51 protein-coding genes (1 of these 51 cut by a window edge) are annotated in these 56,812 nt (G+C 70.9%); 15 read left to right on the forward strand and 36 right to left on the reverse strand.

Annotation, left to right across the window (positions count from 1 at the left end):
• Positions 1–182: 182 nt before the first annotated feature.
• From ACWC24_RS33025 to ACWC24_RS33055, 7 genes are all read right to left on the reverse strand, one after another.
• Positions 183–1,250 carry a chorismate-binding protein gene (locus tag ACWC24_RS33025; RefSeq protein WP_450666583.1) on the reverse strand — a complete coding sequence of 356 codons (1,068 nt, stop codon included), beginning with the start codon at positions 1,248–1,250 and terminating at the stop codon, positions 183–185.
• Positions 1,251–1,389: 139 nt separating this feature from the next.
• Positions 1,390–2,481: an oxidoreductase gene (locus tag ACWC24_RS33030; protein WP_450666584.1), complete on the reverse strand. Its 1,092-nt coding sequence runs from the start codon at positions 2,479–2,481 to the stop codon at positions 1,390–1,392.
• A gap of 1 nt (position 2,482) precedes the next feature.
• Positions 2,483–3,661: an AMP-binding protein gene (locus tag ACWC24_RS33035; RefSeq protein WP_450666585.1), complete on the reverse strand. Its 1,179-nt coding sequence runs from the start codon at positions 3,659–3,661 to the stop codon at positions 2,483–2,485.
• 10 nt (positions 3,662–3,671) lie between these two features.
• Complete coding sequence (locus tag ACWC24_RS33040) at positions 3,672–4,643, reverse strand: 1,4-dihydroxy-2-naphthoyl-CoA synthase (RefSeq protein WP_450666586.1); 972 nt, start codon at positions 4,641–4,643, stop codon at positions 3,672–3,674.
• Positions 4,644–4,660: 17 nt separating this feature from the next.
• The gene (gene menD / locus ACWC24_RS33045; RefSeq protein ID WP_450666587.1) at positions 4,661–6,418 is read right to left on the reverse strand and encodes a 2-succinyl-5-enolpyruvyl-6-hydroxy-3-cyclohexene-1-carboxylic-acid synthase; all 1,758 of its coding nucleotides are present in this window, start codon (positions 6,416–6,418) and stop codon (positions 4,661–4,663) included.
• On the reverse strand, positions 6,408–7,970 hold the full coding sequence (locus ACWC24_RS33050) for an AMP-binding protein (protein WP_450666588.1): 1,563 nt from the start codon (positions 7,968–7,970) through the stop codon (positions 6,408–6,410). Before ACWC24_RS33050 ends, menD begins: the two co-directional genes overlap by 11 nt.
• Positions 7,970–8,527: an NAD(P)H-dependent oxidoreductase gene (locus ACWC24_RS33055; RefSeq protein ID WP_450666589.1), complete on the reverse strand. Its 558-nt coding sequence runs from the start codon at positions 8,525–8,527 to the stop codon at positions 7,970–7,972. Before ACWC24_RS33055 ends, ACWC24_RS33050 begins: the two co-directional genes overlap by 1 nt.
• Positions 8,528–8,918: 391 nt before the next feature.
• On the opposite strand from ACWC24_RS33055, the gene ACWC24_RS33060 reads away from it, so the two are divergent.
• Positions 8,919–10,871, forward strand: a complete 1,953-nt coding sequence (locus ACWC24_RS33060; RefSeq protein ID WP_450666664.1) for an FAD/NAD(P)-binding protein — start codon at positions 8,919–8,921, stop codon at positions 10,869–10,871.
• Positions 10,868–12,271 carry a class-II fumarase/aspartase family protein gene (locus ACWC24_RS33065; protein WP_450666590.1) on the forward strand — a complete coding sequence of 468 codons (1,404 nt, stop codon included), beginning with the start codon at positions 10,868–10,870 and terminating at the stop codon, positions 12,269–12,271. The genes ACWC24_RS33060 and ACWC24_RS33065 overlap by 4 nt, the downstream gene beginning before the upstream one ends.
• 31 nt (positions 12,272–12,302) lie before the next feature.
• Here ACWC24_RS33065 and ACWC24_RS33070 read toward each other — a convergent pair whose 3' ends face one another.
• The 3 genes from ACWC24_RS33070 to ACWC24_RS33080 all read right to left on the reverse strand — a co-directional run bounded on the left by ACWC24_RS33070 (position 12,303) and on the right by ACWC24_RS33080 (position 15,343).
• Positions 12,303–13,304: an o-succinylbenzoate synthase gene (locus tag ACWC24_RS33070; protein ID WP_450666591.1), complete on the reverse strand. Its 1,002-nt coding sequence runs from the start codon at positions 13,302–13,304 to the stop codon at positions 12,303–12,305.
• Positions 13,305–13,378: 74 nt separating this feature from the next.
• Positions 13,379–13,855, reverse strand: a complete 477-nt coding sequence (locus ACWC24_RS33075; RefSeq protein WP_450666592.1) for a winged helix-turn-helix transcriptional regulator — start codon at positions 13,853–13,855, stop codon at positions 13,379–13,381.
• 96 nt (positions 13,856–13,951) lie between these two features.
• Entirely contained in the window at positions 13,952–15,343 is a 1,392-nt protein-coding gene (locus ACWC24_RS33080; RefSeq protein ID WP_450666593.1) for a class II 3-deoxy-7-phosphoheptulonate synthase, read from the reverse strand.
• A gap of 489 nt (positions 15,344–15,832) precedes the next feature.
• Here ACWC24_RS33080 and ACWC24_RS33085 point away from each other — a divergent pair, with 489 nt between their 5' ends.
• Positions 15,833–16,486 (forward strand): TetR/AcrR family transcriptional regulator, encoded by a 654-nt coding sequence (locus ACWC24_RS33085; RefSeq protein ID WP_450666594.1) that lies wholly within the window; start codon positions 15,833–15,835, stop codon positions 16,484–16,486.
• 80 nt (positions 16,487–16,566) lie between these two features.
• Here ACWC24_RS33085 and ACWC24_RS33090 read toward each other — a convergent pair whose 3' ends face one another.
• A complete protein-coding gene (locus tag ACWC24_RS33090; protein ID WP_450666595.1) occupies positions 16,567–16,983 on the reverse strand; it encodes an ester cyclase in 417 nt (138 codons plus the stop codon).
• 180 nt (positions 16,984–17,163) lie between these two features.
• On the opposite strand from ACWC24_RS33090, the gene ACWC24_RS33095 reads away from it, so the two are divergent.
• The 6 genes from ACWC24_RS33095 (at position 17,164) to ACWC24_RS33120 (ending at position 24,261) form a co-directional block, all read left to right on the forward strand.
• Positions 17,164–17,859 (forward strand): hemerythrin domain-containing protein, encoded by a 696-nt coding sequence (locus ACWC24_RS33095; protein ID WP_450666596.1) that lies wholly within the window; start codon positions 17,164–17,166, stop codon positions 17,857–17,859.
• 527 nt (positions 17,860–18,386) lie between these two features.
• Positions 18,387–19,397, forward strand: coding sequence for a dTDP-glucose 4,6-dehydratase (rfbB, locus tag ACWC24_RS33100; protein ID WP_450666597.1), 1,011 nt, complete (start codon positions 18,387–18,389; stop codon positions 19,395–19,397).
• 106 nt (positions 19,398–19,503) lie between these two features.
• On the forward strand, positions 19,504–19,851 hold the full coding sequence (locus ACWC24_RS33105) for a hypothetical protein (protein WP_450666598.1): 348 nt from the start codon (positions 19,504–19,506) through the stop codon (positions 19,849–19,851).
• The gene (locus ACWC24_RS33110) at positions 19,848–22,157 is read left to right on the forward strand and encodes a TOMM precursor leader peptide-binding protein (protein ID WP_450666599.1); all 2,310 of its coding nucleotides are present in this window, start codon (positions 19,848–19,850) and stop codon (positions 22,155–22,157) included. Before ACWC24_RS33105 ends, ACWC24_RS33110 begins: the two co-directional genes overlap by 4 nt.
• Before the next feature lie 193 nt (positions 22,158–22,350).
• Positions 22,351–23,547, forward strand: coding sequence for a sensor histidine kinase (locus ACWC24_RS33115; RefSeq protein WP_450666600.1), 1,197 nt, complete (start codon positions 22,351–22,353; stop codon positions 23,545–23,547).
• 105 nt (positions 23,548–23,652) lie between these two features.
• Positions 23,653–24,261 (forward strand): response regulator, encoded by a 609-nt coding sequence (locus tag ACWC24_RS33120; RefSeq protein WP_450666601.1) that lies wholly within the window; start codon positions 23,653–23,655, stop codon positions 24,259–24,261.
• A 44-nt stretch (positions 24,262–24,305) separates the two neighbouring features.
• Here ACWC24_RS33120 and ACWC24_RS33125 read toward each other — a convergent pair whose 3' ends face one another.
• Positions 24,306–24,941, reverse strand: coding sequence for an NADH oxidase (locus ACWC24_RS33125; RefSeq protein ID WP_450666602.1), 636 nt, complete (start codon positions 24,939–24,941; stop codon positions 24,306–24,308).
• A gap of 409 nt (positions 24,942–25,350) precedes the next feature.
• Positions 25,351–26,604 (reverse strand): MFS transporter, encoded by a 1,254-nt coding sequence (locus ACWC24_RS33130; RefSeq protein WP_450666603.1) that lies wholly within the window; start codon positions 26,602–26,604, stop codon positions 25,351–25,353.
• Between the two features lie 107 nt (positions 26,605–26,711).
• Between ACWC24_RS33130 and ACWC24_RS33135 the strand changes: the two genes are divergently transcribed.
• Positions 26,712–27,164 (forward strand): SAM-dependent methyltransferase, encoded by a 453-nt coding sequence (locus tag ACWC24_RS33135; RefSeq protein WP_450666604.1) that lies wholly within the window; start codon positions 26,712–26,714, stop codon positions 27,162–27,164.
• A 20-nt stretch (positions 27,165–27,184) separates the two neighbouring features.
• On the opposite strand, the gene ACWC24_RS33140 is transcribed toward ACWC24_RS33135, so the two are convergent.
• The 5 genes from ACWC24_RS33140 to ACWC24_RS33160 form a co-directional block, all read right to left on the reverse strand.
• Positions 27,185–28,669: an FAD-dependent monooxygenase gene (locus tag ACWC24_RS33140; RefSeq protein ID WP_450666605.1), complete on the reverse strand. Its 1,485-nt coding sequence runs from the start codon at positions 28,667–28,669 to the stop codon at positions 27,185–27,187.
• A complete protein-coding gene (locus ACWC24_RS33145; protein ID WP_450666606.1) occupies positions 28,666–29,199 on the reverse strand; it encodes a truncated hemoglobin in 534 nt (177 codons plus the stop codon). Before ACWC24_RS33145 ends, ACWC24_RS33140 begins: the two co-directional genes overlap by 4 nt.
• A 21-nt stretch (positions 29,200–29,220) precedes the next feature.
• Complete coding sequence (locus tag ACWC24_RS33150) at positions 29,221–30,312, reverse strand: hypothetical protein (RefSeq protein WP_450666607.1); 1,092 nt, start codon at positions 30,310–30,312, stop codon at positions 29,221–29,223.
• 85 nt (positions 30,313–30,397) lie between these two features.
• Positions 30,398–30,580 carry a hypothetical protein gene (locus ACWC24_RS33155; RefSeq protein WP_450666608.1) on the reverse strand — a complete coding sequence of 61 codons (183 nt, stop codon included), beginning with the start codon at positions 30,578–30,580 and terminating at the stop codon, positions 30,398–30,400.
• A 236-nt stretch (positions 30,581–30,816) separates the two neighbouring features.
• On the reverse strand, positions 30,817–31,593 hold the full coding sequence (locus ACWC24_RS33160) for a helix-turn-helix domain-containing protein (RefSeq protein WP_450666609.1): 777 nt from the start codon (positions 31,591–31,593) through the stop codon (positions 30,817–30,819).
• A 227-nt stretch (positions 31,594–31,820) separates the two neighbouring features.
• Here ACWC24_RS33160 and cimA point away from each other — a divergent pair, with 227 nt between their 5' ends.
• Positions 31,821–33,458 carry a citramalate synthase gene (cimA, locus tag ACWC24_RS33165; RefSeq protein ID WP_450666610.1) on the forward strand — a complete coding sequence of 546 codons (1,638 nt, stop codon included), beginning with the start codon at positions 31,821–31,823 and terminating at the stop codon, positions 33,456–33,458.
• Positions 33,459–33,632: 174 nt separating this feature from the next.
• On the opposite strand, the gene ACWC24_RS33170 is transcribed toward cimA, so the two are convergent.
• The 3 genes from ACWC24_RS33170 to ACWC24_RS33180 all read right to left on the reverse strand — a co-directional run bounded on the left by ACWC24_RS33170 (position 33,633) and on the right by ACWC24_RS33180 (position 35,907).
• The gene (locus tag ACWC24_RS33170) at positions 33,633–34,040 is read right to left on the reverse strand and encodes a hypothetical protein (RefSeq protein WP_450666611.1); all 408 of its coding nucleotides are present in this window, start codon (positions 34,038–34,040) and stop codon (positions 33,633–33,635) included.
• A gap of 176 nt (positions 34,041–34,216) precedes the next feature.
• A complete protein-coding gene (locus ACWC24_RS33175; protein ID WP_450666612.1) occupies positions 34,217–34,945 on the reverse strand; it encodes a TetR/AcrR family transcriptional regulator in 729 nt (242 codons plus the stop codon).
• Positions 34,946–34,992: 47 nt separating this feature from the next.
• Positions 34,993–35,907, reverse strand: a complete 915-nt coding sequence (locus ACWC24_RS33180; protein ID WP_450666613.1) for an NADP-dependent oxidoreductase — start codon at positions 35,905–35,907, stop codon at positions 34,993–34,995.
• Positions 35,908–36,055: 148 nt separating this feature from the next.
• On the opposite strand from ACWC24_RS33180, the gene ACWC24_RS33185 reads away from it, so the two are divergent.
• Both ACWC24_RS33185 and ACWC24_RS33190 read left to right on the forward strand, forming a co-directional pair.
• Positions 36,056–37,150, forward strand: coding sequence for an NAD(P)/FAD-dependent oxidoreductase (locus ACWC24_RS33185; RefSeq protein WP_450666614.1), 1,095 nt, complete (start codon positions 36,056–36,058; stop codon positions 37,148–37,150).
• 76 nt (positions 37,151–37,226) lie between these two features.
• Positions 37,227–38,030 (forward strand): SDR family NAD(P)-dependent oxidoreductase, encoded by an 804-nt coding sequence (locus ACWC24_RS33190; protein WP_450666615.1) that lies wholly within the window; start codon positions 37,227–37,229, stop codon positions 38,028–38,030.
• Positions 38,031–38,096: 66 nt separating this feature from the next.
• Here ACWC24_RS33190 and ACWC24_RS33195 read toward each other — a convergent pair whose 3' ends face one another.
• The 3 genes from ACWC24_RS33195 to ACWC24_RS33205 form a co-directional block, all read right to left on the reverse strand.
• Positions 38,097–39,533: an FAD-dependent oxidoreductase gene (locus tag ACWC24_RS33195; protein WP_450666616.1), complete on the reverse strand. Its 1,437-nt coding sequence runs from the start codon at positions 39,531–39,533 to the stop codon at positions 38,097–38,099.
• Positions 39,534–39,733: 200 nt separating this feature from the next.
• Positions 39,734–40,489, reverse strand: coding sequence for a response regulator transcription factor (locus ACWC24_RS33200; RefSeq protein WP_450666617.1), 756 nt, complete (start codon positions 40,487–40,489; stop codon positions 39,734–39,736).
• Between the two features lie 172 nt (positions 40,490–40,661).
• Positions 40,662–41,156 carry a MarR family winged helix-turn-helix transcriptional regulator gene (locus ACWC24_RS33205; RefSeq protein ID WP_450666618.1) on the reverse strand — a complete coding sequence of 165 codons (495 nt, stop codon included), beginning with the start codon at positions 41,154–41,156 and terminating at the stop codon, positions 40,662–40,664.
• A 133-nt stretch (positions 41,157–41,289) separates the two neighbouring features.
• Here ACWC24_RS33205 and ACWC24_RS33210 point away from each other — a divergent pair, with 133 nt between their 5' ends.
• Positions 41,290–42,744 carry an MFS transporter gene (locus ACWC24_RS33210; RefSeq protein ID WP_450666619.1) on the forward strand — a complete coding sequence of 485 codons (1,455 nt, stop codon included), beginning with the start codon at positions 41,290–41,292 and terminating at the stop codon, positions 42,742–42,744.
• 216 nt (positions 42,745–42,960) lie between these two features.
• On the forward strand, positions 42,961–44,637 hold the full coding sequence (locus ACWC24_RS33215; RefSeq protein WP_450666620.1) for an LLM class flavin-dependent oxidoreductase: 1,677 nt from the start codon (positions 42,961–42,963) through the stop codon (positions 44,635–44,637).
• Positions 44,638–44,661: 24 nt separating this feature from the next.
• Here the strand turns inward: ACWC24_RS33215 and ACWC24_RS33220 are convergent, their stop codons facing one another.
• The 12 genes from ACWC24_RS33220 to ACWC24_RS33275 form a co-directional block, all read right to left on the reverse strand.
• Entirely contained in the window at positions 44,662–45,492 is an 831-nt protein-coding gene (locus tag ACWC24_RS33220) for a sulfurtransferase (protein ID WP_450666621.1), read from the reverse strand.
• Positions 45,485–46,534, reverse strand: coding sequence for an LLM class flavin-dependent oxidoreductase (locus tag ACWC24_RS33225; protein ID WP_450666622.1), 1,050 nt, complete (start codon positions 46,532–46,534; stop codon positions 45,485–45,487). The genes ACWC24_RS33220 and ACWC24_RS33225 overlap by 8 nt, the downstream gene beginning before the upstream one ends.
• Entirely contained in the window at positions 46,525–48,231 is a 1,707-nt protein-coding gene (locus ACWC24_RS33230) for a dipeptide ABC transporter ATP-binding protein (RefSeq protein ID WP_450666665.1), read from the reverse strand. The genes ACWC24_RS33225 and ACWC24_RS33230 overlap by 10 nt, the downstream gene beginning before the upstream one ends.
• A gap of 155 nt (positions 48,232–48,386) precedes the next feature.
• Positions 48,387–49,259, reverse strand: coding sequence for an ABC transporter permease (locus ACWC24_RS33235; protein WP_450666623.1), 873 nt, complete (start codon positions 49,257–49,259; stop codon positions 48,387–48,389).
• Entirely contained in the window at positions 49,256–50,215 is a 960-nt protein-coding gene (locus ACWC24_RS33240; protein WP_450666624.1) for an ABC transporter permease, read from the reverse strand. The genes ACWC24_RS33235 and ACWC24_RS33240 overlap by 4 nt, the downstream gene beginning before the upstream one ends.
• A gap of 12 nt (positions 50,216–50,227) precedes the next feature.
• The gene (locus ACWC24_RS33245; RefSeq protein ID WP_450666625.1) at positions 50,228–51,832 is read right to left on the reverse strand and encodes an ABC transporter substrate-binding protein; all 1,605 of its coding nucleotides are present in this window, start codon (positions 51,830–51,832) and stop codon (positions 50,228–50,230) included.
• 103 nt (positions 51,833–51,935) lie between these two features.
• On the reverse strand, positions 51,936–52,850 hold the full coding sequence (locus ACWC24_RS33250; protein WP_450666626.1) for an LLM class flavin-dependent oxidoreductase: 915 nt from the start codon (positions 52,848–52,850) through the stop codon (positions 51,936–51,938).
• 55 nt (positions 52,851–52,905) lie between these two features.
• A complete protein-coding gene (locus ACWC24_RS33255; RefSeq protein WP_450666627.1) occupies positions 52,906–53,928 on the reverse strand; it encodes a methyltransferase in 1,023 nt (340 codons plus the stop codon).
• Positions 53,929–54,085: 157 nt separating this feature from the next.
• Positions 54,086–54,538, reverse strand: coding sequence for a nuclear transport factor 2 family protein (locus ACWC24_RS33260; RefSeq protein ID WP_450666628.1), 453 nt, complete (start codon positions 54,536–54,538; stop codon positions 54,086–54,088).
• The gene (locus tag ACWC24_RS33265) at positions 54,535–56,043 is read right to left on the reverse strand and encodes an FAD-dependent monooxygenase (protein ID WP_450666629.1); all 1,509 of its coding nucleotides are present in this window, start codon (positions 56,041–56,043) and stop codon (positions 54,535–54,537) included. Before ACWC24_RS33265 ends, ACWC24_RS33260 begins: the two co-directional genes overlap by 4 nt.
• Before the next feature lie 5 nt (positions 56,044–56,048).
• On the reverse strand, positions 56,049–56,738 hold the full coding sequence (locus tag ACWC24_RS33270; protein WP_450666630.1) for an antibiotic biosynthesis monooxygenase: 690 nt from the start codon (positions 56,736–56,738) through the stop codon (positions 56,049–56,051).
• Positions 56,739–56,749: 11 nt separating this feature from the next.
• A protein-coding gene (locus ACWC24_RS33275; RefSeq protein WP_450666631.1) for an FAD-dependent monooxygenase crosses the window boundary here: on the reverse strand, positions 56,750–56,812 show its 3' portion. It continues 1,269 nt past the right edge of the window; only the last 63 of its 1,332 coding nucleotides appear in the window; its start codon lies off the right edge, out of view; it ends in the stop codon at positions 56,750–56,752.

Genomic DNA, 56,812 nt, shown 5'->3' on the forward strand with positions numbered 1-56,812 from the left:
CCGTTCTCGCCGATCCCGGTCAGCTCCAGCACGTGGGAGACGTAGCGGTGGCGGCGGCCGCCGATCTGCGTCTCGTCCGTCATGTCGACGTAGACTGGTACGACGAGGCCGACGGGCCCGCCCGCACCGCCGGTCGACGACCTGGTCACCCGGCCGCGCACTGCCCGGCGCGCCGAAGGGCTTCAGCCGACACGGACCGGTTCACGAGAGACCACGGTGCCGTACGCCCGTGAACGGGTGCTCGGAAACGGCTCCACGCCGAGGGCTCGACGCATCGTCGCGAGCTTTGCCGTGGTCTCCGCGAATTCGACGTCCAGGCGGCTGCCGGCCACCACACCGCCTCCGGCCCGCAGAATCAGGCTGCCGTGCTCACGCGAATCGAAGTCGAGACCTCGTAACGCCATGTAGAACTCGCAGTCACCGTTGCTGTCGGCCCAGCCGACGAGGCCGCCGTAATACCCGCGCGTCGACTCGTTCGTCGTGATCAGGTGGAGCGATTCGGCCTGGGGGACACCACAGACCGCCGGTGACGGGTGCAGCGCCGACACGAGATCGGCCACGCGGACCCCGGAATCGACCAGCCTGCCGCGGATGGGGGTTCCCAGGTGCCATACGCCGGGCACACCCAGCAGTTCGGGTTCTTCGGGGCAGTCCAGCACGGTGCAGAAGGGCGTCAGGCCCTTGAGCATGAACTCGACCAGGTGACGGTGCTCGGTCAGGTATTTGTCGGTGAACAGTTCGGCGTGGGCCCGCTCCCTGTCCTCTGCGGCGGGGAGCAACGGGTTCCGCGGGATCGTCCCGGCCAGCGGCGTCATCGTGACGACGTCGCCTCTCTTCTTCATGAAGAGTTCCGGGCTCGCCCCCAGGGTGTAGACACCGGGTGTCTCCAGGTGCTCGACGAGATAGCTGTGCACCCCCGGGTACATGTCCACGATGCGCCCGTACAGGCGCATCGGGTCGACGGATTCCGTGGGGAAGTACCGTTCGGCCCGTGCTACGACGATCTTCTCCAGGGCGCTCCGCGGCGAGCGGAGCATGGGCAGCACGCGTTCGACCAGGCGTATGTAGTTGGCCGTCTCGGCGTCGTTGAATCCGACGTCCGGGAGGAAATGGCCATCGCTCGTGGCGCCGCTCGCGGAGAGGGCCGGTCGGCCTGTACCGCGCTGCCCCATGAAGAACGACGAGGTCCCCGGGGTGTGGTCGAACGGCACCGCGCCCGCGACGAGGTTCCCGTGGGTGCTCCTCCGCACCGCGTCCTCCGCCTCGGACAGGTCCGTGAAGCGGGTCAGCGCGCCGGCGAGACCGACGGAACCGCTCGGGCCGTGCAGAAGGAAGCGGGGCGAAGCGGCGGTCGGGCGACCTGGAGGACGCCCTTCCCAGAGATGTTGATCAGGCGCGGATCGGCTGCCGGTCCTTATCGGTCCACCTTTCATAATCGGTGTATCCCTCACTCTCGCCTTGGTAGAAATTCTTGGGGTTCGGAACGGCTATGGGTGCTCCGTGGAGCAGGCGCTCGGGCAGATCAGGGTTGGAGATGAAGAGGCGGCCCAGGGACACGGCGTTCGGCCCCGCGCCGAGCCGGGATTCGATCCGGCTCAGGAGCTCCGGGGACGACAGCTCCGGATCCGCGCCCAGGTTGTGGATCCACCCGCCCGTCCAGTGGGCGCGGATCCAGGCGAGCACGTCCGGGTCGCTGCTCGATGACGTGTGGAGGTAGGCGAGACGCCGTACCGAGGGATGCGACAGCAAGGCGCTGTACACGTCCGACGCGTCACCCCGCACGGTGCGGTCCGCGGAGAATCCGGGCGACAGTCTGAGCCCCACCCGGCCGTGACCGACCTCGCCCGCGACGGCCTCGACGACCCGGACGGGAAACAGACTCCGGTTCTCGGCCGATCCGCCATGGGCGTCGGTACGGAGATTCGTCCCCGAGCCGAGGAACTGGTGCAGGAGATAGCTGTTGCCGCCGTGGATCTCCACGCCGTCGAAGCCGGCCTCCATGGCCATGTGGGCGGCGCGTGCGAACTCCTCGACGGTGGCGTCGATCTCGCCGCCGGTCAGTGCCCGGGGAACGGGACGGCCACCGTCGGGGGCGCCCGTGCCGCGGGGAGCGACCGCCGAGGGCGCCAGTGGTGTCCTGCCGCCGTTGACCTCGGTCCTGGCCGCGCTGCCGGCGTGCATCAACTGCAGGACGATGCGCCCTCCTTCGCCGTGGACGGCCTCGACCACCAGGGCCCATGCCGCCAGATCCCTTCCGGTGATCAGGTGAGGGCTGCCGGAGTAGGCCTTGCCGACGAGCGAGGGGTGGACGCTCTCCGTCACGATGAGACCGGCCGAGGCACGCTGCCGGTAGTACTCGCGCATCAAGTCGTTGGGCGTTCCGTCGGCGTCCGCCCGGCGACGCGTCATGGGGCACATGACGAGCCGGTTGCCTGCGGAGATGTCACCGAAGGACACCGGTGAGAACACGTCTTCTGGCATGTCAACCTTCCCTGACGTGCGCTGGGGCGTAGGTGACGGCGCTCAGCCGCTCCCGTATCGCGGATCGGTCGATCTTCGAATTCGGCAGCAGGGGGACGGCGTCGTGGAAGACGATCCTTTTGGGGACCGCGGCCGGACCCAACTGCCCGCGGACCCGGTCCCTGAGGACCTCCTTGTCCGCCGGTGTCGTCCCCGCCCGGGGGACGACATGGGCGCAGACGAGTTCGCCCCACTCGCGATCGGGAAGACCCATGACCACGGCACTGTCGACCCAGCCGACGTCGAGCAGGGCGTCTTCGACCTGTCCCGCGGAGATCTTGAGCCCGCCGGTGTTGATGAGGTCGTCGATCCGGCCGAGAGGAACCAGGCGGTGACCGTCGTCCCACCGGCCGCGGTCGGACGTCCGGTACCAGCGCCGGCCGCCTTCGGTGTAGAACCTGCTCTGCTCCTCCTCGGGAGCGCCGAGGTAGGTGCTCGCCACGGTGTCGCCGCCGACATGCACGATCTCGTCCACGATCCGCACGAGCACCCCGTCGAGGGGCACTCCCCCGTAGACGCATCCGCCGCCGGTCTCCGTCATCCCGTACGTGGCCACGAAGTCCGTGACCTGCCGGAGCTGTGACGCGGTGGGGTGGTCCAGCGGGGCCCCGCCCACCAGGACCTGGTCGAAGCCCGACAGCGCAGCCCTGCCGTCGGCGTCCGCGAGCAGTCGCCTGACCTGGGTGGGGACCAGTGCGGTGCAGCGTCTGCCGGATCCCATGCGGCCGGCGGCGGCCGCGAAGGCCGCGGCGTCGAATCGCCCGCCGTCGAGCGTCGTCACCCGGGTCCCGCCGACCACCGCGCGGGAGACGACCTGGAATCCGGCCACGAACCCGACCGGGAGGCACAGCAGCCAGTCACCGGCTCCGCCGAGCCGGCGGGTCGATGCGGCGCAGGAGGCCAGGAGCGCGCTCCGCGGCAGGGCCGTCCGCTTCGGAGCGCGGGTCGACCCTGACGTCGACAGCACCACTCCGGTGCCGTCCGGAACGGTCCCGGGCAGGTCCCGTGCTGCGGCTGCGTCGGCGACCGGGGCGATCGCGGGACCGCCGTCGTACATCTGCTCGATGGCGCGCGTGAGGATGTCGACGGCCCGGGCGGGTTCGTCCGGCAGTACGACAGCGCGCAGGGGGACAGCCGACACAGCGCCTCCGTCAGAAGAAGTAGGGGTGGTCGGACCAGTCGGGCGCGCGCTTCTCCAGGAAGGCGTTGCGCCCTTCGAAGGCCTCGTCCGTCATGTAGGCCAGGCGGGTCGCCTCGCCGGCGAAGACCTGCTGGCCGACCATCCCGTCGTCCGGAAGGTTGAAGGCGAACTTCAGCATCCGGATCGCCTGCGGGGACTGGGCCGTGATGTCACGGCAGTACTCGATCGCCGTGCGCTCCAGGTCCGCGTGCGGGACGACCTCGTTGACCGCCCCCATCTCGCGCATGCGATCGGCGTCGATCTCGCGGGCGAGGAAGAAGATCTCACGGGCGAACTTCTGACCGACCTGGCGAGCCAGAAGCGCGGAACCGTAGCCGGCGTCGAAGGAACCCACGGTGGCGTCCGTCTGCTTGAACCTGCCGAACTCGCGGGAGGCGATGGTGAGATCGCAGACGACGTGCAGCGAGTGCCCGCCGCCGGCCGCCCAGCCCGACACGGCGGCGATCACGACCTTGGGCATGGTGCGGATCAGCCGCTGCACCTCGAGGATGTGCAGCCGACCCGCGCGGGCCGGGTCGATGTCCTCGGCGGTCTCGCCGTCGGAGTAGCGGTAGCCGTCGCGCCCCCGAACCCGCTGGTCGCCTCCTGAACAGAACGCCCAGCCGCCGTCCCGGGGGGAGGGGCCGTTGCCGGTCAGGACGACCGCACCGACGTCGGAGGACATGCGGGCATGGTCCAGAGTGCGGTACAGCTCGTCGACCGTCGCGGGACGGAACGCATTGCGCACGTGCGGTCGGTCGAGGGCGATCCGCACCCAGGGGAGGTCGCGTACGACGGCGCCGTCTCGGTCGCGCTCGACACCGCGGTGGTAGGTCGTGTCCCGCAGATCCTCGAAGCCGTCGACCTGCCGCCAGCAGGAGGGGTCGAACGGGTTGGTGACGGGAGCGGCCGTGGTGGTGACGGCCGTGGTGGTGACAGACATCTTCGCACTTCCGCTTCTCAACTGGTCAGGGCGGACACATGGGCCGTGTCCGCCGCCGTGACGGGGCTCGCGGCCGGAGAGGTGGTGGCGTTCAGCACCGCGCCGACCCGCTGCCGTGCGGACGCGTGAACACTTCGCAGCGTCGTGCGTGTGACGGGCACTTCGAGGACGACCGGCCGCTTCGCGCGGCGGGCCGCCCGAAGCGCGGTGCCGAGTTCGTCGGTCTCCACCGTCAGGTGGGAGATCCCGTAAGCCCCGCACAGGGCCGCGAAATCGACGTTCTGCGGGGTTCCGTAGATGCGCTCGAAGGTGTTGCCGAAGGGCGCCGACTTGTATACGGGATCTCCTTGTTCCAGCAGTTCGAAAATTCCGCCGCCGGCGTCGTTCGAGACCACGATGACCAGGTTGTCCGGCACCTGTTCGAGAGCGCCGGTCTGCAGAGCGGACGCGTCGTGGGCGAAGGTGAGATCGCCTACGAGCGCGACGACCGTCCGGTCGGGGGAGGCCACCGCGGCACCCACCGCGGCGCTGATGTTGCCGTCGATGCCGGCCACACCGCGGTTGGACAGCGCCCGGACCCCGTCCGGCAGGGAACCGGTCAGCGACACGTCCCTGACCGGGTTCGAGGCCCCGAGCCAGAACAGGTCGGAGGGTTCGAGCGCGCCGAGCACCGCGTTCGCGACGCCCGGCCCGGTGCGCCGATGACCGTCGTCACGCAGGACGTCCGACCACACATGGCGCACGACCCGGTCCACATGGTCGAGTTCCTCGGCCCAGGCCGGACTCACCGCGCCGCCGAACACCGGGTGCGCGGTCACGGCGTCGATGTGCGGCGCCGCGTAGATCCAGTCGTCGTCCCCGTCGCTGACGAGGACCGTGGTGACGTCGCGACGGGCCAGGAGCGCCCCGACCTGTCGATGGAGCGTCGGACGACCGCACACCACGACCTGTTCCGGCCGTACGCGGTCCAGCACCCAGGGATGCAGGGTCCTGCGGCCGTCGGCGGCGACGGTCGGTTCCACGACGCAGGGGACGGTCTCGGGCACGGTGGCGAGGTCCGCGCCGTCACCGGCGACGAGGATCGTGCGGCGGGTCAGGTCGATGTCGTACGGCGCCGCCGCTGCGCGCTCCCGCGCGGCGGTCCGGATCCACGGCCGTCCTTCGGGACGGCCGTCCGGAAACGGCACGGACATGCTCGTCGGCGGGAGTCCGGACGGCAGGGACACGTCGATCTGCACCGGGCCGGGGCGCCCGCGCAACCGTCCGGCTCCGATCGCCAGGGTGTGGCAGATCCGCGACCGCAGCGTGCCGTTCATGGCCGGGCCCGGTTCCGCCCCGACCTGAAGGTGCTGGACGTGGCGTACCTGCGAGGTGAGCAGCGCGGTCTGCTCGACGGTCTGTGAGGCCCCGGTGCCGAGTTCCGCGAGCAGGCGGTCGGCCGTCACCAGAACGAGCGGGATCCGCGAGTAGTTGGCCTCCGTCACGGCGGGCAGCAAATTCGCCACCGCCGTACCCGACGTGGTCACGACCGCGGTCGGGACGCCGTTCGCCTTCGTCATGCCGAGGGCGAGGTAGGCGGCCGACCGCTCGTCCAGACGGACGTGGAGCTTGAGGTCTCCCGCGGCTTCCCGCCTGGACAGCTCGAATCCGATGGGGCCGTTCCTGGATCCGGGGCAGTAGACGAACGTCTCGATCCCGCCCCGGACCAGTTCGTCGACGACGACCGCCGCGATCACGGACGGCCCCGACGCCTGCACGGTGGATTCAGGCCGCATGGGTGGTCTCGGTCCGCAGCAGTTCCTCCAGCCGGTTGCGCTGGATCTTCATGGTCGCGGTGCGGGGGAACTTGTCGAACGGCAGGACCACCGGCGTCTCGAGCGTCGGCAGGTCGGCCACACCGGTCCACCATGCGTCCCAGTCCATCTCCTGCCCCGTGGCGACCGAGACCACGGGCTGCGGGTCACCGGCCGGCGTGCGGACCAGGACGACCTCGTTCAGGAACGACAACTTGTCCAGGAGCGCGTCCTCGATGGCCAGTGTGCTCCTGACGTCATCGATCAGGTCCACCTGCCGGTCGTGCAGGGCGACTTGGCCGGCGTATCCCATCTCGCCCTGGTCCCCGCTGTTCCACCACCCGTCGCGCAGGTTCTGCTCGAAGCGCTCTTCCTCGCCGTAGTAGGTGACCGCGCGACCGCGGGAGAACATCTCGATGGCGCCCTGCTGGCCGCGCGGCAACGGCTTGCCCGCCTCGTCGACGACCCGGACGCGGGTGAGCTTCGGCATGCCGATGCCCATCCACCGGGCGTCGCTGAAGCGCAGCGTCGTCCGCGTGTGCGGGCGCAGCACCATGGGACCGCATTCGCTCTGCCCGTAGACCTGGAGGTAGACCGGCATCCGGTGGGACGACGCGTTGAGGTACTTGAGCATCGTGCCCTTGTTGACGGCGTCGAAGGTCGAATGCAGGTACTTCACACTGGAGAAGACCGCGGGGTCGCGGTCCAGGATGGACGTCCACCGCACGAGGTGGTTCGGGTGCGACTCCAGGGCGATGGGGCGGTACTTGCGCAGGACGGCCTCGACGTTGGCTTCCTGGGGGTCACCGATGTTCAGGAACGAGTACCCGTAGGACATGAGCGACGAGATGCCGATGTTGAACCGGCTGTGCACCGGGGAGATGTGGAAGGCGACCAGGCCCTTCGAGTCGATGAAGGACACGACGCGGCGCTGCCAGGTGACTCGCCAGCCCATCGAGGTGGGAGAGTGCGCGATGAGCTTGGGGATGCCCGTGGTCCCCGAGGTGTGCGTCATGTAGGCGATGTCGAGCAAGCCCGGCTTCCGTCCGGGGCCCGCGGGGTGGTCCACCACGGTGTCCCTGATCACGGGGGCGTCGAGTTTCCGGGAGTCCTCGACCGAAGAGACGTCCGCGGCCTTCTCGATGGTCTCGGCGTCGTGGATCAGCCACGGCCGCTTCAGCCGGGCCGCCATCACGGTGACCGTGCGGGCGTCCAGGTGGGGGGAGATCATGACGGGTACGGCGCCCGCGTAGGAGACGGCCACCGCCAGGAGGTAGCTGTCGAACACGGCGGACTTGTAGATGACGACGTGGTCACCCGGCCGCACGCCCCGCGCGATGACCTGCTCGCCGCACAGGGCGACGGCCGCGGCCGCATCGGCGTAGGTCACGTGCAGTCCCAGCTCGGGGAACGCCGGCTGCGGCGCATCGAGGTGGATCATCGACGCGGGGTGTGCGTCCGCCGCCGCGCGGAAGTTCTCGAACAGATAGAGCGGACTGGACTCGGGTTTGAAGAACTCCTTGAGCGGGAGCATCAGCGGATACCTCCGACAATAGAAACGATACGGTCGATGAGATAGCGCATGGCTACGCGGTTCTCCTCGGGTACGTTGTCGGGCTGACGTCCGGAGACCGATGAGATCCCGTAGGGGTTCTGGTTGAGCGGTGTCAGCTGCTCCGGCTTGGTCACTCCCGCCGGCACGATGACCGCGCCCCAGTGGTAGAAGACGTTGTTCAACGACAGGACGGTGCTTTCCTGCCCGCCGTGGTTCGTGGCGGTGGAGACGAACGTCGTCATGAACTTGTTCGCCAACCGCCCCGCCATGTGCAGGTCCAGCGTCTGGTCGATGAAGTACTTCATCGGGGCCGACATGCTCCCGTAGCGCCCCGGGGTGCCCCACAGAACGATGTCGGCGTCGGCCAGGTCGGCGAGGGCCTCCTTGTGGATCTCTGCCGTGCGGTCCGGTTCATCGATCTCGCACAGCCGGTGGACTGCGACGTCGTGTCCGAGCGCCTCGGCGTGGTCCGCGCCCGCCCGGGCGAGCTGGTGAACGTTGCCGGTGAAGCTGTGGTAAATGAACAGGATCTTCATTGGTATTGCTCCCCGAATTGCAGGCTTCGGAATTGCAGGCTTCGCGAATCTCGATGCACGGCACGGACCCTTTGCTGTCCCGTGCGCAGAGGGTGGTTTCGGTGAATATGATCGGCGAGCGCGAAGAAGTCGACAAGTAGGTACTTTCAGGTGCCTACTTGTCGCCGCGCCTCAGGTACTCAGAAGTGCCTACTTGTCAGCCGTCATGAATCTGCAGAGCATGAGGAAGGGTACGGAGAAACTTCACTGAACCGTGCCGGGCCGGCTCCCGCACACTTTCGAATTCGCCGGGGAGGGCCACCAGGCGGGTGGACTGCTCACCGGCCTCGCTGCGGTGTCTTCGCGGCCCTTCTTTTCTCAGTCCACCAGCAGGAGTGGTGAAACCGTGCCCATGAAGCATCTGTCGCTCTGCATCGTCGGAGTCGGACCGCGCGGACTGTCGGTACTGGAGCGGCTCTGTGCCAACGCGCGTCTCCTGCCGCCGGATTCGAACGTGCGGGTATACCTGGTCGATCCCTATCCGGCCGGCGCGGGCGCCGTCTGGCGCACCGATCAGTCCCGGCTCCTGCTCATGAACACCGTCGCCTGTCAGATCACCGTGTTCACGGACGACAGCGTCTCCCTCGAAGGGCCGGTGGAACCCGGCCCCAGCCTGTACGAGTGGGCCGAGGAGCTGCGGGAGTCCGCCGGGGCGGCGGCTCCCGCCGGGGGCGAACAGACCCTGGCCGAAGCTCGCGACCTGGGTCCCGACTCATACCCGACCCGCGCCTTCTTCGGCAGCTATCTGCGCGAGATGTTCGCCCGGATATGTCTGGGAGCCCCGCCCCAGGTCGACATCACCATGCACCACACCCGCGCCGTCGCGCTGAACGGAGGTCAGGACGGAACTCTGGCGCAGAGCGTACTGCTGGAGAACGGCCGGCTGATCGAGGGGCTCGACGCGGTGGTTCTCTCGCAGGGGCATGTCGGCGCCGAGCCGAACGACCCGGAGCGGCTTCTGGCCGCGCGGGCGGAGGAGCACGGTCTCACCCATGTCCCACCGGCCAACCCGGCCGATCTGGACCTCGGCTTCGTCGAACCCGGTGAGAACGTTCTGCTGCGCGGCCTGGGGCTGTGCTTCTTCGATCACATGGCCCTGCTCACGAGCGGGCGCGGGGGCCGGTTCGTACCGCACGGCGAGAAACTGGTGTACGAGCCGTCCGGTCGTGAACCCCGGCTGTTCGCCACCTCGCGCCGAGGCGTTCCCTACCAGGCGCGGGGCGAGAACGAGAAGGGACCGCACGGGCGGTACTTTCCCCGCCTGCTCACCCAGACGTTCCTCGCGGATCTGCGCAAGCGGGCCGAGGACGGTGACCGGGTGTACTTCGGGATCGACATCTGGCCCCTCGTCTCCCGTGAAGTGGAAAGCGTCTACTACAGCACCCTCCTTGAGAGGTGGGGCCGGAGCGCGGACCGGAAGGCGTTCACCGAACTTTATCTGGCCGCCGCGCAGGAGGAGCACAGGGTCGAAATCCTGGACGCCTACGGCTTTCCCGGAGAGAGCCGCTGGGACTGGGAGAGGATCTCGCGCCCCTGTCTCGGACGGAAGTTCGCCGATCGAGACGATTTCCATGCCTGGCTGACGGAATATTTGGAAGAGGACGTACGGCACGCCCTGGGCGGCAATGTGAGCAACCCGCTCAAGGCCGCGCTCGATGTACTGCGCGACCTGCGCAACGAGGTCCGGCTCGCCGTGGACCACGGCGGGCTCGACGGCAACTCCCACCGCGACGAGCTCGACGGGTGGTACACGCCGCTCAACGCCTTCCTGTCGATAGGGCCGCCGGCCTTCCGGATCAAGCAGATGATCGCGCTGATCGAGGCCGGTGTGCTGCGCCTGACCGGCCCGGGTGCCGGCATCCGGGTCGGCTCCGCGGCGCAGGCGTTCGTGTGCGATTCGACCGAGATCACCGGACCACCCATACAGGCGCGCGTTCTGATCGAGGCCCGGCTGCCCGAGCCCGATGTGCGGCGCTCCACCGACCCGCTCATGCGACAGCTCCTGGAGGACGGGTACATCACGCCGTTCCGGATCGAGGGAGGCTGCGCCGTCTCCTACGAAACCGGTGGTCTTGCCGTGACCCGTCGCCCCTGCCGGGTCGTCGACGCCCAGGGCCGCGTCAACCGGCGGCTGTTCGCGTACGGAGTGCCCACGGAGTCCGTGCACTGGGTCACGGCGGCCGCGGTGCGGCCCGGCGTCGACTCCGTGAGCCTCGCCGACGCCGACGCCATCGCCCGTGCCGTACTCGCCGCGCCTCCGGCCGCAGACCGAACCGAGGACAGCCACATGGAGATACGTTCATGATCACATCGTTCGACGCAGAGGGCGATACGGGCCTGCTCTCGCCCGTGCGCGCCGGTACGGAGGTGGAGCGCGCGGTGAGCGATCGCGCGTGGCTCCAGGCCATGCTGGACGCAGAGGTCGCGCTCGTCCGGACCCAGGCGGCACTCGGCACGGTGCCGATCTCGGCCGCGGCGGAGATCGGCGCGGTGGCGCGCGCGGAGCGGTTCGACGTACGAGCCGTCGCGGTCGAGTCCCGGGAGACGGCGAACCCCGTGGTGGGGCTCATACGCGAGCTGACTCGACTGGTCGCCGCGGTCGACCCCGCTGCGGCCGAGTACGTGCACCGCGGCTCGACCAGCCAGGACATCTTCGACACGGGCGCGATGCTGGTCGCGGCACGGGCCCTGCGCATCGTCCGGGGCGATCTGCGGCGCACGGCCGAGGCCCTCGCGGTACTGGCCCGGCGGCATCGCGACACCCCCATGGCCGGACGGACACTCGCGCTGCAGGCGGTGCCGACCACGTTCGGTCTGAAGGCGGCGGGCTGGCGGGAGCTGCTCCTCCAGGCGGACGTTCGTCTCGGCCGGCTGCTGGAGGACGGGTTGTGGGTCTCTCTGGGCGGGGCGGCGGGAACCCTCGCCGGCTATGTGGAGTACGCGAAGGTGGACGGGGCCGACGCTGATGCCGTGTCCTCCGGGGAGTACGCGGATCGGCTCCTTGACGGATTCGCCGCGGAAACCGGCCTCGCCCGCCCCCGGCTGCCCTGGCACGCGTTGCGCACTCCGATCGCCGATCTCGCGGCGGCACTCGCGTTCACCGCGGGCGCGCTCGGCAAACTGGCGGTGGACGTGCAGACTCTGGGGCGTACGGAGATCGCCGAAGTGGCGGAGCCGTCCGCTGCCGGGCGAGGCGTGTCGTCCGCCATGCCCCACAAGCGCAACCCGGTGCTGGCGACGCTGATCCGCAGTGCGGCGCTCCAGGTTCCGGTGGTCGCGACCGGTCTCACCCAGTGCCTGGTCTCCGAGGACGAGCGGTCCGGCGGGGTGTGGCACGCGGAGTGGCAGCTTCTCCGGGAGGCGCTGCGGCTGACCGGGGGCGCCGCGCACACGGCGGTCGAACTGGCCGAAGGGCTCGTCGTGTGTGCCGACCGGATGCGCAGCAATCTCGACATCACCGGCAGCCAGGTGGTCTCCGAGCGGCTGACGGCGCTGTTGGCGCCCCGGTTCGGCAAGGACGTCGCCAGGAGGATGCTGGCGACGGCGTCCGCGAATGCCGCGCGGCACGGCACCTCGCTGGCGCAGGAACTGGGGAAGGCGCCGGAGTCGGCCGAGGTGTTCACGCGTGCGGAGCTCGACGCGCTGTGTGATCCGACGGACTACACGGGAGCCGCGGGGAATCTGGTGGACCGGGCACTGGGCTGAGCTCGTTCTCAGAGCTCCGTCGTCCTGTAGGTCACGAGGGCCGGGCAAGAGGCAGCCCTCGCAGTTCGCTCACCCGGGCCAGGCGGTCGTGCCACCACGCGATCCGCCCGGGATCGGCGGGCCGGAACGCGTCGAGCCGCAGCGGGTCGGGCACGGGTGGTGTGCGAGGAACGGGAAGGTGGCCGTTGATGGGCCGGAACGCATCGGGTGCAGACACACTGTCGCCGTTCAACAGGCTCAGCGTGCTCAGCCCGCAGGCGAAGTCGAGTTCCGGCAGGGCACCGGCGAGGGCGAGTTGGGCGGCGAGGCCGACGCTCGTCTCGAGCGCGGACGATACGACGCAGGGCAGCCCGCAGGCCTCGGCCACCTGGAGGGCACGGCGCACGCCGCCGAGCGGGGTGCATTTGATCACCGCGATGTCGGCGGCGCCGGCGACGGCCACCTTCAGCGGATCGTCGGCACGCCGGATGGACTCGTCGGCCGCGATGCGCACGTCAGTCCTGCGGCGTACCGCGGCCAGCTCCTCGATGGTCGGGCAGGGTTGCTCGACGTACTCCAGGCCGCCCGCGGCACGGTCGATCCGTTTGATGCGGGCGACGGCCGTGTCGACGTCCCAGCGGCCGTTGGCGTCGATGCGGATGCTGCCGCCGGGGCCCAGGGCGGCACGGACGGCTTCCACCCTGGCGAGGTCCTCGGAGAGTGAATCCGGGTGGTCGGCCGTCTTGACCTTGGCTGTCCGGCACCCGGAGCGGGCGACGATCTCGAAGGCACGCTCCGGGCCGACCGCCGGCACGATGGCGTTGACCGGAACACGGTCGCGGACCGGCTCCGGCCAGCCGAGGGTGACCTGTTCGACGGCCGTGCCGAGCCAGGCCGCGGCCTCGCGGTCGCCGTACTCGGGGAAGGGACAGAATTCGCCCCACCCGAGCGGGCCCCGCAGAAGCACGCCCTCGCGGACGTCGATTCCCCGGAACGGGGTGCGCATGGGGATGGCATAGACCTGTGCCGTCGCAAACTCGATGACTTCGTCCATCGGGCTGTGAACACCTCTTCTCCGGGCATGGGGAACGAGCCTTCTGTCGGCCCGGCCGCGGGAGGCCGGCCGGTTCAAGCGGTCCAGGCCGGCGTGGAGGCCGAGGTCCGGCCCGGAAGGCGGACCTGTCCGACGCCTCTGTGCAGCGTGCGGCGTGCGAGCACCTCCGCGATGTTCTCCTCGGCCCAGGCCTCCAACGAGAAGATGATGGGGATCAGGCTCGCGCCGAGTCCGGTGATGCGGTACTCCACCCTCAGCGGCGTCTCGCGGTAGTCCACGCGCATCACCAGACCGTCACGTTCCAGATTCCGCAGGGTCGCCGTCAGCACCTTCTGGCTGACCCCCGGCACCGACCGGCGCAACTCACCGGACCGCATGGGCGATTGCTCGTTGAGCAGATGGAGGACGACGGGCGTCCACTTGGTGGCCAGGATGTCCAGCAGCCACCGTGCCCGTACCGGCGTGTCTTCCCGCGGGTCGTCTCCCGGGCCGCCCTCGTGCTCGGTCCTTTGCGAAAGGTCCTGTTCCCGCGCGGACAAGGTCGTGGTCATGTGGACTCCCAGGTCGGTACCCTGCTGTCTGGCATGGAGGCGCGGCGCGGACGATCACGCCGCGGGCTTCGGTCTGTCGCAGGCGGCCGGATCCGTTCAGGCCGCGACCGGGACGGACGACGGGCGCGGCAGGACCGGGGTGTTCCGGTCCCGGTACAGCTCGGCTGTCCGGAAGGCCAGGTCGAGCGACTGACGGCGGTTCAGACGCGGGTCGCAGGCCGTCTCGTAGCGCTGGTGCAGTTGCTCCACGAGGACCTCGTCGCCGCCGCCCAGGCATTCGGTGACGTCGTCCCCCGTCAGCTCGATGTGGATGCCGCCGGGATGGGTCGCGAGCGACCTGTGCACCTCGAAGAAGCCCTTGACCTCGTCCAGGATGTCGTCGAAGCGGCGGGTCTTGCGGGTGGGGGAGGCGTTGAAGGTGTTGCCGTGCATCGGGTCGCAGATCCAGGCGACCTGGGCGTCGGCGGCCTTCACGGACTCGACGAGCCCGGGGAGCACGTCGCGGACCCGGTCGAACCCCATGCGGACGATGAAGGACAGCCGGCCCGGCTCGCTGTTCGGGTTCAGCCGCTCGGCCAGTGCGACGGCGTCCCGCGGCGTGGTGGAGGGCCCCAGCTTGACCGCGATGGGATTGTGCACCTGTGAAGCGAACTCGATGTGCGCGCCGCCCAGTTGGCGAGTGCGCTCGCCGATCCAGACCATGTGGCCCGAGGTGTCGTACAGCAGGCCCGTGCGCGAGTCGACGCGGGTGAGCGCGACCTCGTAGTCGAGCAGCAGCGCCTCGTGGCTGGTGTAGAAGTCGGCGGACCGGAACTCCGCCGGGTCCGCTCCGCAGGCCGCCAGGAAAGCGAGGGCGTTGTCGATCTCCTGGGCGATGCGCTCGTAGCGCTCACCGACCGGAGAGCTGGCCACGAAGTCCCGGTTCCACTCGTGTGCCCGGCGCAGATCGGCGTAGCCGCCCGTGGTGATGGCCCGGATCAGGTTCAGGGTCGCCGCGGAAGCGTGGTACATCCGTTTCAGCCGCTCGGGATCCGGGGTGCGCGCCTCACAGGTGAAGGCGAGCCCGTTGACCGCGTCCCCGCGGTAGACGGGCAGTTCGACGCCGTCACGCACCTCGACCGGGCTGGAACGCGGCTTGGCGTACTGGCCGGCCATCCGGCCGACCTTGATCACTGGCACCGAGGTGGCGTACGTCAGGACGACGGCCATCTGCAACAGGGTCTTGACCTTGTTGCGCACCTGGTCGGCGGAGACACTGCCGAACGTCTCCGCGCAGTCGCCGCCTTGGAGCAGAAAGGCCTCGCCGCGGGTCACCGCCGCCAGTTGATGGCGCAGCCGATCGCATTCACCGGCGAAGACGAGCGGAGGGTATCCGGCCAGTTCGGAGGTCACCGCACGCAGGGCGTCCGTGTCCGGCCAGTCGGGCTGCTGGGCAGCATGCATCCGGCGGTCGAGGTGCAGGATCTTGCCGGCCTGGGCAGTGTTCATCGTTGACCGTGCCTCATTCTGCGTCGGATGAGATCAGCGCTGACGGGGAGCGTCCACCCCCACCGGGGATGAGCACATGACGGATACGTCCGCTTGCCATCTGTCTTCTCGGGAGGAAGGGCAGTGGTTGATCGATCGACAGTCTCGCCGCTGCGAGTGGTGCCCCCCTTGAGTCGACCTCGAATGCTCCCGTGAGCTGTGCCCCCGGGCACGGACAGCCGTCGGGGGCAGGCCGGGACCGGGCGCCGGTCCCGGCGGCGATGTGCGGGGGGATCCGGCGGCGATGTGCGCGGGGACCGGATCCGGCGCGGCGAGCTCCGCAAGACGGTTCCGCCCTCGTACGACGGCACTGCGCGTGGGGAGCGCGGCTCACGGAACACCGGGGACGGCTCGAAGGCGCCGAAGCGCCCGCCGACCACGGGCTGCCCGACCTGCCCGCTGCGGCCGGATCGCGGTCCAGCCGTATTTCCCTCGTTCTAAGGTGAGTTCATGTCTAGCTTAGTGCCGCCCTGTCCGGAACCCGGGGAAAGCACCGCCGCACCCCGGGCGCCGCTCCGCTTCGAGCGCGTCGGCGACGAGCCGTTCCTGCGCGCCGACGCGGCCCGCAACAGGGCCCGGCTGCTGGACGCCGCCGCCCGGCTGATCGCCGAGCACGGCGTGGCCGGGGTGACGATGGAGGCGGTGGCGGCTGCGGCGCAGGTCGGCAAGGGGACGGTCTTCCGCCGCTTCGGCGACCGCACCGGTCTGCTGACGGCGCTCCTCGACGACTCGGAGCAGAAGACGCAGGCCGCGTTCCTGACCGGCCCCCCGCCGCTCGGACCCGGTGCGCCGCCCGTGGAGCGGCTGCGCGCGTTCGGTGTCACCATGCTGGGGCGCTGCGTCGACGAAATGGACCTGCAACTGGCGGCCGAGCCCGGCCCGGAACGCCGGTACTCCGCGCCCGTCTGCCGCGTCCACCACGGTCACGTCGAGCTGCTGCTGCGCCAGGCCCTGCCGGCCGCTGACCACGATCTCCTCGCCCACACGCTGCTGGGCTACCTCAACCCGGCCCTGGTCCACCATCTGACCCGGCAGTGCGGGGTGCCCCTGCGGCGGCTGGAACAGGGGTGGCGTGACCTGGTGGACCGCATGACGGGCGGCTGACGGCACTCCCCCGGCCTTCGGCCGGGGGACCCGGGAGCACGCACCGGACGCCGCTCCTTGACGGGCGGACGTCGCCCGCCCTAGAGCGCGACCGTCGCCGGGTCAGCCCCCAGCTGCCGGAAGATGTCGCCCATGTCGAGCTGGTCCCAGTGCTCGGCGAGCAGCCCGTCCTCCACCCTCCAGATGTCGATGGACTGGAAGGTCACCGTGCGCCCGGTCGCCGGTATGCCGAGGAACGGGCCCTGGTGGGTCGCGGTGTACTCGAATCGGCCGGCCACCTTGTCCTTGTCCGCGACGATGTCGTGCGCCACCACCTTCATGTCGGGGAAGGCGGCGAACACCCCGGTCCAGAAGGCCTGGTTGGCCTCGATGCCGTCGGCGACCACCGGATTGTGGTCGATGTGTCCGGGCGCCGTGTGCTCCGGCATGGTGCTGACGTCATGGTTGTTGATCATGTCCACGAAGTCCTGGATGAGGGCGTAGTGGTTCTTCGACATGCTGGCCTGCCTCGGCTGGGTTTCGGAGGAGAACGACGGACCGGAGTATCGCCACTCGCGGTCGAGCCGGCCTGGAGCACGCTTCTTTCCGGCGACTCAAGCGGGACTCGAGCACCTCCTTGTCAAGCTGGGAACGATGCCGGTTCGCGAAACCGGTTGGCCCATGAAAGGAACGCGCTCATGACCACGTCCACGTCCGGCCAGCCGCCGGCCCGGAGCGACTCCGGGTTCGGCGGATTCGACGCCCACGACATGGCGATCATCCACCGCGCCTTCCGGCGGGAGATGCGGCTGCTCGGTGAGATGATCGCCGCGGTCGCCCCGGGGGACGTCAAGCGCTCCGCCGTCCTCGCCGAGCACTTCGCCGACGTACGCACCGGGCTGATCCATCACCACCAGGGCGAGGACGAACTGCTGTGGCCGCCGATGCTCAGCCGGGTCGGGCCCGAGCGTGAGGTCGTTCTGCGTATGGAGGCCCAGCACGAGCGGGTCGTCGAGACTCTCGCCGCGGTCGACGAGCTGGTCGTCCTGTGGGCGCCCACGGCGGACGCGAAGACCCGCGACCGGCTCGTGGCCGCGTTCGAGGAGCACCGTGCGGTGCTCGTCGAGCACCTCGACTACGAGGAGGCTCAGCTGCTGTCCTTCGCCGAGCGGTTCGTCACCGCGAAGGAATGGGCCTCGCTCGGCGATCACTTCGTGGCGCACACACCCAAGTCGAAGCTGCTGAAGTTCTTCGGCATGGTCATGGAAGACGCCGACGAGCGGGAGCGCGCGATCCTGCTCGGCGGCCTGCCCGCACCCGTCCGCCTGGTGTGGCGTGTGCTGGGTCCGCCGCTGTACGCCCGGACCCTGCGCCGGGTCCGCGCCACGGCCTGACATCCCGTACACCCCGCGCCCCGCGCTCAGAGCGAGCGCGGGGCGCGGTGCGTGCCGGGGCCGGACGGCCGGCGAACTCGGGTGACCGCTCGATGGTCTCGGCCGACCCGGGCATGGCCCGCACCTCGCGGGCGCCCCGCGAGCGGCCTCCCGGTGGGCGCCCCCGGTCGGCGGTGCAGGCCCGAAAGCCACCACGGCCCCTCCGCCGGTCCGGTCCGACCGGATGCCCGCGAAAGGCGCCACCGGAACGGTCTCCGTCGCACGGTCGGTGACCAAACGCCGATCCGACACGGCCGGCGCAGGACATCGCGCCGAGGCTGGGCGGCCGGGCTGGAGCACCGGTCGAGCCGCGGCCGACGTCGGCCGGGCCCCGCCCGCCTCCAGCGCTGCTCAGCCCGCACCCGACCGGACGGCAGCACCATGGAGCGAGCGGGACCCGGACAGGCCCCGGGGCCCGCACCACCGCAGGCGCCCGGCGCCCCGCGCGCACCGCATCCATCCGCCCGCCCTGGGAGGCACCCGCCGTCATGACGACCAAGACCCGCATCCTGGTGACCGGCGGCGCCGGATTCATCGGCTCCCACTACGTCCGCACGCTGCTCGGCCCCGAAGGCCCCGGCGACGTCGCGATCACCGTCCTGGACAAGCTGACGTACGCGGGCAATCCCGCCAACCTCGACGAGGTCCGGGCGCATCCGCACTTCTCCCTCGTGCAGGGCGACATCTGCTCCCCCGAACTGGTCGGAAAGCTGATGGCCGAGCACGACCAGGTCGTGCACTTCGCCGCCGAGTCGCACGTCGACCGCTCGATCGACGGAGGTGCCGAGTTCGTGCGCACGAACGTGGTCGGCACGCACACGCTCGTCGACGCGGCTCACCGGGCCGGCATCAAGGTCTTCGTGCACATCTCCACCGACGAGGTGTACGGCTCGATCGACGAGGGCTCCTGGCCCGAGAGCCACCCTCTGCGGCCCAACTCACCGTACTCCTCGTCGAAGGCCGCGAGCGACCTGATCGCGCTGTCGTACCACCGCACCCACGGCCTGGACGTCCGGGTCACCCGTTGTTCCAACAACTACGGCCACCACCACTTCCCCGAGAAGGTCATCCCTCTCTTCGTGACCAACCTCCTCGACGGCGGGAAGGTCCCGCTGTACGGCGACGGCGGCAACGTCCGCGACTGGCTGCACATCGACGACCACGTCCAGGGCATCGAACTGGTCCGCACCAGGGGTCGCGCGGGCGAGATCTACAACATCGGGGGCGGCACCGAGCTCTCCAACAAGGAACTCACCGGGATGCTGCTCGAGGCGTGCGGCGCCGGCTGGGAGGACAGCGTCGAGCACGTCGAGGACCGCAAGGGACACGACCGCCGCTACTCCGTCGACTGCACCAAGATCCGCGAGGAGCTCGGCTACTCACCCCGCAGGACCTTCCAGGAGGGACTGTCCGAAACCGTACGGTGGTACCGCGACAACCGGAACTGGTGGGAACCGCTCAAACAGCGACTGACGGAGCTGCAGCCTCCACTTGAATGAGAACTTCACCCGTCACCGATGAACCGGACACTGTCCGTGAAGCCCTCACCCACGAAGAATTCCGGCCGTTGGAGCACAGCCGACCACGTCAGTGAGGACCTTCCCGATGAGCCACGCCAGCGCCACGCCCATCAGCCCCCACTCGGCGCGCATCACCGAGACAGCCCCGGCACGCCCGCTCCTCGTGGTCGAGACCCTCGACCACTCCGCCGGCTCCACCATGCTCTTCACCTACGGCACGAAAGCCGCACCCACCGGCACCACCCCGTTCACCTTCTGCGCCGAACCGGTTCCCGCGGACACCACCCCGTTCACCTACTGTGCCCAGGCAACCTCCACGGACACCACCCAGTTCACCTTCTGCGCCCAGACCGCCCCCGCCGATGCCTCCGGCGCGCAGACCGCGGCTCGCGCGGCCGTCGAGGGTGACGCGGTCGGGGGGTCCTGGATATGACTTCCGGGTCGCCACACACCAGGAGGCCCGGACCGGCCGTCCTACAGGACGGCTCAACCCTCGTGGGGTTCAGACACCACCTGCGTCCCGCGATCGTCCCCGGCGAGGCGACCTACCTGGTCTCTCGCCGGGGCGTAACCACCCTGCACGGCGCCCTCACCGATGTGCTCGTCCCGCTGCTCGACGGCACCCGGTCGCTCGCCGAGATCCTGCACGCCGCCGCGCCCGCGCTGACCCCCGAGGAGACGCAGGGCGGGCTGCGCCTGCTCAGCGAGGCCGGGCTGCTCCGCTTCGGCGGTCCCGCCCCGACGGCGGCCGGTCCGGCGGCGGGCACCGACCCGGCCGCCGAGGCGTACTGGGACCTGGCCGGCCTGGACGGCGCCCGGGCGGCGGCGGGGCTGGCCGGCTCCCGGCTCCGGGTCCTGCCGCTCGTCGGCGTCGACGCCGAACCGGTACTCGCGGCGGGTATCGACTCCGCCATCAACGTGACCGACGGGGACGCGGACCTCACGCTGGTCCTGTGCGACGACTACCTCTCCCCGGAGCTGGGGCGGATCGACGCCGAGCACCGGGCCGCGGGCAGACCGTGGCTGCTCACCCGGCTGTGCGGCTACGAACCCTGGATCGGCCCGTTCTTCCAGCCGGACGAGGGTCCCTGCTGGTCGTGCCTGGCCGCCCGGCTGGAGCAGCACCGCAGGTACGAGGGATCCCTCCAGCAGGCCCTGGGCCTCGACCGCCCGCTCGGCCGGCCGGTCGCCTCACTGCCGGCGGGACGTGTCATGGCCGCGCAGAGCGCGGTACTGGAGGCCGCCAAGTGGCTGGCCGGTCTGCGCTACGCCGACCAGGGGTCCGTCCGCACGGTCGACACGCTCAACCTGCGGACCCGCGTCCACGCCGTGTCGCGTATCCCCCAGTGCCCCTCCTGCGGCGACCCCGGACTGACGAGCCGGCGCGTGCTCGCGCCGTTCGTCCCGGTGTCGCGGCCCAAAGCCGGGCACAGCGGCGGCGGCCACCGGGCACTCACCGCCGATCAGTTGCTGAAACGCTACGGTCACCTGGTGAGCCCGATCACCGGAATCGTTCCGGTACTCGAACCCTCCCCCGGAGCACCGGAGTTCGCCACCACCTACGTGTCGGGGCGCAACCTCGCGATGCGGGACCGCGGCCTGGCCGGGCTTCGCTCGCTCAGCGGCGGCAAGGGCCTCACCGACACCGAGGCCCGCACCAGCGCGCTGTGCGAGTCGGTGGAACGCTACAGCGGCACACGGCACGGCGACGAACCGGTCGTGGTGGACACCCTCCGTGCCCTCGGCGACCAGGCCGTCCACCCCAACTCCTGCCAGCTTTACGCGGACCGGCAGTTCCGCGAGCGGGACCGCTGGAACCGCTCCGGCTCGGCCTTCCACCACGTACCCGAGCCCTTCGACGAGAACCGGCCGGTGGAGTGGACACCCGTGTGGTCCCTGACCGAGCAGCGCCATCGGCTCCTGCCCACGTCGATGCTCTACTTCCCGTCCGGCACCGCCTCCCCGCGAGGGCCGTACGCCGACTCCAACGGCAACGCGGCGGGCAGCAGTTCGGAGGACGCCCTGCTGCAGGGCTTCCTGGAACTGGTGGAGCGGGACGCCGTCGCCCTGTGGTGGTACAACCGCACCCGGCAGCCGGCGATCGACCTGGACTCCTTCGACGAGCCGTACATCGAGCGACTGCGCGCCGGATACCGGAAGCTGGGCCGGGAACTGTGGGCGCTGGACCTCACCTCGGACCTCGGCATCCCCGCGATCGTGGCATTGTCCCGGCGTACGGAGGGGCCCACCGAGGACATCGTCTTCGGCTTCGGCTCGCACTTCGACCCCGCACTCGCGCTGCGCCGCGCGCTCACCGAGATGGGGCAACTGCTGCCGGCCGTGGGCGCGGGCCGCCCCGACGGCGGCTACGGCATCACGGATCCGCTCCCCGTTCGCTGGTGGCGGCAGGCGACCCTCGCCAACCAGTCATATCTGGCCCCCGATCCTGTGACCCGACCGCGGACTCCCGGCCACTGGACCTACGTCGCACGCACCGATCTGCTCGACGACGTCAAGGCCGTGACCGAGCTCGTCAGCGCCAAGGGGCTGGAACTCCTCGTCCTCGACCAGACCCGGCCGGACGTCGGAATGCCGGTGGTCAAGGTGATGGTGCCGGGACTCCGGCACTTCTGGGCCCGGTACGCGCCGGGCAGGCTCTTCGATGTACCGGTCGCGCTCGGACGCCTCTCCCGCCCCACACCGTACGAGCAGCTGAACCCGATCCCGCTCTTCGTGTGACGCGGTTGCTTTCGGACAGTCGCCCGATCACCCAAGGCATACTTCACGCCAGTCCCCGACCTTGCTCTGTCTAGAATGACGCCGGGTGCATCCGAACCGGATTCGAGACACGAGGGGGCTCGGACTAGAGGTGGACGGTACCGATCTGGACAGGTCTCCATCGCTTTCCGACCAGTCGCAGGACCACAGCAGCGTGGCCACAAGAACCGCCCGGGGCATTCTTGTGGCCGCACTGGTCTGCTACCTGGGCATCACCTTCCTCAACATCCTTTCCGAACGGCCCAATCCGTTCCATCTGGTCCTCGCCCTGATCTGCCTGGTGCCGGTGTTCCTGCTGCAACTCGTACATTCGGCGCCCAGAATCTCCGAGGCGCGGATGCGCACCAAGATGCTCACCCTGGGCGTCCAAGGCGTCTTCTCCTACCTGCCGTTGGTCTGGCTCGGGATTCCCTGGGGCGCCATGGCGGGCTTCTTCGCCGGCTCCGTGCTGCTCCTCCTGCCGGCCCGGACGGGCTGGACGCTGTACGGACTGACGGCGCTCAGCCTGCTCATCCCCGGCTTACTGAACCACCGGAGTGCCGTCGACCTGGTGTACATGTGCCAGACCACCGCGCTCACCGGTCTCGTGGTCTACGGCCTGAGCCGTCTGACCAGCCTGGTCGACCAGTTGCACCGGGCCCGCGCCGACCTGGCCCGACTGGCCGTGAGCAACGAACAGTTACGGTTCTCCAGGGATCTGCACGACCTGCTCGGGTACAGCCTCTCCGCGATCACCCTCAAGAACGAGCTGATCCACCGCCTCATCCCGGCCAACCCGGTCCGGGCCCGCGAGGAGGTCGACGAGGTACTCGTCATCTCCCGCCAGGCACTGGCCGATGTACGCCGCGTCGCCCGCGGATACCGGGAGATGTCCCTCAGCTCCGAACTCGCCTCCGCCGAATCGGTGCTGGCCGCCGCCGCGGTCTCGGTCACCGTCGACACCCACGACGCCATCGAACGCCTGGGCGTGGCGACGTCCACCGTGCTGGCCACGGTGCTGCGCGAGGGCGTCACCAACCTGCTGCGGCACTCCAAGGCCTCGTACTGCCGGATCTCCGCACGGATCGAGGACGATCTCGTCCGCCTCACCATCGTCAACGACGGCCTGGTGCTGGGCAATCATGTCCCTTCGCAGCACAGCGGCAGCGGCAGCGGCCTGGGCAACCTCGAGCGGCGGCTGCGGGACATCGAGGGCCGGCTGATCGTGCGGCGCTTCCCCGACGGTTGCGACGTGGACGTCTTCCGGCTCACCGCCGAGGCGCCGGTCCGGGAAGCCGGGGTCCGGGCTCCGCGCGCGAGCGAGACCGCGAACGGCGAGCAGCCGTACGGCCAGACGGAAAACGTCGGGTGAGCAACATTGGCCTGATCTTTGCGGGTTGACGAAACACCGACGGCGGATGCGCTTGGGTAAGGTCCAGAAACGATCGCATTTGCGGTGGAACGGGGGAAAGTGGCGATGATACGAATTCTTCTCGCCGAGGACATGCACATGGTCCGCGGCGCACTGGTGGCTCTGCTCAATCTGGAAGACGACCTGAAGGTGATCGCCGAACTCGAGCGCGGCGACCAGATCCTGAGCACGGCGCGGGAACACCGGCCGGACGTGGCCATCATCGACATCGACCTGCCCGGCCTGGACGGGCTCAGCGCGGCCGAACTCCTGCACGAGCGCCTGCCCGAGTGTCGGACCCTGATCCTCACCAGCCTCGGCCGCCCCGGCACGCTACGCCGGGCGATGTCCGCGCACGTCTCCGGTTTCCTCCTCAAGGACGCCCCGCCCAGCGACCTCGCCCAGGCCGTGCGCCGGGTCGTCGCCGGCCAGCGGGTGATCGACCCCCAACTGGCCCTGGCCGCCTGGGGCGGCAAGGAGAGCCCGTTGACCACCCGCGAGACCGAGGTGCTGCAACTGGCCGCGCAGGGCACGGAACCCCAGGAGATCGCCGAGCACCTCCGTCTTTCGGTGGGCACCGTACGCAACTACCTGACCACGACCGTGACAAAACTCAACGCGCGTAACCGGGTCGACGCGATCCGCATCGCCCGAGAGTCGGGCTGGCTTCTGTGACCCGGCCCCGTCGGCTCCCGCCCCCGCCCTGGACGGCGCCGCGGTCAGCCCGCGGCCACCGTCATCCCGGCCCCCGCCAGATAGCCGAGGATCGCCAGGGTCAACTCGGCGGGCATGGGCAGCATTTCGACCATCGCGTCCGGTGTCATGGGCCAGGCCAGCAGCGACACCACCCACATCGCCTCGGGGCGGTGTATCTCCACCTGATGTTCCAAGGTGCGGCACTGCACCAGGAACACGTCCCCCCGCACGGTGATCGTCACGGTGGGCCGCAGCCGCACCCTGCGCTGCGCCGACAACCGGACGAGTGAGAAGCAGGCGGTTCGGCCCACCGGCACCACCGACAGCACCGCCCCCTTGAGGTCTTCCAGGGCCAGCGTCCTGATCACCACGTGGGAGATCCCGCGAAGCACCGACAGGACCACCGTGTAGGTGTCGTGCCCGGGGGCCGCTCCGCCGTTCGGCTGGAGCAGGTTCGCGAGCAGCACCGGACCGAGCTCCATCCGGCGCAGTGCCTCGGCCACCGCGGGTGCGGGATCCTCGACCCGCTCGGTACCCTGCGGACCGCTGAGCAGCAGCGTCCGACCTTCCTCGTCCCACCCGACCACCGTGTCCTCACGCAGGGACCACAGGTGGTGCACGCGCAGGGGGGAGTCTTCCGTGCGGGGAACCACGGTCAACCGACCTCCTCAGAGCAGCGGAGCCGGCCGGAGGTGCGGCTCCGGCCGCCGACCCGCTCGTGCCCACGAGTATGGGACCGTCCGATGCGGTCCCGACAGCGAGCGGGTCACACCGGGACCGTGAGGAAATCACAGGTTCGGGCCGCACCCGCGGGCAACCGGGCCGCTCCGCTCGTCGGCGGCCCCGTGAACACCGTCGCCGGTCCCACTCGTGGACACGGCCGCCGGCCCCGTCGGCCGTCGCCGCCCGGTGGTGCCCCTTGCCCGCGTCGACGCCGATCCGCACCCGGGCCCGTACGCACGCGGCCCGCCCGCGTCGCACGACGAGGCCGGCCACCTGTTTCCCCGAGGGGCCCGTGTTCGTGGGCCGGTGGGCCCGAAGGGCGCCGTGGACGGAACCGGCCGCGGGTCACGGCTTCGTGGCCAGCGGGGCACCTGCCTGCTCGGGCTCCGGAACCCGGGTCCGCTCCGCCCACCGGACGGCGGGGCCGCCGACGACCAGCACGCCGAGGAACAGGACGGCGAGCAGCAGCCAGCCGGAGCCACCGAACCTGTCGGGCACCGTGGTGACCAGGCTCGGCCCGGCGATCAGGGCGAAGGCGTCACCGGTCGCGAAGGCCCCCAGGTACTGTCCCTGCGCGTTCGCGGGCGCCAGTTCGTACCGCAGCCCCCACCGGGCGGCCTCGCCCCAGATCTCACCGAAGGTGAAGAGCACCGCGACGGCCAGGAGCACGGTGGCAGCGGCCCACGCGGGCATCGATCCGGTCAGGGCGGTGACGGCGCAGGCGGCGGCGAGGACCACGGCGGTGAACCGCTGAAGTCGCGCCGCCCCCCGTACGGTGTCCGCGTCGCGCGCCATCCGCACCTGGAGGAACACCACCATCAGCGTGTTGACCAGCATGATCCATGCAGCCAGTGCCCGAGGGGCGTCGGTGTGCACCACCAGCCAGAGCGGCAGTCCCACCGCCAGTGCCGTCGGCCCGATCCTGACGATCCCGGAAACCTGGGCGACCACCAGATAGGGGACGTCGCGCACCGCCCCGCGCGGTCGCTCGCCGCGGGGTGCGCGCGGGACGCCCGGTACCTCGGGCAGCCGCATGTACAGTGCGGCCACCAGCACCATGGCCACGGCGTTGCCCCAGAACAGGGCGAGAAAGGCGGTCCTCGAATCGGCGGCGATGACCAGACCGGCCGCCAGCGAGGCCAATGAGAATCCACCGTTGAACACGCTGCGCATGTACGCCGAGAGCTGGACCCGGCCCTCCCGGCCCATCACTCCCGCCACCAGCGCGCCCCGGGTGACGTTGCCGCTCTGCTCGGCCAGCCCGAGGGCCACGGCCATCACCAGATAGGCCGAGAAGGAGTGCACGAAGGCCGCCGCGGCCAGCGCCGCCGCCTTCCCGAGCGCGAACACCGCGGTGGTTCCCCGCGGCCCGAGCCGGTCGGCGAGCTGCCCGGCCGGCACCCCCAGGGGCAGCGCCAGGATGCCGGCGAGCGACATGCCGATGCCCACCTGCCCCGGTGACAGCCCCACGACATGGACGAAGTAGACGGCGCCGCCGGTGACATAGAGCCCGTTGCCCAGGCTGGCCACGGCGGTGCACAGGACCAGCACCCGGCCGGCCCCGGGATCGGGAAGCAGGCGGGAGATCAGACGGGACATGACCGGCCCCTCGCTCGGTGGGAGGTGGTTGACTCCGCGGTGGACGGACGGACATGCTTCGCGGGTTCCGGACGACCGAGATCCACCGGACAGGAAGCGGGGATGGAATGCAGCCGATCAGTCCCATCGGGGTGGTACGCGGCGGACGCCGAGAGGTCCGCGAGGACGGCTGGGGGGCGGAGGTCTCGCAGATCGAACTGGACCCGGCCGTGTTCGACGGGTCGGCGACCTCCGGCCTCGACGACTACTCGCACGTCGAAGTGATTTTCGCGTTCCATCTGGCGAAGCGGACCTGCACCGCCACGCAGCACCCCCGCGGCGACACCGGCTTGCCGCTGTCCGGCATCCTGGCGCAGCGCGCGCCCAACCGGCCCAACCACCTCGGGGTGTCCGTATGCAGCCTTGCGGCCGTGGACGGGCTGACGCTCACGGTGCACGGGCTCGACGCCGTCGACGGCTCCCCTGTGCTCGACGTCAAACCCTATCTGCCGGAGTTCGCCCCGCGCGGCGAGGTGCGGCGGCCGGCCTGGTACGGCGAGCTGATGCGCGGCTACTTCTGAATCCGTCGGGTCGCCACGGCTCATGACCTGGCCACCAGGTCCGTACGCGCCGCGGCGATCAGGGTGTTGGCCTCGTCCCGGGGCAGCTCCTCGCCGACCAGCAGCGCGATCGGGAGCGCCGCCGTGCTGCGGACGCGAGCGGCGAGAGCGCTCCTGGTCACTCGGCCGCCCTCGGGCCGGGCCTGCACCGCGAGGAAGTCGATCCCCGGCGGCGGCTGGTCGGGGGCGCGGTCCACGACCAGCCCCACCGCCGAGGTGCCGTCCGCGCCGCGCAGCACACACCGGCCGTCCCGGCACTCCAACTCGACCAGCCGGTGCTCCAGGCGCACCCGGCCCACCGTCAGCGGCACGTCGACGGGGTCCGCGTCGGTGGGGTGGCCCGCCAGCCGCGCCACGGTGCGCGCGACGAACTCCGGATCCCGCTCGCGCAGTCGGCTGAAGGTGTTCACCGCCCGGCGGCTGCGCAGCGCGAACACCGTCTGGTGCCCCTCCAGCCGCTCACCGCGGCACAGTTGCTCGAACCACGCGGTGCTCTCCGCCGCCTCCGCCTGTGTCTGCTCGGCGACCGGCCGCCGGATGCTCTCGTACTCGGCCGCCGCCTGGAGCGGCTCGTCGTGTCCGGCGATACATCGGGCGAGGCACAGCGCGTCGTCGATGGCCAGAGCGGTGCCCGAGCCGGTCGAGAAGTGGACCGTGTGCGCCGCGTCCCCGGCCAACACCGTCCGGCCGTCGGACCAGCGGCGGTTGACGACGGTGCGGAACGGTTGCCAGCCCGCTGTCCGGGCCGTCAGGGCAGCGCCGTTCAGCTCGCTGCGGAACAGCGCGGCCAGCCGCAGCTCCGCCTCTGCCGTCGGCAGGTCGAGCAGGCCGAGGGCGGACAGCGTGTCCGGATCGGCCTCGACGATGAAGGTGCTCTCGTCGGCCGCATGCGGATAGGCGTGCACCACCAGGGGGCCCGGGCCCAGGTCCTTGAGGAGGAAACACGGTTCGAGGACCGAGGGTGTGCTCATCCACAGATACCGGGTGCGGCCCGCGGAGACGGAGGTGCCGAACCGGTCGGCGCGCTCCCGGCGCAGTTCGCTGCCCGCACCGTCCGCCAGCACCACCAGGTCCGCCTGCTCCGGCGCCTTGGTGACGGTGTGTCGGATCAGCCGCACATTGGCGTTCCGCGCGGCCAGCGCGCGGACATGCGCGTGGAAGACCTTCCGGGAGATCCCCGACATGCCGAAGGCGCCGGACGGGATCCGTTCGCCGTCGATCACCGTGATCGTCTCGTCCCACGAGGCGTACGCGGACTCCGGCAGCCGCAGCGCGTCGGGGTGGACGGTCCGGATGCGCTCGGCGAACTCGCCCGTCAGTACGATGCCTGCCCCCGGTCCCCGGTCCCCGCGGTCGTAGAGGTCGATGGCCGTGTCCGGCAGCAGCCGGGCCAGCTCCAGCGCGCAGAAGGCTCCGGCGGGGCCCGCGCCCACCACGGCCACGGTACGGACGGAAGGGCCGCTCATGCCGGGGTCCCGTCCCAGTGGAACCGCTCGCCGCGGGCCAGCGCAGCTCCCCGGGACACCGCGGTCATCTCACCGCTCGCTATCTTCATGATGGTGAGGAACTCGGTGAAGTGCGGTTCGGCCGCGTTCAGTTGGGCGCCGGCTTCCTTCATGAGGGCCAGCCAGCGAAGCCGTTGCTCGCGGGAGATCAGGAAATGCGCGTGCGCCTGGTGCATCTTCGGGTCCCAGGCCGCGGTCAGGTCGTTCTCCCCGTAGATCCGGCGGAAGTGGTCGTTCAGCCGTGCGGCGTGGCGGCTCCAGTCGGGCACGGCGAAGAGCGGGGACAGCACCTCGTCCGCCGCGACGAGCTCGTAGAAGCGGGTGGTGAGCGCCTGGAAGAACTCGGCACCGCCGATGCCGGTCCAGAAGTCGGAGACCTTCCGGTCGACCTGCGTGGGAGTCATCCCTTCGGCGGACTGCAGCCCCTGGTCGGCGACGAGGAGTACCTTCCCGTCGTGCCGGGGGACCGAGGTGGCTGGGTTGGGCGACATGGGCGTACTCCTTCGGTCGGATCAGTCGAGCAGCAGGCCCGCAGCGGACAGCGTGCTGACGGTGCAGCCACGCAGCCGTTTCGCCTGTACGGTTCCGAGCCCGTAGGCGATCGTGGTGATCCCCTGCTCCGGGGCCAGCTCGGCAGGGCGATAGAACATCGTGGCGAAGTACGTGAACGAGGCGTCGGGGTGCTGGTAGTCGGTGCCGCTCATCAACGCGGTCCACTGGTCGCCGTCCCGCACCAGCATCGTGAAGGAGAGCAGGGCGCCCCGCTGCCGGGCCTCGACGATCCACACGTTCTCCGGACCGAAGTGATCGCGCAGATGCCGGAACGAGTCCGCCTCGCGCTTCGCATCGGGCACGCCCCCGTACTTGGTCACCAGCTGGGCCCGCAGCGGGATGAGCTCGGGCTCCTCGTCGCCGATCGGGCGTTCGCCGATCTCGATCCCCCGGGCGGCGATCTCGCGCAGCTCGCGCCGTACCGCGAAGCGCTGGTTGCGCCGCAGCCCGGCTATGTAGCCGTCCAGATCACCCCAGGTGACATGCATGTCGCTGCGGTCCACCATCGGGACCACGGAGAACCCCGCCGTGCGCAGCACGTCAAGGAACTCGGGGTAGTCGGGGCGTAGGAACAGTGCCGAGACACTGCGCAGACCCTGGGCACGGCACCAGTCGAGCAGGGCCTCCAGGTACGCCCGCAGCACCTGCGGATCGCGGGAGGCCGGACCGGCCGGCGCCGACTCGTAGTTGGGGCCCATCAGCACACAGGACGGGAACAGTCGGTCGGCGGGGAGTCCCTGCCACGGGTGCGGTCCGTCGGCGACCACCCCGTCGGCGACCGAGCCGCCCGACAGCACTCGCTGCGGATCGAACCGCACATGTCCCGTGGGGGCTTCCATCACGCCGCCGACCAGGGCCACTTGGTCCCCGTCCGGACCGGACAGCCCGAAGGTGCGGGCACCGCCGGGAATCCTGCCCTCGGCGAGAGAGATCCAGCGCCGGCGCAGTGTGACCGGGGCTCTGCCGATCCAGCCGTCCCAGCTTTCGGGGAGATGGGTGCGCACGTGCAGCCCGACGGTGTCCAGCGCCGGTTCGGCATGGTGCTGCGTCACGGCAACTCCCTTCCGGTGATGCGCGAAGCCCGTCCGGCCCGGCAGTGCACAGGGCTACCGGGCCGGACGGGCTTTGAGTCGACCGTCAGGCCGCCTGCAGTTCCTGCGCCCGGTCCCAGACCGGCGCCTGGTCCCAGACGGACAGGTCGTCGCAGGACCGGTCCCAGACCGACAGGTCGTCGCAGGACCGGTCCCAGACCGACAGGTCGTCGCAGGACCGGTCCCAGACCGACAGGTCGTCGGAGACCCGGTCCCAGACAGGAGCCATGTCCCACACGCCGAATTCGTCTGCCGACTCCGCTCGGATTACAAGTGCGTCGCGCATGAAGTGTCCCTTCGGGAGATTCACAGAAGGCGATCCGCCGGACCGCCTGGACGCGGCCATCGCCGCGCTCATCGAGGATCCTTGCAGCCTGAGTCACGACCTGTCTTCTCCTTAATTGCTGACCTTCCGAAGAAGTATGGCGAGCTGGTCCTTGAAATCCACTTGAAGCCGCTTGAAATTTACTTGAACCCGCTTGATATCCGCTTGAACCCGAGTCGAGGAACCGCCTCGGCGAACATCTCGAGGTCGGGAGCCGCGAACAGGACGGGCGGGTGCGACCAGCCCTGCGGACAGAGCACCAGTTCCACCTCGAAGCCGGCATACGGGTCGATACGTATAGGCCCCAGCCTGGCCGTGAGCAGCATGGTCTCCAGCGGCCGCCCCGGCCGCTCCCGCGCCGCCCGCATCGTCGCGTGCAGGTAACAGATCCCGTACGGCACCTGTTGCAGCACAAAGGGACCGAGGCACTTCACAGTGGTCCAACTGGACGGATGCCCCTGGAGTATGGGGCTGCCGAAGGAACCGATATAGATCGAGGAGACGGGCTCCGCCGCGGCCCGGGCCACGCCGCGCAACTGGCGGCACGCCATGTCGTCCCGGCCGCCGGCCGAGGAGCGCAGCGCATGCCCGCCCTCGCCCCGGCTCAACTGACGGTATCGGGTGGGCGGGATTCCCACGGATTCGGTGAAGCGACTGGTGAAGCTACCCGTACTGCTGTACCCGACCCTGGAGGATATGGTGGCCACACCGAGATCGGAATTTTGCAGCAGGAGTTTCGCCTCACCAATTCGCACCGCACTGAGGAAACGACCCGGAGTCACCCCCGTGACCTGACTGAATACGCGCAGCAGATGGAATTTGCTCACCAGGACCGCACGGGCGATGTCGTCAAGGCTGATTGGTTCCGCGTATCGTTCCCGGATGATCTGCACGGCCCGATCCACGATATGTTCCATACGCATCTCCTGAACATCCGAACGGGACACGGCGTACGCGCGGCTCGACGCTAGGGAGAACGCATGGAGGCCGACTGGACCTGAGATCGAGCCACGGCGCGCGACGTCCCGGCGCAAGGCGGGTCGGGCCGCGTGGTCGCGACGTCGCCACCAGGTCCCGGTCAAGCGATTCTTGAGGACCCTGTCGGACAGTGGCGCCCACTGAGCTACCCAGGAGGGTCACGGTGATGGCAGTGCAAGGCGTGCAGCTCTACGACACCACGCTGCGGGACGGCACCCAGCAGGAAGGCATGTCGCTGACGGTGCAGGACAAGCTCGCCGTCGCGCGCCACCTGGACGCCTTCGGTGTCGGGTTCATCGAGGGCGGGTGGCCGGGCGCGGTGCCCAGGGACACCGAGTTCTTCCACCGCGCCCGCACCGAACTGACTCTGGAAAAGGCGAAGCTGGTCGCGTTCGGGGCGACGCGTCGCCCCGGCGCGCTGGTCGCAACGGACCCCCAGGTCCAGGCCCTGCTCGCCTCGGGCGCACCGGCGATCACCCTGGTCGCCAAGACGGACGTCCGACACGTGGAACGGGCGCTGCGGACCTCTCTCGCCGAGAACCTGGCCATGATCTCCAGCACCGTGCGGCATCTCGTGCAAGCGGGCCGGCGCGTGTTCGTCGACGCCGAGCACTACTTCGACGCCCACCGCGTGAACCGCGCGTACGCGCATGAATGCGTGCGCACGGCGGTGGAGGCCGGTGCCGACACCGTCGTGCTGTGCGACACCAACGGCGGCTCGCTGCCGGACCAGGTCCGCGAGGCCGTGGCCGACACCCTCGCGCAGACCGGTGCCCGGCTCGGCATCCATTGCCACGACGACACCGGCTGCGCCGTCGCCAACACCCTCGCCGCCGTCGACGCGGGCGCCGTGCAGGTGCAGGGCACCGCCCACGGGTACGGCGAACGGTGCGGAAACGCCAATCTGTTCACCGTCGCCGCCGATCTCGTCCTCAAGCGGGGCATCGAGGTGCTGCCGACCGTACGACTGGCCGGCCTGCACGCCACGGCCCGGGCGATCAGCGAGCTGACCGGGCGCCCGGGGCGGTCGGCCGATCCCTATGTCGGGTCCTCCGCCTTCACCCACAAGGCGGGCCTGCACGCCTCCGCGCTGCGGGTGGATCCCGACCTGTACCAGCACATCGACCCGGCCGTCGTGGGCAACCGGATGCGCACCCTCGTCTCCGACCTGGGCGGCCGGTCGTCCATCGAGCTCAAGGCCCGCGAGCTCGGCTACACGGTGGAGGCCGGTTCCGAGCAGGTGGCCAGGGCCGCGGCACGCATCAAGGAACTCGAGAACAGGGGCTACAGCTTCGAGTCCGCCGACGCCTCCTTCGAACTACTGCTGCGCGAGGTGCTGTTCGGCGAGACGGCCGAGCGGCAGCCGTTCACGGTCGACTCCTGGCGTGTCACCGTCGCACAGCGCGCCGACGACACCGTCACCGAGGCCCACGTACGGCTGCGGGTCCCCGGCAGCGAGCCGGTCGTCGCCATGGGCGAGGGCAGCGGACCGGTCAACGCGCTGGATCGCGCACTGCACCAGGGCCTCGACACGCTCTTTCCCGCGCTGGCCGGGCTGGAGCTGACGGACTACCAGGTACGGATCACCACCGGCGGGCGGGGCAGCGCGGTCCCGGCCCGCGTACTGGCCACGTTCGCCGACGGCCGACGGCGCTGGAGCACCGTCGGCGTCGACGAGAACCTGGTAACCGCCTCGTGGCACGCGCTGCTGGACGCGTTCCGATACACGCTGCGCGACAGCGCCGGGTCGGCTCCCGAAGCGGCACCGCTCGCCGAGCCCGCTCTCTTCTCCCCCGGCGGCTGACCACAACCCCTCGCGCGAAACCCCAGGTCAAGAACCCTTCGCGACCGGCTCCAGGATCGCCACGCACTCCACGTGGTGCGTCATCGGAAAGATGTCGGCCTGAGCGATTCGCGGAAAAGGCCAGGTCAAAGCCGCTTCCTTGGCTCTCGGCCCTGCGCCCGGGCGCCCAGAGCGTCACGGCAGACAGCCCGTCCCGCTTGCCCGGGGCAGACCGAGCGGCCACAACCAGCACCCCCACGGCGCGCGATGCAGGCCGGAGGGTCCTCCCCCGCGCAGTCCGGTGTGGAAGCCGAGCAGGCACATCGTCCGCCACGCGGCGGGGAGTTCGTCCAGGATGCTCTGCGTCTGGACGAACGTGAACCACTGCGGCGGCTTGACCCCGATCCGGGACAAGTCGATGTTGCGGCACGGGGTCGCCGACAGGACATCGCCGTCGACGGCCGCGCGCATCATGGAGGACGTCAGGTTGTGGGCCCGCTCGATCGCGGCAGCCCCCGCCCCCTTCTCGACCCGGGCCCGGATCCAGCTCCGGACGTCCATGCGGGTGACGGCCCTTGTCTCCCGGTCCGCCCTGTAGGGCATGACGTGGTTCTTGATGTTGGACCGCGACCGCTGCGGGGGGCGCTCCGAAGAATCCGCGGAACTCCTCGGGGGTCCACCTGTGCCATGACCGCCTCCGCGTCGACTGGTCGTGCGGCCCCGGCCGTTCCCGGCCCTGGAGGCCGGCGCCTGCCGTCGGCGACGTGGTGGAGATGCGCTCAGTCCGTGCCGGCGACGCCCCCATAGCCGTGCAGGAACGCGTCGACCGCGCGGGTGACGCAGGCGCGGACCTGTGCCGGGCTCGGGGCGCGGCTGGCGTAGGGGCTGATGGTGATCTCGGAGTTGACCAGGGCGACGAAGTGGAGGGTGGCGCGGGCGGGACTGGAGATGTGCAGGAGGCCGGCGTCGGTGAGCTGGGAGAGACGCCGGGAGACCTCGTGCTGGACGCGCAGGGGTCCTGCCTGCTGCCAGGTGTCGATCAGGGCGGGCGAGAAGTGCTGCACCTCGGCCTTGATCTGCCGGATCATCGCGAAGTGGTCGGGGAACTGGGTGCGCTGGCCGACGAGGGCGCGGCCGAGGGCGATCAGGTCGGCGCGGGCGTCGGTGCCGGAGAGCTGTTCGGCCGCCGTCGCGATGAAGGCGTCCGCGACCTGGCCGGCGCTGTCGTGGACGACCTCCGAGAAGAGGTGGTCCTTGCCCTGGAAGTGGTTGTAGATCGTGCGGGTGGACACCCCGGCCTCGGCGGCGATGGCCTCGATGCTGGTGCGGCTGTATCCCTCGCGGCCGAAGACGGCACGCGCGCCCTGGGTGATGGCCCGGCGTTTCGCGGCTCTGCCGCCGGGTCGGCCGGGGCGTGGCGGCGCGTCGGGGTCGGCGGCGGCCGCGGGTGTGGTGTTCAGGGGAGCCTCCAGTGGATCGGGTGGCCCGTCGGCCAAATTACCATGCATGTTGCACTTTACTTCCTTGAGGGTCGCGCGGTCCGCCGCACAGGCTCTCAAACCAAGGGTGGCATCTCCAGGACGGTCTTGCCCCGGCTGTGTCCGCCCTCCACGGCCCGGACCGCCCGGGGTGCCCGCTCGAACGGGATCACGTGCGTCACCTTCGGGTCCAGGGCGCCGGTGCGGACCAGTTCCACGACCGCGCCCAGGATCGCGGGGTCGCGCACCGGCCCCACCGGTGCGCCGCCGAGTGCGGCGACGGCGTCCCGGTCGGCGCCGCTCACCAGTCTCGTACGGTCCGCCAGGAGCGCGGCGCTCTCGCGCAGGACCTCGCCGCCGACCAGGTCGAGCACGCCGTCCACGCGGCCCGGTATCCGCGCGGCGAGGCCGGGTCCGGAGGCGACGAACCGTACACCGAGTTCCTCGACGAACGCCCGCTTGTCCTCGGCCGCCGAGCCCACCACGGTCAGCCCGAGACTCACCGCGACCTGCGCGGCAGACACGCCGACGCCTCCTCCGACACCGGTCACCAGCAGCGTCGCGCCTGGCGGCAGAGCAAGTTGGCGCACCGCGCCGTAGCCGGTGGCGGCGGCGATGGGCAGGGCGGCGGCGTCCGTCCAGGACACCTCCGGCGGTTTGCGGACCGCCGCTCGCGCGGGCAGCAGGGTGTACTGCGCGTACCCGCCCGTCGTCGGGCCGCCGAGGACCGCGTCGCCCACGGCGAAGCCGCCGGCGCCGGGGCCGAGCGCGACGACCGTGCCTGCCGCCTCGCCGCCCATCACGGCGGGCAGCACGACTGCGGGCGCCCCGGCCGGGCGGCGTCCCGACCGGCGTTTCCAGTCAACGGGGTTGACGCCGGCCGCACGTACGGCGATCAGCAGGTCACCGGGGCCCGGAACCGGTCGCGGGAGGTCGGCGAAGTGCTCGACCTCCGGTCCGCCGAAGCGGTCGTACACATAGGCCCGGGGCATGCGACACCTCGACGTCTCTGTCTTGATTCGGCATTAATTGCCATGCAGATTGCATTTTACCTAAGCCGCCGGTTAGGCTTCCCGGGTGTCGGCGGAGCCTTGCCTTCCGCCGGTGGTACCGACGCGGTGAGCACAAGGAGCGCAACGTATGGGCAGCACGGTCGCGATCGTCGGTGGCGGATACGGGGGGGCCTCGCTGGCCCGTGAGCTGGACCCGGACTTCGACGTCGTCCTGATCGACCCCAAGGACGCCTTCGTCCACGCGGTGGCGGCCCTGCGCGGGCTGGTCGACGAGGAGTGGGCCGAACGGATCTACTTCGGGTACGACGGGCTTTTCACCCGGGGCCGGCATGTGCGCGACCGCGCCGTGGCGGTGGACGCGGGAGGTGTCACCACGGCTGACGGCACGCGCATCGACGCGGACTACGTCGTCCTCGCCACCGGCTCGTCGTACCCCTACCCGGCGAAGCCGGACACCGAGGACAGCGCCGAATCCGTGCTGCGGCACGCGGACACGCGGGCCGAACTCGCCTCCTCCTCACGGGTGTTGCTGCTCGGGGCCGGTCCCGTCGGGCTTGAGCTGGCCGGGGAGATCACCGAACGGTGGCCGCAGACGGAGGTGATCGTGGTCGATCCCGCCGAGGACGTGCTGGGCGGGCGCTATCTGCCCGAGCTGCGCGGCGCGTTGCGCGAACAACTGGCCCAGCGGGGCGTACGGCTGGTGCTGGGCAGCGCGCTGACCGCCCCGCCGTCGGCGCCCGCGGGGGTGCGCGAGCCGTTCTCGGTCACCACCGAGGCGGGCGTCCGGATCGACGCGGACCTGTGGTTCCGCTGCTACGGCTTGACGCCGCTCAGCGACATGCTGGCCGGTGAACTCGCCGCCGCCCGGCGGCCGGACGGGCATGTGGAGGTCGACGAGCACCTGCGGGTGGCCGGCGCGCCGAACGTGTTCGCCATCGGTGACGTCACGGCCGTGCCCGAGCCGAAGCGGTCCAAGGCGGCCACCGAACACGCCGTCACGGTCGCGGCCAACATCAGGGCGCTGGCCGCCGGTCGCCCGGTCGAGCGGACCTACCGGCCGGGGCCGGACGCGGTGCTCGTGCCGCTGGGTCCGACCGGCGGCGCCTCGCAGGTGCCGGGCCCCGACGGTCCGGTCGTGCTGGGCGCGGCGGAGACCTCCGGCTACAAGGGCGCCGACCTGCTGCTCGGACGGTTCGGCCAGCTGTTCGACGCCTCCGTCTGACCTTTCCGGCCACTCGATACGACCGTACAGCGCCGCTTCTCCGCACATCCGCCCGGCTACGAGAGGTCGTTGACCGATGACGAACGGAACGCAGTCCCTGGTCGGCAAGGTGGCCGTGGTCACCGGCGGCGCGGGAGGGATCGGCGTCGCGACGGTGGAGGCGCTGGCGGTCGCGGGGGCGCAGGTCGTCCTCGCGGACGTCGCGGACGACACGGCGAAGGCGGCCGCCGAGAAGCTGGCCGCGCAGGGGCTCCCGGTGGTCGGGTACGGCGTCGACATATCCTCCGAGGCGAGCGTCGAGCGGCTGGTGGACTTCGCCGTCGACACCTTCGGCGGCATCGACGTCCTGGACAACAACGCGGCGCTGACGTCCGCGATCCGGCATGACCGGGACGTCGTGTCGATGTCGGTGGAGCTGTGGGACCAGGTCCTCGCGGTCAACCTGCGGGGGCCGATGCTGCTGTGCAAGCACACGGTTCCGGTGATGATCGAGCGCGGCGGCGGGTCGATCATCAACATCACCAGCGGCCAGGGCCTGTCCGGTGACCGGGTGATGGTCGCCTACGGCAGCTCCAAGGGCGGGCTGATCGCGCTGACCCGGTTCGTGGCCGCCGCGTACGGCGCGGACGGCATCCGCTGCAACGCGGTCGCGCCGGGACTGGTCCGCACGCCGGCGCTGGAGGCGGACATGCCGGTGCCGGTGCAGCAGATGTTCCAGAGCGCGAACCTGATCCCGCGCCTCGGTACTCCCGAGGACGTGAGCCAGTTGGTGGCGTTCCTCGCCTCCCCGGCCGCCTCGTTCATCACCGGGCAGGTGCTCTCCGTGGACGGCGGCTTCCTCGCCCACCTGCCGACGCTCTCGCCGCTGCCGCCGCACTGAGGGCCCGGGATGGTCTGCGTACGGCCGCTGGTGGCGGACCGCTCCGACGCGGTCCGCCAGGTCCGGTCAGCCTGTCCAGGGGGCGAGAGCCGCCTCCAGGACGGGGCCCTGCGGCGCCCCCGCCCAGGCGTAGTAGCCGTCGGGGCGGACCAGGAGCGCCTCGTCGCCGTCGGTGCGGTGGGTGACGATCAACCCGTCCCGGGCAAGTCCACCGGCCTCCGTACCCGGCGGCAGGGCCAGCACGAAACGTCCCTCGCGCAACACCTCGTACAGGCGCCCTCGGTCCAGTTCCAGGTCGGGGGCGCGCTTGCCGGTCAGGGGGTGCGCGCCCCTCGGGGCGGGGTAGGAGAAGCCGATGCCGGTGATCTCGCCGACGGCCTGCCGGGTCACCGGGCGGACGTGGGTGACCACCAGCTTGCGTACGGTGCGCAGGGCGATCTCCAGCGGGTTGTGGGCCATGGCGAGGCGCAGGTTGAGGCCGCTGCTGCGCAGGACCGCCCTGCCGATGGGGTGGCGTTCGGCGTGGTAGGTGTCCAGCAGGGCGTCGGCGGACCGGCCGTGGTGTACCGCCGCCAGCTTCCAGCCGAGGTTGGCGGCGTCCTGGAGGCCGGTGTTCATGCCCTGGCCGCCGGCCGGGGAGTGCTGGTGGGCGGCGTCGCCGGCCAGCAGGACGCGCCCGACGCGGTAGTCCGGGACCTGGCGTTCGTCGCTGTGGAAGCGGGACAACCAGCGCGGATCGTGCATGCCGAAGTCGGAGCCGAAGGCCCGCTCGATGAGTTCGCGCAGCTCCTCGAACTCGACCGGGGCGTCGTCGGGTTCGCCCCGGTGCGCGCGGTCCCAGCCGCCGACCCGCCAGTAGCCGTCACCGAAGGGGGCGATGAATCCGAACGCGCCGCCGGTGCCGTGCACCCGCACCACGAGGGGCGGCTCCTCGGTGAACTTCACGTCGGCGAGCGCGACCGACCGGATTACCACCTTGCCGGGGAAGGGCAGCCCGAGCGCCTCCCGCACCGCACTGCGCGCCCCATCGGCGCCGACGAGATATCCGGTCCGTACGGTTGTGTCGCCCGCGTCCGTCCGCACCGACACGGTGACGCCGTCGCCGTCCTGCTCCAGACCGGCGACCTCCGTGCCGTACCGGATGACCGCGCCGTTCTTCAGGGCCCGGCGCAGCAGCAGCTTCTCCACCTCGTACTGCGGGGTGACCAGCAGGAAGGGGAACCGGGACGGCAGCGTGCCGATGTCGAACGGCACCGCCCCGAACAGCCGCAGCTCGCGGATGGTCTGGCCGGTGAGGACGAGTTCGTCGGCGAGCCCCCGGGCGTCGAGGAGTTCGAGGGTGCGGGCGTGCACGCCGAAGGCGCGGGTCAGGTTGCTGATGCCCTTCGGGCGCTTCTCCAGTACGACGACGTCGACGCCGGCCGCCGCGAGATCACCGGCGAGCAGCAGGCCGGTGGGACCTGAGCCGGCGACGACGACGGGCGACTCCTGTGTGTGAGACATCCGCGACTCGCTTCCATCGGTGGGAATCGGAGTCCGCCCCCCGGAGGGGGTCGGAAAACGCGGTGGTGCCGGAATCCATTTTCAGGTACGGCACTACGCGAGTGGTTTTCGGGCGGTCACCTCGTCCTATTCCTACGCGGCGACAATAGTTTCGCAAAAAAGGGCCGCATGCGGCTCTTCTCATTGCCGTGAGCGGAAATTCAGGCGTGCCCGAGTCGGAATCCGACGCCGCGTACGGTGACGACCCAGCTACTGTCGCCGAGCTTTCTGCGGAGGCTGCTGACGTGGGTGTCGACGGTCCGCCGGGACCAGGAGTCGCCCCACACCTGCTGGAGCAGGCGCTTGCGCGAGATGACCGTGTCGGGGTGTGAGGCGAGCAGGCAGAGGAGGTCGAACTCCTTGCGGGTCAGGTCCACGCCGTGACCGTCCATGCAGACCTCGCGGGAGTTCACGTCGATGTGCAGCGGGCCGTGGTCGATCGCCTGCCCCTGCCCGCTCTGGACGCGCACACGCCTCATGACCGCGTCGATGCGGGCCATCAGCTCACGGAAGCCGTACGGCTTGACCAGGTAATCGTCCGCGCCGGCCTGGAGTCCGAGGACTCTGTCCAGCTCCGAGCCGCGCGCGGTGACGACGATCAGCGGGACACAACTGACGGCACGGATGGCCTTGCACACCTCCAGGCCGTCCAGGTCCGGCAGTTCGAGCTCCATCAGGACGAGGTCCACGCTCTCGTGGGCGGCCAGGGCGACACTGCCCCGGTCCACGGCGGCCACCTCGTGGCCGTGGCGGCGCAGCGCCTCCCCCAGGGCGCAGGCCGCGGAGGCGTCGCCCTCGACGAGCAGGATGCGCCAGCCTCCGGCGCCTGGTACCGCGACGGGTGCCGAGCCCGGCAGGAGTTCGGTGCGCTGGCTGGGTATAAGAGGCCCTCGTAAGAACTCTGACGTTTGCGTCATACTCTCTCCCCCGGTAAGTCATGTTCGCCGCACGAATCAAAACTCATGCAGGATTCTACAAAACCGGGGGCGCACATTCCAACCGCCACAGTAAATTTTTTGTTGCAGCAGCGTGAGAAGGTTTTCGGTCACTTGGCGCACGGAATGGTCTTTACGAAAATCGGTTGGGCGTTCACCATGCGCGTGTCCGGTCGTCGGCGTCCAGCAGTCTGCGCAGCAGCGTCGTCAGAGTGTCCCGCTCCTCGGGGGTGAAGCAGCCGAGGAAGGAGTCCTGGGACTTCTGGGCCACCTGCCACAGCCGGCGCTGCAACCGGGCCCCCTCGTCGGTCAGTTCGACCAGTTGCCGACGCCGGTCGGACCGGTCGCGGGTACGGCGCACCAGCCCACGCCCCTCGATCTCGTCCAGATAGCCGCCCAGGTGGCTGCGCTGGAATCCGAGCCGGTCGGCCAGCACGTGCTGGGGCAGCGGGCCGAAGTCGGAGAGGGCGGTCAGGGTCGCGAAGTGCGGCAGTCGCAGCCCGTGCCGGCCCACCGCCTCGACGAGCGCGTCGTGGCCGATGCGCGCCACGTGCCCGGCGAGGTACGACGGCAGCGCCAGCAGGCTCGGCGGGCGGGACGCGCCGTCCCGGGCCGGGGCACCCGCGACAGATTCAGGGGTTTCGCTCATGCGTTCACGATAAGGGAATGCGGACTGGACGTAATAATGACGTCATGTAATCATTCCACGACGATACTGGTTCGGCGCTCAATCCGTGCCCCGGAACAGCGGACCGAGGCGCCCGTCCCCGGAGGACCGCTCCATGACCCGCACACCAGCCCCCGGCGCACAGCGCGGCACCGCCGCCCCGTTCGCCGCCCTGCTCCTGGCCGTCCTGTCCTTCTCCCTGATGCAGACGATGGTCGTGCCCGCGCTGCCCGACCTCCAGCGCGAGTTCGCCGCCTCGACGACGGCCGTCTCCTGGGTGCTCAGCTCCTTCCTGCTCACCGCGTCAGTGGCGACAGCCCTGCTGGGACGGGTCGGCGACATGTTCGGCAAGCGCCGGGTGCTGATCGCCAGCCTCACCGTCTTCGCCGCGGGCACCCTGCTCGCCGCCCTGTCCGACTCGCTCGCCCTGCTGATCGCGGCCCGCGCGGTGCAGGGTGTCGGGTCAGCCGCCTTCCCACTGGCGTTCGGGATCGTGCGCGACCAGTTCCCGCGCGAGCGGGTGCCGGTGGCGATCGGACTGATCTCGTCCACGTTCGGCATCGGCTTCGGCGTCGGGCTCGTCATCCCCGGCCCGATCGTCGACGCCCTCGACTGGCACTGGATCTTCTGGCTCGGACTGGTCGTCATCCTGCTCGGCATCGCCGCCGTCACCGCGTTCGTCCAGGAGTCCTCGGTCATCAACCCCGGACGCATCGACTGGGCCGGCGTGGTGCTGCTGAGCGCGGGTGTCGTGGCACTGCTGCTCGCCATCAGCGAGGGCAAGTCGTGGGGCTGGACGTCCGGCGCGATCGTCGGCCTGTTCCTCGCCGCCGCCGTGCTGCTCGCGGTGTTCGTGTACGCCGAGAGCAAGGTCCGCGAGCCCCTCATCGACCTCGAACTGCTGCGCCGGCCCGCCGTGCTGACCAGTCACATCACCGCGCTCATCATCGGGTTCGGCATGTACGGCGCGTTCACGCTGGTGCCGCTGCTCGCCCAGACCCCGTCCCGGGCCGGGTACGGCTTCGACGCGTCCGTCACCGAAGCCGGGCTGTTCATGGTGCCGATGGCCGTGACGATGCTGATCGCCAGCCCCCTCGCCGGGCGCATCGGCGCGGCCGTCGGCTGGAAGCTGCCGCTCGTCCTGGCCTGCCTGATCGGCGTCGTCGGCTTCGTGGTGTACGCGGGCGCGCACGACACCGAGTGGGCCATGTACGTCGGCTCCGGGGTCCTCGGCATCGGCGTCGGTTTCGCGTTCGCCGCCCTCGCGAACCTCGTCGTCAGCGCGGTCGACCGCGGCCAGACCGGCGAGGCGACCGGCATCAACACGATCATGCGTACGATCGGCGGCTCTCTCGGCGCCCAGATCGCCGCGTCGATCGTCGCCTCCAGGACGATCCCCGGCACCCGGTTACCCGCCGAGTCCGGCTACACCACCGCGTTCGTCATGTCGGCGATCGCCCTGGGCGTCGCGACACTGGCCGCGCTGGCGGGACCGGGCAGGTTCTGGGGCAGGAGTGCGGCGCCGGTGACGGCGGCTCCCGACAAGAAGCAGTCGCGGTCGGCGGCTTGAGGGGTGGGTACGCGGGGGCCAGGCCTGGGACGGGGGGCTTCACGGCGGGGAGGGAACGTGCCGGAGCCGTGAGGGCCGGCACGCACCCCCTCACGCTTTCCCGGGACACCCCCTTGCCGTTCCCGCCAGTCACCGCCTCCCCGCCCGCCCCACCTGCCGGGAGACGCCGGCGCTCCTGCCCCGACGCCACACCGATGACTAGGAGTTCGCGCACATATGCCTGACTACGGACACGACCTCCTCTTCGGCGCCGTCCTGGTGCCGAGTGCGGGGCATGCCGACGACGCGGTGGCGCTGGCCCGGGTCGCCGACCGGGCGGGACTGGATCTGGTGAGCGTGCCGGACCACCCTTACCGGCCGGAAGTGCTCGACGCGTGGATGGCGCTCGCGGTGATCGCCGCGTCCACCACCCGCGTACGGGTCTTCCCGAATGTCGCGAACCTCCCGCTGCGCCCGCCCACCGTGCTGGCCCGCACCGCCGCCGGCCTGGACCTGCTCAGCGGGGGCCGGGTCGAACTGGGGCTGGGCGCCGGGGCGTACTGGGACGCCATCGCCGCCGACGGCGGACCGCGCCGCAGGCCCGGCGAGGCGGTGCGGGCGACCCGCGAGGCCATCGACGTCATCCGGGCGCTGTGGAGCGAAGGCCGCCGGGTCCGCGTACCCGGCGAGCACTACGGGCTCGACGGCGCCACCGCGGGCCCTGCGCCCGCGCACCCCATCGGAATCTGGGTCGGCGCCGTCGGCCCCCGCATGCTGGAGCTGACCGGCGCGGCGGCGGACGGCTGGCTGCCCAGCGTCCCGCACGTACCGCCGGGCCGCCTCGCCGCAGGGCACCGGGTCATCGACGAGGCGGCGGTCGCCGCCGGCCGCGGCCCCTCCGAGGTCCGCCGGCTGTACAACCTCTCACCGGGGCCGGGCGGCTTCCCGCGAGGCCCGCTTGACGCCTGGCCCGAGCAACTCGCCGCGCTCACCCTGGAACACGGAACCAGCGCCTTCATGCTGCCCGTCGATCAGCCGGCCCTGCTCCAGGCGTTCGCGACGGACGTGGCGTCGGCGACACGGGAGTTGGTGACGGCCGAACGCAAGCGCGCGGCGGACAGGTCGAATTCGGGGGACGGCTCGGGCACGGGACGTGGTCGGGACGGCACCGCCGGGCGACGCACGGACGGCTCGGGCGCGGCGGGTGGTCGGTACGGTGTCGCGGGGCGGCGCGCAGGTGCCGCCGGGGCCCGGGTACCGGCCGTCCTCGCCCCGGGCCGCCCCCGATCCACCCCCTCCGGGGATCCGCTGACCGTACGGCCCACCCCGCCCCCGAAGGCGTGGCGGTCCGCCGAGCGGTTGTGGGACGAGTCGACGCGCCCCGTCGGACCGCCCCCCGACCCGGAGCGGCGCTATCCGCGTCGCGAGCAGGAGCCGGCCCGGAATCTCGTCGCCGCGCACGACCAGCTGCGCGCCGATCTCGACCGGCTCGGCGAGGTGGTGGGGGAGGTGCTGGCCGACACCCTCGGCCCGGGGGACGCGCGGGCGGAGATCCAGCGGCTGAGCCTGCGGCAGAACTTCTGGACGCTCGGCGCGTACTGCGCGTCGTACTGCCGGATCACCACCCTGCACCACACCCGGGAGGACGAGGACCTCTTCCCCTACCTGCGCCGCTCCGACCCCCGGCTCGGCGAGGTGCTGGACCGGCTCACCGAGGAACACCATGCCATCCACGGGGTGATCGAACGCATCGACCGCGAGCTGGTCGCCTTCGTCCGCGAGGAGGGCGGCGAGAGGGGGCGGGCGTCGCTACGGGCGGCGATGGACCTGCTCACCGACACACTCCTGTCGCATCTCTCTTATGAGGAGCGGGAGTTGATCGAGCCGATGGCGAGGTTCGGGACGGGCTGGTGAACACCGGCCCCGACCCGCTCGCCCCTACCCGGGCTCCCCACCCGTCGCCACCGGCCGGGACGGGTCCGCCGACCAGGCGGACCAGGAGCCCGGGTAGAGGGCCGCGCCGGTGATGCCGGCGTGTTCGAGTGCGAGGAGGTCATGGCAGGCGGTGACTCCGCTGCCGCAGTAGACGACGACATCGGTGTCGTCCTCGACTCCCAACGCCCGGTAGAGCGAGCGCAGTTGCGTGGGCGTCAGGAATGTTCCGTCCGGTGCGAGGTTCGCGCTCCAGGGGGCGCTGCGGGCGCCGGGGATGTGGCCGGAACGGACGTCCGTCGGCAGGACGTTCGCACCGGAGTACCGGTCGGCGGCACGGGCGTCGAGGACGATCACGTCGCCCGCCGCGACCTGATCGGCATCCCGCAGCGCCTCCTGGGGCCACTTCACCGGCGTCAGCCGCGCCTCGGGGAGTACGACGGCTCCGGTCTCGGTCTCGCCGGGCCAACCGGTCAGCCCGCCGTCGAGCAGGGCGGCGGGCCGTCCGGTGCGGCGCAGCAGCCACACCAGCCGGGCGGCGTACGGACCGCCGTCGGCGTCGTACGCCACCACGGTCGTACCGTCGCCGATGCCGAGCGCACCCAACGTCCTTGCGAAAACGTCCGGTTCGGGCAGGGGGTGGCGTCCGCCGGTCTCGTCGGGCGGGGCGGACAGGACCGTGTCGACGTCGACCCAGACCGCGCCGGGCAGATGGCCGGCGCGGTAGGCGTCGTAGCCGCTGCGGCCGTCCAGGAACCAGCGGACGTCGGCGAGGACGAGGGTGTCGCGGTGGGCGCGCACCCACCCGGCGTCGACCACGGGCGGCAGCTCAGGCACCGGTCACCGCCGCGGTCCCGAGACCGGCGACCTGGGGAAGGACCTCGGCGGCGGTCAGTTCGGTGGCTACCTGGACCTCCGCGTACGGGATGCCGCCGACGTCGATGGCGAGAAGGTGCAGGTCGTGACCCCACAGCTCGTGCAGGCGGCCCAGTTTGTCGACGACCTCGGCTGGGCTGCCGCAGATCGCGGGCCCGTTGTCGCCGATGTACGTGTCGAAGTCCGGCGGGGTCGTAAAGTGCGTGGTGCCGGGCTTCTTCACGGTCAGGTAGTTGTTGATGTAGGAGGCCCACACGGAGCGCGCCCGCTGGGACGACTCGGCGACGAAGACGTGGCTGGCGGCGCCGAGCCTGCCGGGCGGATCGGTGCGTCCGCTCTCCTGCCACAGGGTGCGGTACGCGTCGAAGACCGCTACGAACGTGCCGGGTTCACGCGCGGTGGTCCCCACGACCAGCGGCAGCCCGTGTTCCACCGCGAGCTGCACGGACTCCGAACCGACGCCTCCGCTGATCCACAGCGGCGGCTTCGGCTGCGACGGCCTCGGCTGTACGGTGACTTCGGTCAACGGTGGCCTGAACGCGCCCTGCCAGGTGACCCTTTCCTCGGTCCACAACCTGATCAGCAGCTCGGTGTTCTCCCGTTTGCGCGCCGCCTTCGATTCGAGGGACTGGCCGAACACCGCGTACGGCTCGGGGAAGAAGGATCCCCCCGCGATGAGTTCGAGCCGGCCGCCGGACAGCAGGTCGACGAGCGCGTAGTCCTCGGCGACGAGTACGGGGTCGCGGTTGGCGACGAGTGTGGTCCCTGTCGCCAGCCTGATCGTCGACGTGTGCTCCGCGATCGCGGCCAGCACCACCGCGGGTGAGGAGATGACGTCCCGCTCCCCGAAGTGGTGCTCGCCGACGGTGTACCAGACGAACCCGGCGTCCTCCGCCTCAGTCGCCGCGCGCACCACGTCCCGCAGCCGCTGGCGCTGGGTGAGGGACTTGCCGGTGAGCGGGTCGGGCAGAAGACTGCCGAACGTGATGAGCCCTAGCTGCATGGAATGTCCTCGGTCGCACTGCGGCCCGGCACGGCGGCCAACAGCTCTCGGGTGTAAGGGTGTCGCGGCGCCCTCAGCAGTTCCTCCGCGGGCCCGCTCTCCACGATCCGGCCGCCGCGCATGACCGCGATCCGGTCACTGACCTGCGCGACGACGGCCAGATCGTGAGAGATGAACAGATAGCTCAGCCCACGCCGCTCCTGAAGCCCGACGAGCAGCTCCAGGATCCGGGCCTGAACGGTGACGTCGAGCGCGGACACCGGCTCGTCGCACACCAGTACTTCCGGCCCGAGCGCCAACGCTCGGGCGATGGCGACTCGTTGTCGCTGCCCCCCGGACAGCTCGGCTGCCTTGCGCCGCACCACGCCGGCCGGCAGCGCCACATCGTCGAGCAGCCGCCGCACCTCCCCGCCCCACTCCGCCCTGCTCCCGATCCGGTGGTTCCGCAACGGCTCGGTCAGCAACTCCTCGACGGTGAAACGGGGGTTCAGCGAGGCGTACGGATTCTGATAGACGAGCTGGATACGACGGTGGAGCGCCCGCCGCGCGGCTCCCCGCACGGTGGTGACATCGACCCCGTCCAGCCGCACCGTACCGCTGTCGACCCGCTCCAGCCCGAGAATCATCCGCGCGGTCGTCGACTTCCCCGACCCGGACTCCCCCACCACGCCGAGGGTCTCGCCCCTGCCCAATTCGAACCCGACCCCGTCGACGGCGGTGCGCGTACGACGTCGTGAAAGCACCGGCCCCCGGACGGGGAAGGTTCGGGTGAGGCCGGTGACGCTCAACAGCGGTGCCGGTCGGGCCGGTTCGCCGGAGGCAGGTTGAGCGATGCGGGTGGACGCATCCACCGATGTGGTGCCAGGCGCGGTCACCGGGGCGGAGCCCGCCATGCCGGAACGGCCACGCGGAGGCCGGGCCGTGAGGGTCGGTGCGTCCGCCAGCAACTTGCGCGTGTACGGGTGTCGGGGGTCCGTGAGTACCTGCCCGGCAGGCCCCGTCTCCACCACCCGCCCCTGCGACATCACCACCACGTGCTGCGCCCGGTCGGCGACCACTGCGAGGTCGTGGGTGACCAGGAGCATGGCGGTGTTGGTGGTGGTGACGACTTCCTGGAGGTGGTCGAGGAGTTGGCGTTGGACCGTGACGTCGAGGGCCGAGGTGGGTTCGTCGGCGATGAGGAGGCGGGGGCGGGCGGCGGTGGCGATGGCGATGAGCACGCGTTGACGCATCCCGCCGGAGAGTTCGTGGGGGTACTGGCGGGCGCGTTGTGCCGGGTCGGGCAGTCCGGCCTCGGCGAGGAGGTCGACGGCTCGGGCGGGGGCGTCCCTGCGGGAGGCCAGGCCGTGTACCCGGAGCACCTCGGCGACCTGCGCGCCGACCGGCTTGACCGGGTCGAGGCTGACGCCGGGGTCCTGCGGGATCAGCCCGACGCGCCGCCCCCGCACCTGGCGCCACGCCCGCTCCCCGAGCCCGGTCAGTTCCTCGTCCTGGAGCCGGACAGAGCCGCCCAGCACCACTCCCCCGGCCGGCAACAGCCCGACCAGCGCATGGGCGGTACTGCTCTTCCCCGACCCGGACTCCCCCACCACAGCGGTGATCTCCCCGGCCGCCGCCCTCAGATCGAGCCCGTCCACAGCGAGGTGCGTACCACGCGCGATGCGGTACCCGATCCGCAGCCCTCGCACGGTCAGCAGCGGATCCCCGGCCGACTCCCCGGGAGGAACCGCGGCGCGAGCACCGGGACTCCCGGCCGCGCCGTCGCCGTAGGCCGGAAGACCCCGCGTCGGCGCCTCCGCACGGGAACCCCGGCCCCCCGCCGAGTCGTGATCACGCACCGGTTCCACCGGGTTCACCGGTGCCCCCCTTCCGCTTCGAGCACCCGTGACAGCCGGTTCGCCGCGAGGACGACGGCCGCGACCGTGAGACTGGGCAGAGTGGTCAGCCACCAGGCCGTCGCGAGGTAGTTGCGGCCGTCGGCGACGAGGGAACCCCATTCGGGGGCCGGTGGGGGTTCGCCGTAGCCGAGGAAGCCCAGGCTGGAGACGGCGAGGACGACGAGGCCGAAGTCGAGGGCGGCCAGGGCCAGGACGGGGCCGATGGCGGACGGGAGGATGTAGCGGGGGAGGATGCGCCACCATCGCGCGCCGCAGAGGATCGCGGCCTCGACGTACGGTGCGGCCCGAACGCGCAGTACTTCCGCCCGCATGACCCGGGTGAACGCGGCGACGCTGGTCGCGCCGATGGCGACGGCGATCTGGCCGGTGCCCACGCCGAGCGCGGTGACGAGGGTGAGGGAGAGCAGGAGCGGCGGGACGGACATCGTGACCTCGACGGCCCGCATGATGACCGCGTCCGTCCAGCGGCCGAAGAACCCGGCGACGAGCCCGAGGACCACTCCGCCGCCCAGGGCGATGAGGATGGCCAGGGCGGTGGCCCGGAGCGACAGGGCTGCGCCGTGGACCACTCGGGCGTAGATGTCGCGGCCCAACTGATCTGTCCCGAAGACGTGTTGGGCACTCGGCGGTCGGAAGCGATCCGCCGGTACGCCGGTGATGGGGCTGCGGGAGGTGAACCAGTCCGGCACGAGGGCCCAGCCGAGGACCAGCACGAGGACGAGGACGGAGAGCGTGACGCCGGGTGAGCGGAGCGGGGCCGAGAACACGCGGCGAGGCCGTGCGGGTTCCTGGACCGGCTCGACGGGCGATCGAGTCGGCGTGGTCATGCGGCCACCAGCCGTCCCGTGGCGCGGATGCGGGGGTCGAGCACCGGATACAGCAGGTCGATCAGCAGGTTGACCACCGCGAAGGCCAGGGCGGCGACCACCACCACCCCCTGTACGACCGGCAGGTCCTGCGCGGAGACGGCGGACTGGGTGATGCGGCCCATGCCGGGCCGTGCGAAGACCGTCTCGACGACGACCGCGCCGCCGATCAGCGAGCCGACCAGCATCCCGGCGACGGTCGCGGCCGGGATGGCCGCGTTGCGCAGTCCGTGCCCGAACAGGAGCCGGGTCCGGCCCGCACCGGTGGCGCGGACGGTGTCGGCGTACGGCTCCTGGAGCGTCGCGTGGAGGGACTTGCCGAGGACCTGGGCGACGAGTGCGGCTCCCGGGATCGCCATGGTGCAGGCGGGCAGGATCACACTGTCGAAGCCGCCGTCGCCGAGGGAGGGGAAGACGTGCCAGCGGAAGGAGAGGAACTGGATCAGTACGAGCCCCACCCAGAAGGAGGGCAGGGAAACCGCGAACGATGGTATTGAACGCAGGAGTTGACGTAGGAGAGGGCTCGCGGTGAGGTTCGCGGCAACCCCGAGCAGCATGCCCAGGGTCAGCGCGAGCAGCAGTGCGAGGCTGCCGACCTGGAGGGTCGGTGGGATCGCGTCGGCGATCATGCGGGAGACCGGCTGCCCGGTCTGGAGGGACGCGCCGAGGTCGCCGTGGAGCGCGCCGGCGAGCGCGGAGCCGTACTGAACGATCAGCGGCCGGTCGAAGCCGAGTTCAGCGCGCGCCTGGGCGACCTGCTGCGGCGTCAGTTCGGCGAAGCCGCCGCGTCCGCTGAGCATGAGCGCGACCGGGTCGCCGGGCAGCAGCCGCAACGCGACGAAGGTGAGGGTGAACGCGGCCCAGACGACGAACACCGCGCGCAGTGTCCGGGTGGCCGCGTACAAGGTCGTGTGCACGGTCGACCTCCCTCAGCCCAGCCAGGTGTCGTACAGGTCGAAGCGGTTGGAGGCGTCGAGCGTGAAGCCCTCGACCTTGTCGGAGACGCCGTGGACCTGGGCACCTTCGTACAGCGGGACGGTGTCGGCGTGGGCGAGGATCCAGCGGACCGCGTTGGACACGGCGGTCTGGCGGGCCTTCGCGTCGGTCGCCGCGACCTCCTGCTCCAGGTAGGTGTCGAGTTCGCTCGGCGGCAGGTGCCAGAGGTTGGCGCTCTTGGTGTAGAAGATGTTGCGCAGGACGTCCGGGTCGGCGCGGGTGACACCGACGGCGGTGAGGTCGAAGTTGCCCTTCTGCTGCTGCTCGACGTAGACGGCGGGGGCGACGGCCTTCAGCTTCAGGTCGACGCCGATCTTCCGGAGCTGCTGCTGCACGGCCTCGTTCGCGGGCGGCATCGGCGCGGGGATCAACCAGGTGAGGGCGAGCGGCTTGCCGTCCTTCTCGCGGATGCCGTCCTTGCCTTCTTTCCAACCCGCACTGTCCAGCAGGGATTTGGCGCCCTGCGGGTCGTAGCGGAGCTGGTCGGAGAAGTCCTCGTAGTACGGCGTCGTCGAGGACAGCACGCTCGTGGCGGGCTTGTACGAGTCGCTGAACACCGAGTCGACGAGCCCCTGCCGGTCGATGCCCTTGAGGAGCGCCTCGCGGACCTTCTGGTCGGCGAGGATCCCCTGGTGGTTGAGGGAGAGCGGCGGTACGAGCCCGGGCCCCGGCGCCGACAGGACACGGAAGCCGTTGCCCTTGAACTGGGTCTCGTCCGTGGGCTGCAGGGCCTTGGCTATGTCGACCTGGCCGGAGGAGAGGGCACCGGTGCGAGCGCCGGCCTCAGGGATGAAGGTGAACTTCACCTCGTCGAGGCGGGCGGCGCCCTTGTGCGTGGCGAGGGGCGACGGCCAGGCGTAGTCCGCCCGCTTCTTCAGTACGGCTTCCTGGTTGGTGGTGTAGTGGTCCAGGACGTACGGGCCCGAGCCGATGAACTTGCCCCGGCAGCGGTCGGCTGCCGAGGCCGTGAACGACGCCGGCGACAGGATCCCCAGGCCGACGGTCGAAGTCGCCTGGAGGAACTGGGCGTTGGCCGTGGCGAACTTGACGGTGAGGGTGTGCGCGTCGGTGACGGTCGTGCCCTGGTAGCCGATCAGATAGCTGGGGGCACCGTTCGCGGGCAGCTTCACCAGGTTGTCGAACGTGGTCTTCACCGCCGCCGCGTCGACGGGCTTGCCGTCGCTGAAGGTGACGCCGTCGCGCAGCACGAACGTGAACGCGCTGCCGTTCGCGCTGGTCGTGAACGACTTCGCCAGCCACGGCACGATCTTGCCGGACTTCGGATCCTGAGCGGTGAGCGAGTCGACCACGGACCGGGTGACGTCGATCGCGCTGATCTGCCCCGTCTGCTGCGGATCCAGGCACCCCGGATCCGCCTCGGCCCCGACCAGCAGCGTCCCTCCGTCGCGCGGCGCCCCGTCGCTCGTACCGCCCGAGTCCGCGCCGCCGCCCGAACACGCGGCGACGGGCAGGACGACCGCGAGCAGTGCGCCCGCGAGACGGAGCCGACGGCGCGAGCGGGTGGTTCTGGTGGGCATCTCAGGACCTTTCTCAAGGGGAACCGGGTCTCGAAGGACCTCGGAGGGAACGGCGAGAGGAATCGGCGAGGGGCGGGTGGGAGAGCGGGCGTGTTCTCGTTCGTCAGCCCTTGGCGACCGCCTCCCGGACGGCCGGCACGATCTCCTCGGCCCACCGGCCGAGGCCGACCTGCCCCGAGGGGTCACCGGACGTGAAGTACACGAACCCGGATGCGCCGTGTTCGATGACGGCCTCGGTCAGTTCGCTGATCCACTGGCCGACGGACCCGCCCAGCCACCTCCCGGACGAGTCGCGCGGGGCGTTGACGGGGGCGTCGGTGATGCGGGCCGGCAGGTTGAAGACGGTCGCGATGTCCGCGGGGTCACGGCCGACGGAGCGCGCGGCTTCCTCGACCAGCGGCCGTGAACTGCGGTACCGCTCGCTGTGCCAGTCCGCCGCGTTGCCCGGGATCCATCCGTCCGCCGAACGCCCGGTGACCGCGAGGGACTTGGGGCCCACGGACCCCGTCCAGACCAGCGGCGCGGGCACCGGCGCCGGGTCGAGCCCGACGACCTGGGTGAACTCGCCGTCCAGGGTGACCGGGGCCGGGCCGTCGGACAGCGCCCGCACCAGGCCGATGGCCTCCTCCAGGGCGCGTACGGCGGCGGCCGGGTCGAGCCGGGTGACACCGAAGCGGGTGATGTCGTCCCAGTAGCCGCCCGCGCCGATGCCGAGGACGACCCGGCCCCCGGAGAGCACGGACAGCGTGGACAGGGTGCGGGCCAGCAGCGGCACCGGACGGGTCGGCAGGTTGGTGACGGTCGTGACGCCGGTGATGGTCCGGGTCCGGCCGAGGAGCAGGCCGAGCGTGCTGTACGCCTCCAGCCGATCGCCGTAGTACGGGTGGTCGGACAGGGCGAAGAAGTCGAGCCCCGCCCGGTCGGCGTACTCGACCCGGCGTACGACCTCCGGCGCGTCGCCGACGGCGACCCCCGGTCCGACGCCGAACCACAGTTTGCGTGCCAGCCGTTCTGTCATCTGCTTCTTTCCTCGGTACGGATGTCGGTGGGCGCCACGGGAGACACACCCCGTGTCAGACCCGTACGGCCTCGACCACGCTGCAGTGCCCACCCGGCACGACCCGCGTCAGCTTGAGCCCCGAGTCCGCCAGCAGCGCCTCGAACTCGCCCGCCGTACGCTGCTGTCCCCCGGCGACGACCAGCATGTCGAGGTCCATCAGGGAGACCGTCGGCGACGGCCGAGGCCGCTCCGGCAACACGGCCTCGACCAGCAGCACGTGCCCCCCGTCGGCCAGCGCGGCACGCGTGTTGGTCAGGATGCGCCGGGACTGCTCGTCGTCCCAGTCGTGGATGATGTTGGAGAGGATCACGGCGTCACCGCCGCCCGGCACGGACTCGAAGAAGTCCCCGGCGACCAGCTCCGCCCGGTCGGCCACCCCGGCGTCCCGCAGCGGCTGCCCGGCCGAGGCGACGACCTCGGGCCGGTCGTAAAGAATCCCGCGCGTCCCGGGCGCGGACGCGAGGACGGCGGCCAGCAGCGCGCCCCGCCCGCCGCCCGCGTCGACGATCGTCGAGAACCGCCCGAAGTCGTACGCGGCGACGACCGGCGCGATGATCTGCCGGGACGCCTCGGTCATGGCCCGGTCGAAGACGCCGAGCACGTCGGGGTGGTCGTGCAGGTAGTCCCAGACGGACTTGCCGAGCACCTCGGGGAAGGCGGTGTGCCCGGTGCGTACGGCGTCGGCGAGACCGGCCCAGGCGTGCCGTTCGGCGGGCAGCCCGGTCCAGATCGCGAAGTTGCGCAGGCTGACCGGGCTGTCGGTGCGCAACGCGTCGCCCAGCGCGGTCAGTTCGAACACCTGGCCGTCTTGTTCTGCGAACAGTCCGATATCGGCGCCGGCCCGCAGCAGCCGGTAGAGGCTGGGCGCGTGGGTGTCGGTCGCGGCGGCGAGTTCGGCGAGCGGCCGAGGGCCTTGGGCGAGCGCATCGGCGACGCCGAGTTCGGCGGTCGCGCTGACCGCCTGGGCGAGCCATCCTGCGGTGACGAGCTGCAACACCTGTACGTGCAGGGGCAGTTCATTGGTGCCTGCGGGCATGACGGAGCTTCCTCCTTGACGGCGGGATCGGCCGGTGGGGTCCGACCGGGACACACCGACAGGCCCACCTGAAGTGTTTCGGGGCCGGTCGGGCGGTACAAGCCGAACTGATGTCAGGTCTTCGCGCGGTATGTCAGATCTCTGCAAAGTCGCCGGGTCAGTGCCCCGGCGCGCCCTGCGGACCCTGCCCTTCGTGCCACACGAGGTCGAAGACGAACCGGTCGATGCGCCAACCGTCGACGGTCCGCACCGCACCGGCCTCGTAGTGCCCGCCGATGGTGAAGTGGACGCCGGGCTCGGCGGCCTTGCGGACGTGCACGGCGGTCAGGTGCGCGCGGATCGTGGCCCGTTCGCCGTCCACGTCGATGGAGTAGTTGGACGCGGTGTGGTGGGTGCGCTCGAAGGTCGTACGGGCCATCTCCTGGAACTCGGTGAGGCCCGCGATCCCCTTGTACTCGCCCATGGGGAAGGTGAGGTGGACGTCCTCGGTGAAGACCGAGCCGAACCAGTCGTCGCGGTGCCGGTCGCGGTCGAGGTGGGTGACGTAGCGGTCGGCGAGGGCGGTGAGGTCGGCCCTGTCCCGCAGGTCGGCGAGGGTCTTTTCGCTCATGCCGGTACTGCCTTTCGGTCGGTGACGGGTCCGAACCAGCGGTGCAGGGCGTCGGTGAGCCCCTCGCCGCCGGGCGCGGCGGACACCCACGCGGCGTGCCCGTCGGGGCGGAGCAAGAGGGCTTGCAGGCCGTCCAGTTCGTCGTGCGGGGCATCGGCCGGCTTGACGGTCGTGACGGTCACCCGGTCGTGCCAGGGGGCGGCGGCCGTGCGGATCTCCGGGTCGTCGGCGAGGTCGAGGAGGACGCCGCGCGCGGGGTGCAGGAGTTGGGCGGTGCTGGTCTCCCCGGCGGGCCCGACCAGGGCGCGGGATGCGACGCGCCTGCCGGTCAGCGGGTGGCCGCCGCCGAGGTCGTACCGGACGTCGATGCCGCTCACCGCGCCGGCGAGATGGCGTTTGACGTCGTCGTACGCGATGAGTTCGGCGAACAGGGCGCGCAGCGGGTCGGACTCCCGGCCGCCGAGGAACACCGTGCCCTGGGCGCGGGTGTTCAGCAGCAGGCGGGCGCCGACCGGGTGGCGCTCGGCGTGGTAGGTGTCGAGGAGGCCGGGGTGGGCACGGCCGGTGACCTCGGCGGCGAGCTTCCAGCCCAGGTTGAAGGCGTCCAGGATGCCGGTGCTCATGCCCTGGCCGCCGGCCGGGAGGTGGATGTGGGCGGCGTCCCCGGCGAGCAGGACCCGGCCCGCGCGGTAGGTGGCCGCCTGCCGGGTGGCGTCGGTGAAGGAGCTGACCCACTCGGTGTCGGCGTCGGTGATGTCCTCGCCGGTGAGCCGCCGCCAGGCCTTTGCGACCTCGGCGAACGTGACGGGCGCCGCGTCCTCGCGGGGTGGGGCGCCGTCCGGGCAGACGATGATGCGGTCGACCTCGTGGGTCAGGGGCGCCGCCATCACCATGCCGTTTTCCAGCCGCTCCCCGAGCGGCCGGGGCCGCAGCTTGCGGCCCACCACGTCCGCGAGGTACATGACACGAGCGGCGGGTGTGCCGGGGAAGGCGATACCGGCGGCCTCGCGCACGGGGCTGGATCCGCCGTCGGCGCCCACGAGGTAGGCGGCGCGCAGCCGCCCAGGCCCTTCGGGGGTGCGTACGGTGATCTCCACCGCCGAGTCGCCGGCCTCCAGCCCCGTGAACTCCCACCCCCGGCGGACGACCGCGCCGAGTTCGACCGCCCACTCCTCCAGCACCGCCTCGGTGCGCGACTGCGGTATCCCCCGGGCCCCGAAGTGGGCGCCCGGCAGGACGGTGTAGTCGAACCGCACACCGCCGAAGTGGCCGACAGGGCTGATCTCCGGCGTTCCGAAGCGCGGCAGCAGCCCCCGCTGGTCGAACGCCTCCATGGCGCGGGCGGTGAAACCGAGCCCCCGGGACTGCCCGGTGGGCTCGGCGAGCCGCTCCACGACCGTCACACGCGCGCCTCCCAGGCGCAGTTCACCGGCGAGCGTCAGCCCGGTCGGCCCCGCGCCGACGACGATGACGTCGGTGTCGGTGTCGGTGTCGGTGTCGGCCATGCCGGTCAGTCCTTCGCCGGCAGAGCCGACCGGGAGTGCGTCACCCGGTAGGTGTTGGCCTGCCGCCCAGTGACGAGGGAACGCGCCCGCTCCCGGTCCTGGCGAATGCCGGCCGGCCGCTGCTCCTCGGGAAGGGTGTGGAACGCGTCGTACGCCTCCTTGCTGTCCCACTGGGCGTAGTTGACGACGTACGTGCCTTCCACGCCTCGGAAGTAGGAGTGCGAGCGGTAGCCGGGCACGGTCGTGATCCACTCGTCCGGTTTGGCGAGGGTCTCCAGGAGGTCCTTCTGGTCCTCGGGGCGCGTGTCGAAGACGATCACGACGGTGTAGTCGTCGCGCTCCGGCGAGATCTCGATGCCCTGGTCCAGCGCGGGGTGGTGCTGGGTGAAGGTCAGTTCGGTCTTCAACAGGCGTACGGTCCGCGCGAGTTTGTGGAACAGCGGTACGGTCTTCTGCTGGAACTTCTGGCCCGCGTACCGGGCCTGGAGGTCTGCGGCGCTGCGCCACTGGATGTAGTTGACGGTGCCCGGCTCGTCCACGCCCGAGTGCAGCGTCGAGGAGATCCAGCCGGGGTAGTCGGCGTGGTCGATGATGTCGCGCATCGCGTCCAGCACGTCGTCCTGGAGGGGCCGGGTGTCCGTCTCGAAGAGGTTGAAGACAGTCAGGTAGCCGTCGTCGGGCCGGATCAGGGGCATGGCGGGTTTCCTTACGTCGTCGGTGGGGTGAACCAGCGGGCGAGCACCTCGTGCGGCGGTGGGTCGGACGGGTC

Source organism: Streptomyces sp. NPDC001443 (assembly GCF_053597355.1).

Coding starts and splice junctions, on each gene's coding strand:
- ACWC24_RS33120 (WP_450666601.1), top strand. CDS start 23,653: ATGATACGAATTCTTCTCGCCGAGGACATGCACATGGTCCGCGGCGCA.
- ACWC24_RS33135 (WP_450666604.1), top strand. CDS start 26,712: ATGCAGCCGATCAGTCCCATCGGGGTGGTACGCGGCGGACGCCGAGAG.
- ACWC24_RS33070 (WP_450666591.1), bottom strand. CDS start 13,304: ATGGACGAAGTCATCGAGTTTGCGACGGCACAGGTCTATGCCATCCCC.
- ACWC24_RS33210 (WP_450666619.1), top strand. CDS start 41,290: ATGACCCGCACACCAGCCCCCGGCGCACAGCGCGGCACCGCCGCCCCG.
- ACWC24_RS33245 (WP_450666625.1), bottom strand. CDS start 51,832: ATGCCCACCAGAACCACCCGCTCGCGCCGTCGGCTCCGTCTCGCGGGC.
- ACWC24_RS33030 (WP_450666584.1), bottom strand. CDS start 2,481: ATGCCAGAAGACGTGTTCTCACCGGTGTCCTTCGGTGACATCTCCGCA.
- ACWC24_RS33145 (WP_450666606.1), bottom strand. CDS start 29,199: ATGTCGCCCAACCCAGCCACCTCGGTCCCCCGGCACGACGGGAAGGTA.
- ACWC24_RS33050 (WP_450666588.1), bottom strand. CDS start 7,970: ATGCTCCCGCTCAAGGAGTTCTTCAAACCCGAGTCCAGTCCGCTCTAT.
- ACWC24_RS33065 (WP_450666590.1), top strand. CDS start 10,868: ATGATCACATCGTTCGACGCAGAGGGCGATACGGGCCTGCTCTCGCCC.
- ACWC24_RS33190 (WP_450666615.1), top strand. CDS start 37,227: ATGACGAACGGAACGCAGTCCCTGGTCGGCAAGGTGGCCGTGGTCACC.
- ACWC24_RS33110 (WP_450666599.1), top strand. CDS start 19,848: ATGACTTCCGGGTCGCCACACACCAGGAGGCCCGGACCGGCCGTCCTA.
- ACWC24_RS33270 (WP_450666630.1), bottom strand. CDS start 56,738: ATGCCCCTGATCCGGCCCGACGACGGCTACCTGACTGTCTTCAACCTC.
- ACWC24_RS33250 (WP_450666626.1), bottom strand. CDS start 52,850: ATGACAGAACGGCTGGCACGCAAACTGTGGTTCGGCGTCGGACCGGGG.
- ACWC24_RS33235 (WP_450666623.1), bottom strand. CDS start 49,259: ATGACCACGCCGACTCGATCGCCCGTCGAGCCGGTCCAGGAACCCGCA.
- rfbB (WP_450666597.1), top strand. CDS start 18,387: ATGACGACCAAGACCCGCATCCTGGTGACCGGCGGCGCCGGATTCATC.
- ACWC24_RS33170 (WP_450666611.1), bottom strand. CDS start 34,040: ATGCCCTACAGGGCGGACCGGGAGACAAGGGCCGTCACCCGCATGGAC.
- ACWC24_RS33040 (WP_450666586.1), bottom strand. CDS start 4,643: ATGTCTGTCACCACCACGGCCGTCACCACCACGGCCGCTCCCGTCACC.
- ACWC24_RS33055 (WP_450666589.1), bottom strand. CDS start 8,527: ATGAAGATCCTGTTCATTTACCACAGCTTCACCGGCAACGTTCACCAG.
- menD (WP_450666587.1), bottom strand. CDS start 6,418: ATGCGGCCTGAATCCACCGTGCAGGCGTCGGGGCCGTCCGTGATCGCG.
- ACWC24_RS33185 (WP_450666614.1), top strand. CDS start 36,056: ATGGGCAGCACGGTCGCGATCGTCGGTGGCGGATACGGGGGGGCCTCG.
- ACWC24_RS33085 (WP_450666594.1), top strand. CDS start 15,833: ATGTCTAGCTTAGTGCCGCCCTGTCCGGAACCCGGGGAAAGCACCGCC.
- ACWC24_RS33130 (WP_450666603.1), bottom strand. CDS start 26,604: ATGTCCCGTCTGATCTCCCGCCTGCTTCCCGATCCCGGGGCCGGCCGG.
- ACWC24_RS33080 (WP_450666593.1), bottom strand. CDS start 15,343: ATGAACACTGCCCAGGCCGGCAAGATCCTGCACCTCGACCGCCGGATG.
- ACWC24_RS33215 (WP_450666620.1), top strand. CDS start 42,961: ATGCCTGACTACGGACACGACCTCCTCTTCGGCGCCGTCCTGGTGCCG.
- cimA (WP_450666610.1), top strand. CDS start 31,821: ATGGCAGTGCAAGGCGTGCAGCTCTACGACACCACGCTGCGGGACGGC.
- ACWC24_RS33205 (WP_450666618.1), bottom strand. CDS start 41,156: ATGAGCGAAACCCCTGAATCTGTCGCGGGTGCCCCGGCCCGGGACGGC.
- ACWC24_RS33255 (WP_450666627.1), bottom strand. CDS start 53,928: ATGCCCGCAGGCACCAATGAACTGCCCCTGCACGTACAGGTGTTGCAG.
- ACWC24_RS33095 (WP_450666596.1), top strand. CDS start 17,164: ATGACCACGTCCACGTCCGGCCAGCCGCCGGCCCGGAGCGACTCCGGG.
- ACWC24_RS33060 (WP_450666664.1), top strand. CDS start 8,919: ATGAAGCATCTGTCGCTCTGCATCGTCGGAGTCGGACCGCGCGGACTG.
- ACWC24_RS33090 (WP_450666595.1), bottom strand. CDS start 16,983: ATGTCGAAGAACCACTACGCCCTCATCCAGGACTTCGTGGACATGATC.
- ACWC24_RS33175 (WP_450666612.1), bottom strand. CDS start 34,945: ATGCATGGTAATTTGGCCGACGGGCCACCCGATCCACTGGAGGCTCCC.
- ACWC24_RS33180 (WP_450666613.1), bottom strand. CDS start 35,907: ATGCCCCGGGCCTATGTGTACGACCGCTTCGGCGGACCGGAGGTCGAG.
- ACWC24_RS33075 (WP_450666592.1), bottom strand. CDS start 13,855: ATGACCACGACCTTGTCCGCGCGGGAACAGGACCTTTCGCAAAGGACC.
- ACWC24_RS33105 (WP_450666598.1), top strand. CDS start 19,504: ATGAGCCACGCCAGCGCCACGCCCATCAGCCCCCACTCGGCGCGCATC.
- ACWC24_RS33155 (WP_450666608.1), bottom strand. CDS start 30,580: ATGGCTCCTGTCTGGGACCGGGTCTCCGACGACCTGTCGGTCTGGGAC.
- ACWC24_RS33200 (WP_450666617.1), bottom strand. CDS start 40,489: ATGACGCAAACGTCAGAGTTCTTACGAGGGCCTCTTATACCCAGCCAG.
- ACWC24_RS33160 (WP_450666609.1), bottom strand. CDS start 31,593: ATGGAACATATCGTGGATCGGGCCGTGCAGATCATCCGGGAACGATAC.
- ACWC24_RS33225 (WP_450666622.1), bottom strand. CDS start 46,534: ATGCAGCTAGGGCTCATCACGTTCGGCAGTCTTCTGCCCGACCCGCTC.
- ACWC24_RS33260 (WP_450666628.1), bottom strand. CDS start 54,538: ATGAGCGAAAAGACCCTCGCCGACCTGCGGGACAGGGCCGACCTCACC.
- ACWC24_RS33140 (WP_450666605.1), bottom strand. CDS start 28,669: ATGAGCGGCCCTTCCGTCCGTACCGTGGCCGTGGTGGGCGCGGGCCCC.
- ACWC24_RS33265 (WP_450666629.1), bottom strand. CDS start 56,043: ATGGCCGACACCGACACCGACACCGACACCGACGTCATCGTCGTCGGC.
- ACWC24_RS33195 (WP_450666616.1), bottom strand. CDS start 39,533: ATGTCTCACACACAGGAGTCGCCCGTCGTCGTCGCCGGCTCAGGTCCC.